The organism is Modestobacter sp. DSM 44400, from assembly GCF_900107175.1.
In the GTDB taxonomy this organism is placed as follows: domain Bacteria; phylum Actinomycetota; class Actinomycetes; order Mycobacteriales; family Geodermatophilaceae; genus Modestobacter.
The window spans coordinates 54,599-109,826 of the sequence record NZ_FNOZ01000006.1 but is presented as its reverse complement, the minus strand read 5'-3'; the positions used below and the strand labels follow the sequence as shown (position 1 = coordinate 109,826).

Sequence of the window (55,228 nt, the reverse complement as noted above, 5' to 3'; positions counted from 1 at the left end):
GGCACCGGGCGATGGCGGTGCGCACCTGGTGCGGGACCTGGGTGGAGACGTGTACGACCAGCTGCTCGTCGCGGGCGTCCCACTCGGCCAGGCAGCCGCGGGGCTCGAGCGGTGTCGCGTTCTGCCGGCCGGTGCGCACGTCCACCTCGGCCACGCACGCGGCGGCGTCGAAGACCGCACCGATGTGGGGGTCACTGAACGGCTCCAGGTCCAGCACGGTGTTCTCGATCAGCTCGGCGTGCACCTGCTGGGCGCCGGCCTCCAGCGCCTGGTCCATTGTCGTGATGGCCGTGCCCGGCCGGTAGTCGACCAGCGCCGCGTCCACGCCGTCCTCGGCGGCGTAAGCGTCCTCGGCGACGACGATCGCCAGTGGCTCCCCGACGTATCGCACCCGGTCCCCGGCGAGGATCGGCATCGAGGTGACGGTGAACTCCGGCCGTTCCAGGATCGCGGTCAGCTCACCGAGGGCCAGATCCGCCGCCGAGTAGGCGGCAACCACCCCGTCGACATTCCGGGTTGCGGCCAGGTCCAGGTGCTCGACGCCGGCGGCGGCCACGGAGCTGCGCACGAAGGCGCAGTGCAGCAAGCCGACCCGGTCGAGGTCGTCGACGAAGCGCCCCCGGCCGGTGAGCAGCCGCGGATCCTCGCGCCGGGGGACACTCGCGCCGATCCACCGACCGGCCCGGGACAGGGTCGCTTCTCCTGGGGCAGGGTCGATGCCGGTGCCGCTCATACGGCGATCGCCTGGGCGCACGCCCGCTCGATCAGGGTGCGGGCGAGGCCGCGCCGGTAATCGGCGTCGCCGTGCGCATCGCTGCCGGGCTCCACTGCTGCGGCAGCCGCGTCCGCCGCAGCCCGGAAGGTCTCGGCGGTGGCCGGGGCACCCTGCAGCAGGGACTCGGCCTCGGGCACTCGGATCGGGACGGCGTCCACGCCACCCAGCGCGATCCGCCCGGCGCTGCACACGCCATCCTCGACGTCGAGGTCGACGGCCGCGGCCACAATCGCGAAGTCGCCCTTGCGCTGGGCGAACTCACTCAGCGCCGCGTGTGGTGCCGGCCGCGGGAAGAGGATCTCGACGATCATCTCCTCGGGTTCCAGGGCGGTGGTCAGGAAGCCGTGGAAGAAGTCCGCTGCGGCGACCGAACGTTCTCCGACCTGACCGCGGACCACGATCTGGGCGTCCAGCAGCACCGCCAACAGGCACCACTCGGCCGTGGAGTCGGCGTGCGCGATGCTCCCGCCGATCGTGCCCCGTGTACGGATGGGGTAGTGGCCGATCCAGCGCGCCGCGTGCGACAGCACGCCGAAGCCCGCCAGCGCGGCGGTGGAACCGCTGGACTCCACCGTGTGATGCGTGGTCAGGGCCCCGATTCGCAGGCCCTCACCGTCGCGACGCAGGTAGCGCAGCGCGTCGATGCGGTTGACATCGATCAGCGCACTGGGTCGGGCCAGCCGGAAGTTCATCATCGCGACCAGGCTCTGCCCGCCGGCGATGAGCTTGGCGTCCTCCCCGAGCTCATGGAGGGACTCGACCGCGCCTCGGACGTCATGGGCGCGGTGGTAGGTGAACGGGGCTGGCTTCACGGCTCTCCTTGACGGTGAGGCGCCTGCGTGGCCGGCGCTCTGAGCTGTTGCAGCTGGTATACCCGTTCCGGGGCCAAGTTGGTACCTTGCTGGCCGGAGAGCTCTGCCGGCGCTGGCCGCGACCTCTCGGCCGGTCGTACCCGTTGACTCAGGCGGGGAGCGACTGATGCGGTTGGGTCAGAACCGGGGCCACGGGAGCCGAGTCGGTCCGCCCGATTCGCCGCCACTGGAACAGGGATCAGGCCGATAACTTCCCGGAGTCGGACGTGATCGAGCACATCGGGCCCTCGCGGTTTCTCCTCGGGCCCCGCGCACGCAGAAGGAATCCTGTCCGGCATCACGAGTGATTGTGTGACGCTAGCCACGTTGGTCCTCGCATGGTATACCAAACGTTGAATCAACCATCGAAGGAGCGAACATGAGCAAACGGCGCGCGACTCGCCCACTGGTGGCCCTCACAGCGGCCACCCTGGCTCTTGCCGGGTGTGGCAGCCAAGCGCCGTCGAGCGGTGGGGTGTCGGCCGACAGCGGGAGCGGCAGCGCTCAGGAGGGCGCGAACGGCTCTCTCACCGTCGGTCTGCTCAATCCCCTGACCGGTCCGTTCGCCGCCCTCGGGGAGGACGTCAACGCTGGATTCGAGCTGTACCTGGACAGCAAGGGTGGGCAGCTCAGCGACTACGGGATCAACGTGGTGAAAGAAGACCCGGCAAACGATCCCGGCGTGGCCACGACGAAGGCGCGCCAGCTCGTCCAGCAGGAGGGCGCGGGCATCGTCATCGGCCTCGTCAACTCAGGGGTCGCTTACGCCGTAGCTCCCTATCTCGAGAGTGCTGGCGTTCCCCTCATGATCACCGTCGCGGGTGCTGACGGGCTCACGCGGACCAAGGGCGGCAACCTCTTCCGCGTGTCCTACACCGGTTCGCAGGACACCATGCCGGCCGGCGACTACGTGTGCAAAGAGCTCGGTCTGAAGACCGCGGCCATCGTGGGGCTCGACTACTCGTTCGGCTGGGAGGCCTCCGGGGGCTTCGCGCGAACGTATGAGGATGCCGGCTGCAAGGTCGTGCAGGAACTGTATGCACCGTTGGCCACGCAGGACTGGGCTCCCTACGTCACCCAGATCAACCGTGACGCCGACGTGGTCTTCGCGGTGACCCCCGGCAGCGACGCCGTCCGCTTCCTCAAGGCCTACCGGGGCTTCGGGCTGGACACGCCCATCTTTGCGCAGGGATCCACCACCGATGAGCAGCTCCTCCCGACGATGGGCGAGACGGCTGACGGTGTGATGAGCAGCCTTCATTATTCCCCGGTCATCGATAACCCCGCCAACAAGACGTTCGTCGACGCGTGGACTGAAAAGTACGACCGATCGACGAACCAGTACGCCGAGGACGGCTGGGCCGCCGCCCAGGCGCTCGAGGCTGCGCTCTCCGATGTCAAGGGGGAGCCGACGGGCGATGGAATCACCAATGCGATGCGCAATGTGTCCATCGACGCTCCGCGCGGCGCCCTGCGGTTCGATGAGTACGGGCAGGCCATCTACGACGTGTACATGCGAAAGGTCACCAAGCAGGACGGCAAGTGGGTCAACAAGGTGGTGGACACTGTGCCGGCCGTGAATCAGTTCTACACCTACGACGTGGACGAGTACCTGCAGTTCCCGCCGTACGACAAGCTCAAGGGTACGTGGGCCAAGTAGTCGGAGAGTCGACATGGTATGGCTGTCCAATGTCCTGAACGGCCTGGCGTTCGGCTCCCTGCTGTTCCTTGTTGCCAGTGGGCTGACGATCACGTTCGGTCTCATGCGCACTATCAACCTCGCGCACGGCGCCTTCTATCTCGTCGGTGGTTACCTGGCCTTCGACCTCTACGTCAGAACGGGCAGCTATTGGTTGTCCCTGGTAGTCGCAGTAGTTGTGACCGCCGTGATCGGCATGCTCGTGGAGCGGTTGCTGCTCCATCGGCTGCTGAACCAGGAGCTGCCCCAGATCATCCTCACCGTCGGCGTCTCGCTGATGATCGGTGATCTGCTCCTGACGCAGTACGGGGGCAGCCCGATCTCCCCCCCGACGCCTGCCGGGTTGGAGGGTTCGATGCAACTCTTCGGATCAGTGATCTTCCCCAAGTTCCGCGCGTTCCTGATTGTCCTGGCGCTCGTCCTTGCTGCCCTCATCATGGCGTTCCTGCGCTTCTCCTCGATCGGGGCGAAGGTTCGGAGCGCCGTCGACGACCAGGAGATTGCCCGCACCATCGGGATCCGGGTGCCCCTGATCTTCCTTCTCGTCTTCGGCGCCGGAACCGCGCTGGCGGCCTTCGCAGGAGTCTGGGGAGGGGCATTGACGAGCTTGTCGCCCGACACCGGCCTCGACGTTCTCCTACTCGCCCTCGTGGTGGTTGTCGTCGGAGGCCTGGGCTCGGTGCCGGGAGCGTTGATCGCCGCGTTCGCCGTGGGGTTGCTCGACCAGTTCGGCAAGGTGCTGTTCCCTGAGTGGTCCCTGTTCACCATCTACGCCCCGGTCGCGCTCTTTCTTGCGTTCCGACCGAACGGACTGCTGGGGAAGGTGGAGTCGCGATGAACCTGCCGTCGCCAGGGGATCACGTGAAGAGCCGACGCCTGCGCTCCGCGGTCGTCCTTGGCGTGCTCCTGCTCGTGCTTCTGGCTCTACCGTTCGTCCTTCCGAGTTTCTACCTGTTCGTGGCGACGCGGATCTTGGCTCTCGGGCTGTTCGCCACAGCGTTCAATATCGTGTTCGGGTTCGGCGGAATGCCGTCGCTCGGACACGCTGCATTCTTCGGCCTGGGTGCGTATGTGGTTGGTATCGCCAGCACGCGGTCGGATCTACCGTTCGTGGTCATCGTGGTCCTGACACTCGTGGCGGGTACGGCGCTCGGCGTCGTTTTCGGCTTGTTCAATCTGAGAGCCAAGGGGATCTATCTCCTTCTGTTGACACTTGCCCTGGCTCAGGCCGCGTACGGGCTCGCGTTCCAGCAGGTCGAGTTGACCGGTGGTGACAACGGAATCTCGGGCATCACACGCGAGGGTGTTCCGATCCCGGGTTCCGCGTCGGCCTTCTACTGGCTTGCGCTGGCAATGGTGGTGGTCTCATTGTCACTGATGTGGGCATTCATGCGTTCCCCTGTCGGCATGGCGATCACGGGATTGCGTGAAAGCGAGTCCCGACTGGCCGCGACCGGTTACCGGGTGGGCAGCTACCGTGTCTATGCCTTCGCGGTATCGGGTGCCTTCTCGGCGGTGGCGGGGCTGCTCGACGCATACCTGCTCGGTAGCGCCTCCCCGTCCAACATGGCGTTCCTGCTCAGTGCGGAAGTCATGGTCTTCGCCATCCTCGGTGGTGCAGCGTTCTTCTTCGGACCGTTCCTCGGAGCCGCTGTCATCCTGTCCCTGGAACTCTATGTCAGCACGCTTACATCACGGTGGACCTTTGTCCTCGGGATCGTCTATGTCCTGACCGCGCTGTTCATGAGCGATGGGATACTCGGTCGCATCGCCTACCTGCGACGGAGGGCGCGACGCAAGACCGCCGAGTCGCCCACGCGCGCCGCTGCCGGAGAGACCGACGTCGCGGTGCCGGCCGATACCGACGATTTGGTGGAGGAGCGGCACACGTGACGGATATGGCGATCGCAGCACGGGGCATAGACACGCGGTTCGGGTCGTTTCTCGCCAATAGTGATGTCACGATCGAGGTTCCGGTCGGGGAGCGCCGAGTGCTCATCGGACCCAACGGTGCGGGAAAGACGACGCTGTTCAACGTGCTCGCAGGACAACTTCGCCCGTCGAAAGGCTCGGTGGAGATGCTCGGACGCGAGGTGACCAGGAAGCCCGCGTACCAACGTGCCCGGATGGGTCTGGCCCGTACCTTCCAGATCAACAACCTGTTCGACGAACTGACCGTGCGGCAGAACATCGAGATCACCCTGGCGTCGGAAGCCAGGTCGCGGCGGGTGTTCTGGCGGGACCTGGGATCGCTACCGGGGATCAGGGCCAGAACGAATGCCCTGCTGACCGAGTGGGAGTTCTCCGACCTCGCCGACTGGCCCGTGCGCGAGCTGGCCTATGGGCAGCAGCGCGTCATGGAGATCGTGCTCGCCATGAGCAAGCAGCCGCGGGTGTTGCTGCTCGACGAGCCCACGGCCGGGCTGGCACCTGCTGACGCCATCCGCCTGACCAATCTGTTGGCTGCACTGCCGAGGGACATCACGATCATCATGATCGAGCATGACATGGAGGTCGCCTTTGCCCTCGCGGACCGCGTCACCGTCCTGCATCAGGGAAGCGTCCTCGCCGAGGACGTCCCGGGACGGGTCGCGGTGAACCAAGAGGTGCTGCAGGTCTATCTAGGAGACATGTCCGATGCTTGAGATCGACAGCGTCGACACCTACTACGGGTCGAGCCAGATCCTCCACGGGACGAGCCTCTCGGTCGGGGAGGGTGAGGTTGTCGGCCTGCTCGGGCGTAATGGGATGGGCAAGTCGACGCTGGTGCACACCGTCGCAGGCCTGCTGAAGCCGCGGCGAGGGCAGGTCACCTTCCGGGGTCGACGGATCTCCTCCCTGGCAGCCGAGCGGATTTCTCGGCTGGGGATGTCGCTGGTTCCCCAGGGTCATCGGATCTTTCCCTCCCTGACCGTGCGGGAAAACTTTCGTATAGCCAGCCGCCGGGTCGGCGACCGGGACTGGACCGCGGACGAAGTGCTGGAGTACTTCCCGGCTCTTCGGGAGCGCTGGAGCGTGCCCGCGGGAAAGCTGAGTGGAGGGCAGCAGCAGATGCTCGCGATGGGCAGGGCGATGGTCTGCAATGGGAAATTGATGTTGCTGGACGAGCCGACGGAAGGCCTGGACCCGCAGACGGTCGGCCGCATGGGAGAGGCTATCGATGAGTTGCGCCGGCGCGGAACATCGGCACTTCTGGTGGAACAGAAGGTTGGCTTCACCCTTGAGCGGGTGGATCGCGCCCTTATCCTGAGCAGGGGCCAGGTCATCTATGAGACCGACCGCCCTCAGCTGCTCAGAGCGGATACTCAGACGCTCCGCCGACTGATCGGTGTGAGCAGCGCCCATGAAGCTGACGGCTCCCGTGCAATAGCCGACGAGAACGAGTCACCGGTTGGGTGACTCCCCGGGCGGCGTAGGCGCGTAGTCGGTTCCCCGCTCCGCCAACTCCTCGCCGGTCCCGCTGTCAAGATGGGCTGACCCGAGGATGTGCCTCCGGGTCACTTCCGCCGCCCGTTCTGCATCGCGATCACGAAGAGCATCGAGGAGCGTGCCGTGCTGGGCGACCGACTCCGCGTGCGACCGCAGCACCTTCGGTCCGCCCGGCATTGACTGCCAGAGCAGCCGCATCAATGAAAGCAGGAGGGGGCTATTGGCGTACTCATACACCGCAAAATGGAACTTGCGATTTAGTTCTGCGTACTGCTCGTGATCGGAGGTCACCTCGGTCAGCCGCCTGTTCATCGCCTCGAGCGATGCCAGCTGTGGCTCCGTGATGACCGCTGCCGCAAGCGAGGAGCCCAATCCTTCCAATGCCGCCCGCAGTTGGTAGTTCTCCTCCGTCGCGCCTAGTCCAGCTTCGGCGACGGTGGACCCACGGTAGGAGTCGGAGACGACGAGCCCCTCCGACTCCAGCCGGCGAAGGGCCTCTCGAACCGGCGTCTGGCTCACGCAGAGGCGTGCCGACAGTTCGCGCTGACGAAGTTGCTCGCCCGGTCTGAGATCGCCCACCAAAATCAACTCGCGCAGCGTGGCCGTCACCATGTCGGTCTTGCTGCTGAAGGTGGACAATGGACTTCCCTCGGATCATTGCGGGCTGTCATGCGGTGTGCGGCGGCGCCCGTATTCAGTCGCAGCCCAGGCATGCCAGTCGCGCTCCCGGCGATGATGGTACCTCGCGTCGCGTCGCGTCGCCCCGCACAGGGGCGGGGATGGTCCCTCCAAGCGAGCGCGGGACGTCGAAGAAGTAGAACGCCGTATGCGGGAAGGCGGGTGGGGATCATGACGAGACAGCTCACCGAGACGACGACGGCGATATCATCACGGTGCGCGGAGCGGCGTCCGGCCGCGCTCGCTGAGTGCGGTCGAAGCGGCGACGCCGTCGTCCGGGCTCTCGTCGGTAGGTGCCCGCTCGCGGACAGGGGAGCTGGCAGCCGATGAGCTGCTGAAGATTCTTCTACCTCGATCGTCAGGCAGCTGCCGAGCGAAGAAACGTCGCCGCAGCGCGACTCCGGTATATCATCCTCCTCTCGCTCGGGAACAAGCTTCGAAGCGCGGTTCCTCCCGCCCTCCCGCGATGTCCAGCCGTCATGAGATCTCCAGAAAGGGGCGTCCCGTGTTCTCGTCGCCACTGGTCTACGAGCCGGCGGCGGACGGCGTCGTCCGGATTCGGCTCAACCGTCCCGAGCGACGTAACGCGGTCGACTCGCAGACGGTGGACGCGTTGATCGATGCGTTGCAGACCGACCCCAGTCACATAGCACTGCTCGGTAGCACGACGCCGGGCATCTTTTGCGCCGGTGCCGACCTGCACATCCCGGACGACGAACGAGCGCGCGTCTCTGATCGCCTCTACGCCTGCTACGAGGTAATGGTTTGTCGGTCGGCCCCCGTGATCGCCGTCCTCGACGGTCCGGCGGTCGGCGGCGGGGCCCAGCTTGCGACCGCGGCGGACCTGCGGATCGCCTCGCCCCGCGCCTGGCTGCGCTGGCTGGGACCCGGACACGGCTTGGCCGTCGGCGCCTGGATCCTGCCCAGCCTGGTCGGACGCGCCAGGACACTGGATCTCACCCTCACCGGACGACGTCTCACGGCCGAGCAGGCCGAGGCCGTCGGCGTCGTCACCGAGGTCGCCGGAGACCCGTGGGCACGGGCTGCGGAGCTGGCATTGCAACTGCGCGACCTCCAACCAGCCGCGGTGACCCGGACCCGGGACATCGTCGCAAGCGGGGACTTGCTCGCTCGCTTGCGCGAGGAACGCACCCGCAACCTGGACGGGTGGTCCGGTGCTGGGCCCACGCGTGGCTGATCCCGTAGCCAGCGCCGTCCGGGCGCTCCGGGAGGCCGCTCGCCACTTGGATGTCGACGGACTGCTGCCAACGGTCGAGGAGACCGGGGTGGACAGGAAGGGGTTGCCGCGGCCGATGCGGCCGGCGGAGTCGCGGCCGCGGGGGGTCGCCGACGCACTGGCGAGGGCGCGGTCGGCCATCGAACTGGGCGCGTTCGTCGCGTTGTACGAGGACGCCGCGGCCAACCTCGCCGCACCGGGGCCGCTGCAGGGGCTGCCCGTCGCGATCAAGGACAACATCGACGTCGCAGGGCAGCGGGTCGGCAACGGGACCACCGGTTCCGCAGCCAGGGTGGCCCCCACCGATGCGGTGGTCTGGCAGCGGCTGACCGAGGCCGGCGGCGTCCTCATCGGTCGTACACGCATGCATGAACTCGCCTGGGGAGTGCTCACCCCGGGCTGCCGCAACCCTCACGACCTGGCGCGAGGCACCGGCGGCTCGAGTGGCGGCTCAGCCGCGGCGGTCGCGGCGGGCATCGTCCGCCTCGCATTGGGCACCGACACCGGCGGCTCGATCCGCATCCCCGCCGCACTATGCGGGGTGGCCGGGCTGCGCCCGACCGCCGGCGCCGTGCCGATGCAGGGCGTGTCCCCGCTCGCGCCGTCCCTCGACACGGTGGGACCGATCGCCCGCACCGCGGCCGACTGTCTGCTTGCCCACCAGGTCCTGAGCGCGTTGCCGCATTCGGCTCCGGCCGGCACCGCCGGTCTACGGGTCGGACGGTTGGCCAGCGAGTGCACGCACCGGGTCGCCCCCGCCGTCCAGCGGGCCCTGCAGGCCACCGCCGCGCGCTTATCCGCGGCCGGGGTGGAGGTCGTTGACGTCGAGCTGACGCGAGCCCGCCTCGCCCGCCCGGCGAGCTATGTGATCATGATGGTCGAGGCGGCGACTCACTGGGCCACGCCGGAGTTGCTCGCCGACGACGCGCTCACACCCGAGACTGCGGCGCTGTTGCGTGCTGGAGCCGGGGTGCTCGGGACCGATTACGTTCTCGCGCTGCGGGTGGCGGCCCAGCTGCGCCGCGACGTCGATGCAATGCTGCGCGCACAGCGGCTCGCCGCGCTCCTGCTGCCGTCCGTGCCGGTGACCGCGGCCCCGCCCAGCGCGGACACCGTCGGCATCGGGGCCAGGGCGGAACCGGTGACAGCGGCGTACTCGCGGCTCACCGCCTTGGCGTCAGTCACGGGACATCCCGCGCTCAGCGTGCCGGTGGGGGCGGACGGCGACGGGTTGCCCGTGGGTGCCCAGCTCATCGGACCGCGCCATAGCGAGGCCGACCTGTGCCAGCTCGGGTCGCTGATCGAGCGCCCCCGTTGGCCACGCCCGGCCCCACCCGCACACTGCGAGCAATGATCGCGCCGGGCCGCCAGACCGCTCCACCGCACGAAAGACGGACATGGGCCGGGTTCAGCTGGTCGGCACCGCCCCGGCGCGCAGCGCGCCGAGCAGGTCGTGGTTGAGCCGGGAGATGGTCTCCATCGAGATGCCCTTCGGGCAGACGGCGGAGCACTCGCCGATGTTGGTGCAGCCACCGAAGTCCTCGGCGTCCTGCTGCGCCACCATCTTCAGCACCCGGGCGTCCCGCTCCGGCTGGCCCTGCGGCATGAGCCCGAGGTGGGACACCTTGGCGGCGGTGAACAGCATCGCCGAGCCGTTCGGGCAGGCGGCGACGCAGGCGCCGCAGCCGATGCAGGTGGCGGCGTCGAACGCGGCGTCGGAGTCCTGCTTCGGCACCGCTACCGCGTGCGCCTCCGGGGCGGTGCCGGTCGGTGCAGTGATGAACCCGCCGACGGCGATGATCCGGTCGAACGCCGACCGGTCGACCACCAGGTCCTTGACCACCGGGAAACCACCCGATCGCCACGGCTCGATGTCGATGACGTCACCGTCGGAGAACGACCGCATGTGCAGCTGGCACGTGGTGGTCTGCTCCGGGCCGTGCGCGATGCCGTTGATCATCAGGCCGCAGGAGCCGCAGATGCCCTCACGGCAGTCGTGGTCGAAGGCGATCGGGTCGTCGTCGTCGAGGATGAGCTGCTCGTTGAGGACGTCGAGCATCTCGAGGAACGACATGTCGGGCGAGACGTCGGTGAGGTGGTAGCTCACCATCTTGCCCTTGACGGCGGGGTTGACCTGCCGCCAGACCTTCAGGGTCAGATTCACTTGTAGCTCCGCTGTGCCAGGTGGATGTATTCGTACTCGAGGACCTCGCGGTGCAGCACCGGCGGAACGCCGTCCGGGGTGTACTCCCACGCGGCCGCGTAGGCGAAGTTGTCGTCGTCGCGCAGCGCCTCGCCCTCCGGAGTCTGGCTCTCGGCCCGGAAGTGCCCGCCGCAGCTCTCGTTGCGGTGCAGCGCGTCGACGCACATCAGCTCGGCAAGCTCGATGAAGTCGGCGACCCGGGCCGCGTGCTCGAGGTTCTGGTTGAAGGTGCCCTGCTCGCCGGAGACCTTGACGTTGGTCCAGAACTCCTGCTTGAGCTCGGGGATCCGGTCCAGCGCCTTGCGAAGGCTCTCCTCCGACCGCTCCATGCCGCACAGGTCCCACATGAGCTTGCCCAGTTCGCGGTGGAACGAGGCGACGGTGCGGGTCCCCTTGATCGACAGCAGCTTCGCCGTCTGCGCCTTGATGGCCTCCACGGCCTCGACCGCCGCCGGGTGGCTGGCCTCGACCTTGGGGAAGGGGCCGTCGGCGAGGTAGTTGGCGATCGTGTTGGGCAGGACGAAGTAGCCGTCGGCCAGCCCCTGCATCAGCGCGCTGGCACCCAGCCGGTTGGCGCCCTGGTCGGAGAAGTTGGCCTCACCGATCACGAACATGCCGGGAATGTTGGACTGCAGGTCGTAGTCGACCCACAGGCCGCCCATCGTGTAATGCACGGCCGGGTAGATCCGCATCCCGGTCTCGTACGGGTCCTCGCCGGTGATCTGGGCGTACATGTCGAAGAGGTTGCCGTACTTGGCTTCGATGGCCGGGCGGCCCAGCCGCTGCATGGCATCGGTGAAGTCGAGGTACACGCCCAGCCCGTTGGGGCCCACGCCGCGGCCTTCGTCGCAGACGTTCTTCGCCTGCCGGGAGGCGATGTCACGGGGCACCAGGTTGCCGAACGCGGGGTACTTGCGCTCGAGGAAGTAGTCGCGCTCGTCCTCGGGGATCTGGCGGGGGTCCCGCGAGTCGCCGCGCTCATTGGGCACCCAGACGCGGCCGTCGTTGCGCAGCGACTCACTCATCAGCGTGAGCTTCGACTGGTACTCGCCGTGCACGGGGATGCAGGTGGGGTGGATCTGGGTGTAGCAGGGGTTGGCGAAGTACGCGCCACGCTTGTGTGCCCGCCAGATCGCCGTGGCGTTGGAGCCCTTGGCGTTGGTCGACAGGTAGAAGACGTTGCCGTACCCACCGCTGGCCAGCACCACGGCGTCGGCGAAGTGGCTGCTGATCTCACCGGTGATCAGGTCCCGGGCGACGATGCCCCGGGCCCGGCCGTCGACGACGATCAGGTCCAGCATCTCGGTGCGCGGGTGCGTCTCGACGTTGCCGAGCCCGATCTGGCGCTCCAGGGCCTGGTAGGCGCCGTAGAGCAGCTGCTGGCCGGTCTGGCCGCGGGCGTAGAAGGTGCGGGACACCTGCGCGCCACCGAAGGACCGGTTGTCCAGCAGGCCGCCGTACTCGCGGGCGAAGGGCACGCCCTGGGCCACCGCCTGGTCGATGATGTTGGCGCTCACCTCGGCCAGCCGGTAGGAGTTGCTCTCCCGGGAGCGGAAGTCACCGCCCTTGACCGTGTCGTAGAACAGCCGGTGCACGCTGTCGCCGTCGTTGCGGTAGTTCTTCGCCGCGTTGATCCCGCCCTGGGCGGCGACGCTGTGCGCCCGGCGGGGGCTGTCCTGGAACCAGAAGCTCTTGACGCGGTAGCCGGCCTCGGCGAGGGTCGCGGCGGCCGAGCCGCCGGCCAGTCCGGTGCCCACGATGATGACCGACAGCTTGCGGCGGTTGGCCGGATTGACCAGCCGGGCGCCGAACTTCCGCTCGTTCCACTGCTCGGGGACCGGAACGTCGGCGGGTGCCTTGGTGTCGGCGATCGGGTCGCCGACGGAGAACAGTTCGAGGGACATCAGGGGCTCCTGTCTCAGTCCACGAGTCCGAATGCGACGGCCGCCGGGACCACGAGGTAGCCGGCGATGAGCAGTGTCGAGAAGACGATGGCGATCGCGTTGACCGACCGCTCCCGGCGCTTGGTGGTCTGCCCCAGGGTCTGCGTGGCGCTCCAGATCCCGTGGCGGAGGTGCAGGCCGAGCAGGATGAGCGCCACCACGTAGAACAGGGTGATCGGGATGTTCTCGAAGCTGGCCACGAGCCGGTCGTAGGGCGAGCTGTCGGTGCCCTCGGGGTTCACCGCCCCGAACGTCATGTCCAGGATGTGCCAGATGATGAACAGCAGGATGATCGTCCCGCCCCATCGCAGGGTGCGGGAGGCGAAGCTCTGCTGCACCCGCTTCTTGCTGACGTAGGCCACCGGGCGGGCGCGGCGCGCCTGGGCCCACAGCGAGTACGCCGCCCACATGTGGGCCAGCACCGAGATGGTCAGCACGACCTCGATGGCCGTCAGCAGCGTGCGCGGCGGGAACGCCGGCTCACCGAAGGACCGGAGCCACTCGGAGTAGTCGTTGAAGCTTTCAGCTCCCTGGAACACGTGCAGGTTGCCGATCATGTGCGCGATCAGGAACAGCACCATGATGATCCCGCTGACCGCCATCACGGCCTTCTTGACCACCGAGCTGCTGAACCGCCCGGTCTTGGGAGCCCTCGGTGGAGCCTGCTGCGTCGTCACTGTCGCCACGCTGAACAAGGTATGCCCACTGCCCAGGTGATACCCAGGTGAACGCGGCGTGACTCGCCTCATGTAAGGCGAGCCTCAGCGCACGCACTGGTCCGGGGGAGAGGAGGCAGCGCCGGAGGACACCGGGCAGGATCGGGTGAGATCAGCCCAGCCCCCAGGAGAGGACGACGACGTGGCAGGACCCACCCGAGGTTTCCTCGGCCGCAGCCGGGCGCCGCGTGACCCGCGGCTGCCTCCCGGTCAGTACGACGCCGGAGCCGACTGGCCGGTGCTCACCGCCGAGCCGACGCCCCGGATCAGCCCCGAGACGTGGAGCATCACCGTCGACGGTCAGGTGGAGAAGCCGACCACCTGGACCTGGGACGAGGCGCACCAGCTGCCGGGGGCCGAGTACCGCGGCGACATCCACTGCGTCACCACCTGGTCGAAGTTCGGCACGCGCTTCGGCGGGATCAGCGTGGACTCGCTGTTGGACATCGCCCGGCCCACCCCCGAGGGCCGGTTCGTGATGGCGACGTCCAAGACCGGCTACAACACCAACCTGCCGCTGGAGGACGTCACCGGCGGCAAGGCGTGGGTGGTCTGGGAGTACGACGGCAAGCCGCTGCCGATCGAGCACGGTGGGCCGGTCCGACTGCTCGTCCCGCACCTGTACTTCTGGAAGAGCGCGAAGTGGATCTCCAAGCTGACCCTGATGGCCCGGGACCAGCCGGGCTTCTGGGAGCAAAACGGCTACCACGACCGCGGCGACCCGTGGCGCCAGCAGCGGTACCAGGGTGACTGACGCCCAGCCGCAACGGCGGCTGCGGGCACCGGCCGGTGGCTGGCGGACCGCGACGGTCGCGGGGGTCAGCCGTCCGGTGGCCCGGTCGGTGGAGCTCCGGCTGGACGTCGCCGACCGGGTCGACCACCTGCCCGGTCAGCACTACGTGGTGCGGCTGACCGCCGAGGACGGGTACACCGCCCAGCGATCCTACTCGGTGGCCTCGGCGCCCGGCGACCCGCTGGTCGAGCTGTTCGTGGAACGGCTGGACGAAGGTGAGGTGTCCGGCTACCTCGTTGACGTCGTCGAGCCCGGGGACGTGCTGGACGTGCGCGGGCCGATCGGCGGCTGGTTCGTCTGGGACGGCGAGGAGCCGGCGTTGCTGGTCGGCGGCGGCAGCGGCGTCGTCCCGCTGGTGGCGATGGTCCGGCACGCCCGGGACATCGGCGGTGAGGACCTGCTGCGGGTGGCGGTGTCGGCCCGCACGCTGGCCGAGCTGCCCTACGCCGACGAGCTCGTCGCGGCCGGCGCCCTGGTGGTGACCACGAGAGAGCCGCACGGCATCCGGCCGGCCGCGCGGCTCACCGCGATGGACCTGTTGCCGCTGTGGGAATCCGGCCAGGTGGCGCTCGTCTGCGGGTCGACGCCGTTCGCGGAGTCGGCCAGCCAGCTGCTGGTCGGGATGGGCGTGGCACCGGCGGCGATCCGGGTGGAGCGCTTCGGCCCCTCCGGCGGCCCGGCGGTCTGAGCGGACGGCACGCCGTCCGCCCGGGCCGCCGGGCCGGCCGGGAGCTCAGCCCAGGACCGCGGGCTTGCCCGGGGTGTAGAGCCAGATCCGGAACAGCTCGTCGAGCTGCTGCCCGGACTCCTCCTCGGACAGAGCGATGAAGTCCTCGGTGGTGGTGGCCTCCCCGGCGTAGAACGACGTCCACTCCCGGACGATGCGCAGCATCGTGTCGTCCCCGACCGCCAGCTGCAGCGCGTGCAGCGTCATCGCGCCCCGGTGTACACCGCGTCACCGAAACAGCTGGTCGGTGCCCGGACCGGGGTCGCCGGGGGCCAGCGTCCACAGCGGGTCGTCGGCGGGGATGGCGGCGAACTGGTCGAACTGCTCCTGGACGGTGGCCACGTCCTCGTGCTCGGCCCACAGCCACTCGGCATAGGTGGCGAAGCCCTCGTTGAGCCAGATGTCCTGCCAGCGGGCCAGCCGGACCAGGTCCCCGGTCCACTGGTTGGCCAGTTCGTGCACCACGACGAGGTCGCCGGACGCGGGGTCGCCGAAGAAGCCGGCTGCGTAGACGACCGGGTCTGGGTCTCCAGGGCGAACCCGGGCTCCGGGGCGTGTCGACGATGCCGCCGGCCGCCCGGAACGGATAGGGATCGAGGTGCTCGGACAGGAAACTTCGGCTGGCGGGCCAGGGACGCGCTCGCCTGCACGCCCAGCGGGGTGCTGCCGTCGGTGGTGGGGTCGGACAGGCCGACGTCCACGGCGTCCCAGTAACGGATCCCGTCGGCCTCGTAGGCGTGCACGTCGTACTCGCCGATCGCCAGGGTCACCAGGTAGGTCGCCATCGGCTCGTGGGCGTGCAGCGCCAGGTAGTCCAGCCGTGCTGGTGGACTGGCCCCGCAGCACCCCGTTGGACAGCGCTTCCAAGCCCTTCAGGACGGTGCCCGTCACGTCGATGGAGACGGGGTCGAGCGGGTGGTCGTTGGACGGGAACCAGGTGTCGGCACCGTCGGGCTCACCGGCCACGATCGCGCCGTCGTCGGTGGGAATGAAGCCGTTGGCCCCGAACTCGTCGTACAACGTCTGCGGGACCCCGCTGTAGGTGACGACGGTGGTGAACTCGCGGCCCTCCCGCAGGGCACGACGCGGGGTGATGGTCAGCTCCCCGGCGTCCCGGGTCCAGGTGGCGACGTGGTCGTCGACGGTCACCGCCTCGACGTCCAGGCCCCGGAGGTCGAGGTTGGAACTGGACAGCGCCTGGGCGGCGATCGCCGTCCCGCCGAGGACGTCGGTCGCCGGGTCGTAGCGCAGGTCGAGGTCGTAGTGCCCGACGTCGTAGCCGCCGTTGCCGTCGAGGAGGACGTACGGGTCGCCGGTGCCCGGGGCGCCGGGGGCGGGCTCGGCGTGAGCGCCGAAACCGGGGCCCGCTGCTGCGGTGCCGGGCACGAGTCCCACGGTCACCGCCCCACGACTGCCAGTCGCCGGTACATGGCCGCCTCCGGGTGGGACGTCGAGCCCGCGGTCCGAGAGGATCACGCTAGGGAGGCCGACGGCATCCGGACCGGCACCGGACGCCGACCGGTCCCACCCGCGGAGAGCGGACGGCGAGGGGTGACTCGTTGTGGACCCGCTCCGGCTGTGTCCGGGTTGAGCAGGACGGGAGAGTGCGTCCCCGTCCTGCTCAACGGCGTGCCGTCGGCTGTCAGGCGGCCGGCGGCACCGCCGAGGCGGTCACCAGGTCCGCCCGCTCCCACACCTTGTGCATCCCCATCGCGGCGATCAGGTCCGCGGCCAGGGCGGCCCCGCTGTCCGCGCCGAGCACGCCGGGCCCCGACGTGTCGATGCCGGCGGCGGTCAGCACGTCGGCGCCGTCGCCCCAGCTGCCGAACGCCTTCAGCTGGCGGAACGCCTCCTGCAGCAGGACGACGGCCTTGAGGTCGTTGTCCTTGGGCGCGCCGTCGGCCACGACCACCGCGTCGAACTCGATCGAGCGGCCGGTGACGAACGTCCGCTCGATGACCTGGGTGTCCGTGCCCGAGCCGAGTTTCCCGCCGACCGGGGCGATCACCTTGACCATGGCCCCCTCGGCCTCCAGCGCCGTCCGCAGCGCGGCGATGCCGGCCAGGTCGGCGTCCGGACCGGCTACGACGCCCACGAGGCGACCGGTGATCGGGAAGGGAACGTCGGTGATCTGGCGGAGCGCCGGCGACGGTGCGAGGTGCTCGGCCGGCGTGCCGGACGGCGCAGGCAGGCCGAGCCCGGCGGCGACCTGGGCGCACAGGCCGGTGTCGATCTTCGCGAGCACGGTGAGCGCGCGCTCCTTGATCGCCTGCTCGTAGACCTTGCCGAGCTCGAAGGTGTAGGCCTCGGCGGTGTGCCGCTTCTCGAGGTCGGACAGGCTGGCGTAGAACAGCGCCGCGTGTGAGAAGTGGTCGTCGAAAGACGCGGCGGCGCCGCGCACCACCTCGCCCTCGACCTTCCGCGGCACGTTGACGTATCCGCCGTGCGCGGCGTCGGCGACGGCGGGGGAGTCGCCGTCCACGCTGTTGGGCTTGTACGGCGCCAGCCCCTCGTGCACGGCCGCCTGGTGGAAGCCGTCGCGCGAGTTGTCGTTCACCGGCGCGTGCGGCCGGTTGATCGGGATCTGGGCGAAGTTCGGGCCGCCGAGCCGGGTGAGTTGGGTGTCCAGGTAGGAGAAGTTGCGCCCCTGCAGCAGGGGGTCGTTGGTGAACTCGATGCCCGGGACGACGTGCCCGGTGTGGAACGCGACCTGCTCGGTCTCGGCGAAGAAGTTGGTCGGGTTGCCGTTGAGCACCAGCTTCCCGATCGGCTGCACCGGGCAGAGCTCCTCCGGGACGAGCTTCGTCGGGTCGAGCAGGTCGATGCCCTCGAAGGTCTCCTCGTCGGTGTCGGGCATGACCTGGATGCCGAGCTCCCACTCCGGGAAGGCGCCGGCCTCGATGGCGTCGTAGAGGTCCCGCCGGTGGAAGTCGGGGTCGACGCCGGCGGCGATCTGCGCCTCCTCCCAGATCAGGGAGTGCACGCCGAGCTTCGGCTTCCAGTGGAACTTGACCAGCGAGGTGTTCCCGTCGGCGTCCACGAGCCGGAAGGTGTGGACGCCGAACCCCTCCATCATCCGGAAGGAGCGCGGGATGCCCCGGTCGCTCATGTTCCAGATCGTGTGGTGGGTGGCCTCGGTGTGCAGGGTGACGAAGTCCCAGAACGTGTCGTGCGCGGACTGCGCCTGGGGGATCTCGCGGTCCGGGTGCGGTTTGCCGGCGTGGATGATGTCGGGGAACTTGATCGCGTCCTGGATGAAGAAGACCGGCATGTTGTTGCCGACCAGGTCCCAGGTCCCCTCCTTCGTGTAGAACTTCGTCGCGAACCCGCGGGTGTCCCGCGCCGTGTCGGCCGACCCCCGCGAGCCCAGCACGGTGGAGAACCGGACGAAGACCGGCGTCTCCAGGCCCTCCTCGGCGAGCACGGCGGCCCTGGTGACCGAGGCGGCGGCGCCGTAGGCGGTGAAGACGCCGTGCGCCCCGGCGCCGCGGGCGTGCACCACGCGCTCCGGGATCCGCTCGTGGTCGAAGTGCATGATCTTCTCGCGGAGGTGGAAGTCCTCCAGCAGCACGGGGCCCCGGCGACCGGCCTTGAGCGAGTGGTCGGTGTCAGGGATGCGCACGCCCTGGGCCGACGTCAGGAACTCCCCGGCCTGGGCGCGCGGGTCACGTCCCTCTTTCGGGCCGTCGTACGCCACGCCCGTGGGGCTGACGGTCTTCGGTGCGGACTGGTCGGGCTGGCGCTGCGGGGACATGGGGTTCTCCGGGTGCTGGGGGGCGCGCGATCGGTTGGGCGCTACCCGACGCGCGGCCATCGACACGCTGCCGGTCGCACCGCGCAGGCGCCGTCGGGTGTCGGTCGGCGGCCGACCCCGGCGTCGTGCCGCCGCCGCGCCGGGACGGTTGGGTGCCGGGGTGGTCGGGCCGTGTGGACTCCCGGTGTCCGGGTAGATCGCCCCCGGACCGCGGCCTGCCGGAAAGCCGGGCCGTCGTGGCAGGAGGGGTCGTGGACAGCGCACGGAATGAGCTGGGGGACTCCGAGGGGCCGACCGAGGACGAGCTGCAGGAGGCCTTCGACACCATCGTGAGTGAAGGGGCGCAGCGGCTGCACCGGACCTGGCGGGAGGTGCTGACCACCGGATTCGCCGGTGGCCTCGAGGTGGGTATCGGCGTCCTCCTGCTCTTCGCCGTCTACGCCGAGACCGGCAGCCACCTGCTCGCCGGCCTCGCGTTCGGGGTCGGCTTCCTGGCACTGCTGCTGGCGCGCAGCGAGCTGTTCACCGAGGGCTTTCTGGTCCCGGTCACCGCGGTCGTCGCCGGCCGGGCCAGCGTGGCCCAGCTGGGCAAGCTGTGGAGCGGCACGCTGCTGGCGAACCTGCTCGGCGGTTGGCTGATGATGTGGCTGGTCGTGCGCGCCTTCCCGGACCTACGGGTCACCGCGATCGAGAGTGCCACGCACTACGTGGACGCCCCGCTGGACCTGCAGTCAGCGTCGCTGGCATTCCTCGCCGGCATCGCGATCACGCTCATGACCCGGATGCAGCACGGAACGGAGTCCGACCCGGCGAAGGCCATCGCCGCGGTCGCCGGTGCCCTGGTGCTGGCCGGGCTGCAGCTGTTCCACTCGATCCTGGACTCGCTGATCATCTTCGCGGCGCTGCACGCCGGCGCGCCGTTCGGCTACGGCGACTGGGTCGCCTGGTTCTGGTACACGGCGCTGCTGAACATGGCGGGTGGCCTGCTGGTGGTCACCCTGCTGCGGCTGGTGCGCAGCAAAGAGCTGATCAAGGAGGAACGGGCCGAGGCCGGCGCCGACACCTGACCCGCGGCGGGTCAGCCCGAGGCCGCCCGGCGGATCGCGGCGACGTACCGGTCCAGCGCGGCGGACTGCACCCGGCGGCTGACCGGCGCACCCAGCCTGGACAGCGGCGTGGCCAGCCGGGAGAAGGCCCGCAGCTCGTAGACGACGTCGCCGTTGGGCTGCACCGAGACCACGAAGGACTCCTCGCCGCTCTCCGGGTGGCCAGGCAGGGTGCCGTAGCCGAACCCCCGCCGGTCGGACTCGTCGACCACCCAGACCACCCGGCAGGGGATGTCCAGGCCCAGCCGGCGCAGTCCTGCCGTCATCAGGACGACGGTGCCCGGCGTGCCGGCCGGGCCGCTGGCCTGCACGCGCAGCCCGGCGCCACGCTGGGCGCACCAGCCGAACACCGCGGTGGCCGCGCGGTCGAAGGCCGCCCGGCCGGTGCCCACCACTGCCGCCCGGTCGACGTGGTCGTAGCCGGTCGGCAGGTCGCCGTCCCGGGTCCGGCCGACCTCCGGATAGGTGAACGGCGCGTCGGCGAGCTGGGCCAGGGTGGTCCGGCGGAGGAGTCCCACACGCACAGTCTCTCCGGTGTCGGCGTCGTGCGCCGGTAGGGTCACCGCACTGTGCTGCCCGCTGTTACCGCAACCCGCTACGTCACGCCGCTGCGTGAGGGCGGCTCGCTGCCCGGGCTCATGGAGGCCGACGACCTGGGCACGTACGTGGTCAAGTGGCGTGCGGCCGGCCAGGGAGTGAAGGTGCTCGCCGCCGAGGTCGTCTGTGGTGAGCTGGCCCGCCGGCTGGACCTACCGGTCCCGGCGCTGGTCACCGTGGACGTCGCCCCGGAGCTCGCGGTGGGGGAGCCGGACCAGGAGGTCCAGGAGCTGCTGCGGAACTCCGCCGGCGTCAACCTGGGGATGGACTATCTGCCCGGCGCGCTGGACTTCGAGGCCGGCGTTGCCGAGGTGACCGGTGAGCTGGCCGGCCGGGTGCTGTGGTTCGACGCGCTGGTCGGCAACGTCGACCGCTCGTGGCGGAACCCCAACATGCTGTTCTGGCACGGCTGGCTTCAGCTGATCGACCACGGCGCGACGCTGACCTTCCACCACAACTGGCCCGGCGCCCCGGCCGCGGTGGCCCGGCCCTACGACGCCTCGCAGCACGCGTTGATCGAGTGCGACCCCGACGTCCCCGCCGCCGACGCGGCGCTTGCCGGCCGGGTCACCCGCCCGCTGCTCACCGAGGTGCTGGCACTGGTGCCCGACGCCTGGCTCGAGGGCCCCACGCCCGACGAGCCGGCCGACGACGTCCGGGCGCGGTACGCAGAGCAGCTGCTGGCCCGGCTCGCCGCCCGCGACTCCTGGTTCCCCGGGCTGGTCGCCGCGGTCGCCACCGGCGCCGCCGGACGGCGCACCGCGCCGCGCGGGCAGAACCGGCCCGCCTGGCTGGGGCCGCCGCCGCCGGAGGGGATCAGCCAGCGGTGAGGGCTATGACATCGAGGGACACCTTCGAGTACGCCGTGCTGCGGGTCGTCCCGCGGGTGGAGCGCGGGGAGATCCTCAACGCCGGCGTGCTGGTGTACTGCCGGCAGCGCGACTACCTGGGCTCGCGGGTGCACCTGGACGCCGACCGGCTGCGCGCCCTGGACCCCACCGCCGATCCGGCCGCCATCACCGCGGCGCTGCAGGCCGCCGCCGACGTGTGCGCCGCCGCGGTGGCCGCCGGTGCTGCGGGCCGGGAGGCGCTGGGATCCCGGTTCCGCTGGCTCACCGCCCCGCGCAGCACCGTGGTCCAGCCCGGCCCGGTGCACACCGGGCTGACTCTCGACCCGGACGCGGAGGCCGACCGGCTGCTCCGGCTGCTGGTGCTGCCGGTCGGGGGCTGAGGTCAGGCGCAGAACTCGTTGCCCTCGGGGTCCAACAGCACCGCCCAGTGCACGCCCAGCTCCGTCTTCTCCTCGACGAGGGTGGCGCCCAGCGCGGTGAGCCGCTCGACCGCCGCGGCCACCAGGGTGCGCTGCTCTTCCAGCGGCACCCGGGAGCCGCCGCCGGCCAGCAGGTCCAGGTGCACGCGGTTCTTCGCCGACTTCACCTCCGGGACCCGCTGGAAGTAGATCCGCGGCTGCGTGCCGGTGTGCTCCTCCAGCGCGAAGCCGGCGGCCCAGTCCTCCTCCGGCACGCCTTGGGAGCGCAGCCACGTCGGCCAGTCGGGGGCGCCGTCGGGCGGGTCGGGCACGCGGTAGCCGCGGTCGGCCAGCGCCGCGGCCCAGAACCGGGCCAGCCCCTCGGTGTCGGTGGCGTCGAAGACGATCTGCACAGGAGGCATGCGCCCCATCCTGGCCGGGCCCGCGCCGCGCGGCCAGATGTCGGTGGCCGCTGGTAGACCGCGCGCGTGGAGATCACCGCGGTGGGCGTGAGCGCCACCGACCTGCCCCGCGCCATGGCGTTCTACGAGCTGCTCGGATTTGCCCATCCGCCGCTCGGTCCGGAGGAGGACCACGTCCAGACCGACTCGTCGTCCGGGTCGACCTCTACGCGCCCCTGCCGGGCTGATCGAACTTCCGCTGGCGGCCCCTCGCGCACGCCTGGTCGATCTGGTCGAGGGCTTTGCGCTCCGCCGGGCTGGGGTTCTCCAGGTTGCCCTCGGAGAGCAGTTCGTCGACCCGGCGGGCGAACTCGAGGTCGAGCTCGGTGACGCCGTCCGCGGAGTGCGTGACCAGGAAGACGGTCAGCGTGCGGTGGCGGATGTCGAGGTCCGGGTGGTGGTCCATCTCCGCCGCGATGGTCGCGAGCTCCACCGCGCGTTCGGCCGCGGCGAGGAGGCTGGCCTCCCGGATCCGGCGGTGGATCCCGGTGACGTCCCCGGACCACTCGGGCAGCCCGGTGAGGGCAGCAGCGACCCGCTCGGCGGACAACGCGTGCGGACGGACCATGCCGGAGTCTCCCAGCTCAGACGTTGACCCCGCACTCGACCTTGTTCTTGCCCGCCCAGCGGCCGGCGCGCGGGTCCTCGCCCGGCGCGACGGGGCGGGTGCAGGGAGCGCAGCCGATGGAGGCGTAGCCCAGGTCGATCAGCGGGTTCACCGGAACCTGGTGTTCGGCGACGTAGGCGTCGACGTCGTCCTGCGTCCAGGCGGCCAGCGGGTTGACCTTGACCATGCCGCGCTTGGCGTCCCAGTCGACCAGCTTGGTGTCCCGCCGGGTCGACGACTCGTCGCGGCGCACGCCCGACCCCCACGCGGTGTACCCCTGGAGTTGCTTGGCCAGCGGCACCACCTTGCGCATCGAGCAGCACAGGTCGGGGTCACTGTCGTGCAACTGCGGGCCGTACCGGGCGTCCTGCTCGGCCACGGTCAGCTCGGCCTGGACGCTGTGCACGGTGATCGGCAGGACGCCGGCGATCCAGTCGCGGGTGCCCAGGGTCTCGGCGAAGTGGTAGCCGGTGTCCAGGAAGACCACGTTGACGCCGGGCAGGGCGCGGGACGCGAGGTGGGCGAGCAGCCCGTCGGCCATGCTCGAGGTGATCGCGAAGCCGTTCCCGAAGGTCTCCCCGGCCCACCACAGCACCGACAGCGCCTGCCACTCCGGGTCGGAGATCGACTCGAAGCGGAGGTTGGCCCACTCGGCCAGCTCCTCGTTCCTCTGGACGACAGCGCTGGTCATGCGCGTGTCTCCCCCGTTCCCGTCAGTCGGATCGTGAAGGTCCGCAGGCAGGCACCGCAGTGCCACGACCCGTCGTCCCCGTGCGGGGTGAGGTCCTCGTCCCCGCAGTACGGGCAGTGGAACGGGGGCAACTGGCGGGTTCTTCCTGACGTGGGCTGGGTCATGGGTCAGATCAGCCAGGTCTCGTCGGCCCGGGCGACGTAGGCGGCGAAGCGCTCGCCGGGATCGCGACGCTCGAGGTAGGTGCGCAGCACCCGCTCGCAGTAGTCCGCAGTCTCGTCCTGGGTCACCTTGTGGCCGCGGAACTTGCGGCCGAAGGCAGCCTCGGTGCCGAGGTGGCCGCCCAGGTGCACCTGGAAGCCGCCCACCATCTCGCCGACCGCGTTGCGGACCATCGAGCCCTTGAAGCCGATGTCAGCGGTCTGGAACCGGGCACAGCTGTTCGGGCAGCCGTTGACGTTGATCGAGATCGGCTCGTCGAAGTCGGGGAGCCGCTTCTCCAGCTCGTTGTAGAGGTCCTGGGCGTGGTTCTTGGTCTCCACGATGGCGAGCTTGCAGAACTCCAGGCCGGTGCAGGCCATCGTGCCGCGACGGAAGGCGCTGGGCCGCACCTGGAGGTCCCGCTCGGCCAGCCAGTCGACGAGCTCTTCGACCCGCTCGTCGGGGATGTCGAGGATGAGCATCTTCTGCTGCGTCGTCGTCCGGATCCGGCCGCCCCGGGTGCCGAGCTCCTCGGCCTTGTCGGCCAGCTGCCCCAGCAGGCTGCCGCTGATCCGACCGGTCCGCAGGGCGAAACCGAGCGCGTTGGTGCCGTCCTTCTGCTTGGTGACCCCCACGTGGTCCCGCTCGTCGTGCCTGGCCGGGGGCGCCGCCGGGCCGTCGGGGAGCGGCGCGTGCAGATACTCGTCCTGCAGCACCTGGCGGAACTTCTCCGGGCCCCAGTCAGCCATCAGGAACTTCATCCGGGCGTGGTTGCGCGAGCGGCGGTAGCCGTAGTCGCGGAAGATCGAGGTCACCCCGGCCCAGACTTCGGAGACCTGCTCGGGGCGGACGAAGACGCCGATCCGCTGGGCCAGCATGGGGTTGGTGGACAGCCCGCCACCGACCCACAGGTCGTAGCCCTCCTCGCCGTCCCCGTTGCGGACGCCGACGAAGGACACGTCGTCCAGCTCCGGCTCGGTGCAGTGGTCGATGCAGCCGGACATCGATGTCTTCCACTTGCGGGGCAGGTTGCTGAACTCCGGGCTGCCGACGTACTTCTCGACCACCTCGGCGAGCACTCCGCTCGCGTCGAGGACCTCGTCCCGGGCGACTCCGGCCAGCGGGCAGTTCAGCATGCCGCGGGGGACGTCACCGCAGGCCTCGGTGGTCTGCAGGCCCACGGACTCCAGCCGTTGCCAGATCTCCGGCACGTCCTCGATCCGGATCCAGTGCAGCTGCACGTTCTGCCGGTCGGTGATGTCGGCGATGTCGCGGCCGAAGTCGGCGCTGATGCCCGCGATCGTCCGTAGCTGGGCGCCCGACAGCTGACCGCCGTCGGTGCGCACCCGCATCATGAAGTAGGAGTCCTCGAGCTCCTCGGGCTCCAGCACGGCGGTCTTGCCGCCGGGGATGCCCTGGGCCCGCTGGGTGTAGAGCCCCATCCAGCGCATCCGGCCCCGCAGATCACTGGGGTCGATGCTGTCGAAGCCGGCCTTCGAGTAGATGTCGATGATCCGCTGGCGGACAGCCAGCCCGTCGGAGTCCTTCTTGAACCTCTCGGTCGGGTTCAGCGGTTCCCGGTAGCCGAGCGCCCACTGACCTTGGCCACGGACCGGACGGTTGCTGGTGCGGGTGGGGGAGGACACGTCAGTACTTCTCCTCTGCGCCGGCACGCGCCTGCTCCAGGGGCGTGACACGGTGCTGGCCGGGGGTGTGCAGCGGGGGCTGCGGGGGATGCCGGGTCAGCGCGCGGCGCGACACGCGGCGCTGGAGACCCGCGCCAGATCGACGTGCAGCCGCTCTACAAGGAGCGCGCCGCAGTCCGTCACGCCTCTATGGTGCCACACCGGGCGGCCGATGACCCGGAGGTCAGCTGTGGACGTCGTCGGCGACCGTGCCGAAGGAACGCCAGGCGCTCTCGAGTTCCACCAGCTCGGCGACGTGCGGCGGCAGGGTGCCGGCGACCACGTCGGCCAGGGTGACCCGCTCCAGGACCTGCCGATAGCTCTCCCGCGCGGCCACCCAGACACACGCCAGCTCGGCGGCAGGACCGGGGTACTCGACGTCCTCCGGGCGCTGGCCGTGCACCTCGGCGAGGAACCCCTGCTCGACCCGCATGACCCGGGCGATCGACACCTGCTCCGGCGGGAGGGCCAGCCGGTAGCCGCCCTCCCGGCCGCGTTGACTGGTCACCAGCCGGGCGTGCTGCAGGTCGGCGAGGATGGCCTGCAGGAACCGGGAGGGGATGCCCTGCGACTGGGCGATGCGGTCACAGGTGAGGGCGCCGGGGGCGGCGGCAGCCAGTTCGATCGCCGCCCGCACCGCGTAGTCGACCCGGGCGGAAATGCGCACGGGCCCATCCTGCCGTGTCTGGGACGCTGAGGTGGTGCCCCAACTCCGGTTCACCACCCTGGTGGAGGCTCCGCTGACCGTTGCCTTCGACGTCGCCCGGCGGCTGGGTCGGCCGTGGCCGTACCCGCTGGCGGAGGTCGAGTCGGTCCGGCCGTACTCCGACGTGTACGTAGCGACGCGCGGACCGGGACGCCGGCTGACGCACACCCGGCGTTTCTCCGCGACCGGCACCGGCACCCTGGTCGAGGAGCAGGTCGACTGGTCGGCGGGTCCGCTCGGCGGGTCGCTCGATGGGATGCTGCTGGGCCGCCGGGTGCTTCGGAGCATGCAGTCGCACCTGGACGCCTATGCGGCCGCCGCCGCCGAGGCCGCCCGCGGGGTGACCCAGGTGGTCGGCGCGGCACTGGTCGACGACCGCCGCCGCGTGCTGGTGGCCCAGCGCAGGTCGGGCTCGCTGGCCGGGCTGTGGGAGTTCCCCGGCGGCAAGGTCGAGTCCGGGGAGGACGACCTGGCGGCGGTGGTCCGGGAGTGCCGCGAGGAGCTGGGGGTCGACGTCGTCCCGGAGGCGTTCCTCGGCGAGGTGCCCCTGGACGGCGTCGTGGCCGGCGGCGCCCCCGGCGCGTCGACACTGCGGGTGTGGTGGGGCCGGGTCGTCGGCGGGAAGCCCGTGGCCCACGAGCACAGCGAGGTGCGCTGGCTGCCCGCCGAGGCGCTCGAGGAGCTGGACTGGATCCCGGCGGACCGGCCCCTGCTCCCCGCCGTCCGCACCCTCCTCGCCCGCCTCTGACCCACCCCCACTCCGCTTTCGGCGCCGAAAGCGGGGGCTGTGGACAACCTCCGCGCCGGACGCTCGCATCCGTCAGGCTCGCGGAGTGCCCGCCCGCCATCCGCTCCCGCACGGTGTCTTCCTCGGCTCCCACGCTGTGGCCGAGGGCTTGCTCACCCGCGACCAACTGCAGCGCGGGCTCTATCGCCGAGTGCTGCGCAACGTGTACGCCGATCCTGCTCCGCCGCACGACCACGCGCTCCTGACACGGGCTGCGGCCCTGCTCATGCCTCCGGGGCGGTCCTCGGCGGGCGCTCGGCCGCGGTCTGGTGGGGCACCCCCACCGCCTGGGTCACCGATCCGGTCCTGGTGGTGGTCCCGCCAGTCGCTGGGCAATGGGGGTCTCGTCGGATTCACAAGGTGCTGCCTCTGGTCGACGGCAGGGCTCAGAGTCCACCCGAGTCGTGGGTGCGGGTCGCCTGTCACCTGGCCGGCCCCCCACGCCCCGTGCGCAGCGCCCGGTGGTGCAGGACGGCGTCCTCATCGCCGTCGGCGATCTCGGTTGGCCGGAGGCAAAGCTCATGGTCGAGTACGAGGGTGCCTACCACTTCGACGGTGTGCAGATCGTCAAGGACGACGCCCGGTACGCGCGGCTGGTGGCGGCCGGCTGGCGCGTCCTCCGGCTGAGCTCCGCTGACCTGCGCGACCTGGACGCGGTCGTGGCACCGATCAAGGACGCGTTGGCGACCTCCGTCGTCCGCTGACCTCCCCCCTTTCGACGCCGAAAGCGGTGCCGCTCTCGGCGCCGGAAGGGGATGCGAGGGGGCCCGAGGGGGCAGGGGTCAGCCGGTGGCGTTGCCGGTGATGTTCCAGGCGGCCAGCCGCAGGGCGGGGACGGCGACCCGGTTGTAGCCCATCGAGCCACCCAGCCGGGTCGGCTGCGGGTCGACGTCCGCGCCCACCGTGACCGCGCCGGGGGCCAGCGCCTCCAGGTAGGACTGGGTGAACCGCAGCGTGCTGACCGGGGCGACCACCCGGCCGTCCTCGACCAGCCAGACGCCGTTGCGGGTCAGCCCCGTCCACACCGACCGCTTGGGGTCGACGACGCGGGTGTACCAGAAGTCGCTCACCAGCAGCCCGCGGTCCAGGCCGGCCACCAGGTCGTCGATGCTGCCGCCCGACCCGGGGGAGAGAGCCGGGTCGACCGCGACCGGCCCCCAGGTCGCGCTGCCCTCGCCGGCGTTGCCGGTCGAGGTCCGGCCCAGCGCGGCGGCGGTACGGCGGTCGGTGGTCAGCCCGACGGGGACGCCGTCGCGCACCAGTTCGGTCCGCTGGGCGGGGGTGCCCTCGACGTCGAAGGGCAGCCCGATCGCGCCGGGGGCCAGGGAGTCCTCGACGAGGGTGACCGCCGGGTCGAACTGCTGCTCGCCCAGCCGGAGCCCCGACGTCCCGTCCACGACCGCCTTGCCGTTGAACTGCCCGGTGACCAGCCCGGCGACGACGTCGGTGACCGCCGCGGATTCGAGCACGACCGGGTAGCGCCCCGGGTCGACCGGGGCGGCATCGACCCCGGCGCGGGCCTTGGCCGCGGCCCGGGCACCGAGGGCGGCGCAGTCGAGATCGGCCAGCCGGACCGACATCGAACGGGCGACACCGTCCGCGCCGGACAGCCGGGCGATGCCGTCACAGGCCGCCGAGGTCGTCGCGCCGGTGACGTGCTGCCCGGCAGTGTCCAGCAGGACGGCGGTCAGCGACGCCGTCTGCAGGAAGCCGGCGGTCGACAGCCCGCCCGCGGCCTCGATGAACGCCGCCACTCCGGCGGCCCGGTCGGCGGGGGAGGCCTCCGCCGTGGCCCGGTCGGGGGTGCCGGAGGACGCCAGCGGCGCGGGCCCGCCCAGTCCGGGCCAGTCCGGGTCGCGGGGCACCAGCCGGGCCGCTGCCAGCGTGGCGGTGACCAGTCCGGGGACGTCGCGCACCCGGGTCGTGGAGGAGCCGGCGGTGCGGCCGCCGCCGACGGTCAGTTCCAGGTGCACGGTGGTGCGCTCGTCGACGACGTTCTGGTGGATCGCCGACCCGGCGAAGCGGGTCAGTGCCAGCGCGGCGGTCTCGGCCCGCACCGTGGCGACGGCGTCCGGGCCGCCCTGGCGGGCGACCTCGGCCAGGACGGCGGCGGCCAGGTCGTCCAGGGCGGCGGTCATCCGCGCACCCCCACCCGGACGCCGGAGAAGCGGGCCGGCGCGGCGCCATGCCCGGTGTGCCCGACCTGGCCGGGCTGTCCCTTGCCGCAGTTGGGGGTGCCCCAGGCCCGCCACTCGCCGGGTGCCCGGCCGCCGAGCATGTCCAGGGAGGACCAGAAGCGTGGCCCGATGCCGGTGTAGGAGGGGTTCTTGAGCATCCGCCCGCGGACGCCGTCCTTGACCTCCCAGCCGATCTCGCAGCCGAACTGAAAGTTCAGCCGCCGATCGTCGATGGACCAGGAGCGGTTGTGCTCCATGAGCACGCCGTCGTCGGTCGCGGCGAGCATCTCCTCCAGCGTGTGCGGGCCGGGCTCGAGTCCGACGTTGGTCATCCGCACCATCGGCAGCCGGGCGTAGCCGTCGGCCCGGACGGAGCCGGCGTAGTCCAGCCCCGCGACGGCCGCGGAGTCCCGGCCGGCGAGCACGCCGACCCAGATGCCGTTCCGGACGGCGTCCCGGGCGGTGGCCGGGGTGCCCTCGTCGTCGTAGCCGAAGCTGCCCAGGGCGCCGGGGATGGTCGGGTCGATCGTGATGTTCATCAGCTCCGAGCCGAACCGCAGCGACCCGAGCTGGTCCAGGTCCAGCCAGGACGTCCCCGCGAAGGCGGCCTCCCAGCCGAGGATGCGGTCCAGCTCGATGGCATGCCCCACGGACTCGTGGATCTGCAGCGACATCTGCTCCCCGCCCAGCAACAGCGTCGTCTCCTCCGACGGGCAGACCGGTGCGGTGAGCAGGGCGTGCGCCTCGCCGGCGATCCGCTCGGCGTGCGCGGGCAGGTCGAGCTCGCGGACGAGCTCCCATCCGCGGGTGCCGTACTGGCCGCGGAAGGCCGGGTAGGAGCGCCGCTGGGTCTCACCGTCCCCGACGGTCAGGCAGTGCATGCCGGCTCCGGTCTCGCGCACGTGCTGGCCGATCCGGGCGCCCTCGCTGGACACGAACGCCGTCCGGGTGTCCCACGCCTGAAACAGCGCCTCGGCGACGGCGACACCGGCGGCCCGCATGGTGGCGGTGACCCCGGTGAGCAGGTCGCCCTTCTCCGCCAGCGGAACGGCGAAGGGGTCCTCCATGCACTCGCTGGCCCAGCTGCCCTGCACCGCGGGGACGGCGACCAGCTCCATCGGTGGGCCGGGCACGGCGGCCGAGGCCGACGCGATGGCGGCAGCCCGCTCCCCGGTGCGCCGGGCGTCCAGGTCCCCGGCCGGGTCGCCGAGGGCGGCGAAGCCCCAGGAGGAGCCGACCAGCGCGCGGACGCCGAGCCCGGCGGAGGTGGTCTGGGTCAGCGAGCGGACGTCGCCGTCCCGGGCGGTCATCGACTCGTGCCGGCGGTCGACGAGGCGGGCGTCGGCGTACCGGGCGCCGGCGGCGAGTGCAGCCTCCACCGCGGCGGACGCGGCATCGAAGGAAGCCGAGCCGATGTCGACCATCTCGTTAGCGGGACTCATCATCAACGGCCATCCTGCGCCTCGGTGGCGCGCCGGACAACACGGCCCGGACATGGGAGAGCGCCGTCCCCGGCGTGCCCGGGACGGCGCTCTCAGGAACGGCGGCGTACCGCCGCCGCGGCTCTGGCGAGCCGGGCCCCACCGAGGCGGGGCCCGGGGATCACTTGAAGATGTCCTTGACCTTCTCGCCGGCCTGCTTCGCGTTGCCGCTGGCCTGGTCCTTGTGGCCCTCGGCCTCCAGGTCCGGGTTGTCCGTCGCCTTGCCGGTGGCTTCCTTGCCCTGACCGGACAGCTCCTGGGCCTTGTTCTTCATCCTGTCCATGGCGCTCATGGGTGCTCCTCAGTCTCGGATCGGGTCAAGTCGCCGGTACCCGGCGTGACGGCGTTCACACACCGAACCGCTCCGGGGCTGGCTCGACGGCCGTCGTGAAGGGACCCGGCGGCCCTCGGGGCGGTGGTCAACTCCTCCGCGGCCGACGACCCTGAACAGGAAGACCTGCGGCCGGGTGAGGCGTGTCCCGCAGAGCTTCCGGCCGACGCGCGCCGGTCGTGAGCACAGGTCACAAAATGGTGACGGTCGTGGACTGCCTTCTCACCCTCTGCCTAGGGTCCACCCGTCACCGTACTGACAGACAGGCTCGTGTTCAGCTGTCCGCCAGGTGGCGCCCCGCAGGTCCCCAGTCCCGTCCGGTGATCCCGGGCTCCCGCGCAGGCGGGTCGAGGAGGCAATCGAACGTGAAGTTGAGCAAGCGCAGCTCCCTGCTCGTCGCCACCGGCATCGCCGGCGCGATGGCGCTGACGGCGTGCGGAGGCGGCAGTGACAGCGGAGGCAGCAGCAGCAGCGACAAGTCCTCCAGTGCCGGCACCGGTCGAGTCGTCTTCGGCGAGTCGACCGACTTCCCGGAGAACCTCTACCCGAACATCGCCGCCGGCAATGCGACCTCGGTGGCCAACATCCTGATCCGGGTCCTGCCCTCGGCCTTCAACGTCAAGCCCGACTTCAGCGTCGAGTGGGACAAGAACCTGCTGGCCGAGGAGCCCACGCTCGACGACAGCGGCGGCACCCAGGTCAACACCTACACGCTCAACCCCGACGCGGTCTGGAGCGACGGCACCCCCATCACCGCCGCCGACTTCGAGTTCACCTGGCGGGCCAACCGCAGCGGTGACCCGGCCGACGGCGGCTGCGCCTCGAACCTGTCCACGACCGGGTACGAGAACATCGCCTCCGTCGAGGCCGGCGCCGACGACAAGACCGTCACCGTCACCTACGAGACCCCCTACGCGGACTGGAAGGCCCTCTTCGGGAACCTGCTGCCCGCGCACCTGATGGACAAGGACGACCCGGTCGCGGTCTGCGACGAGCTCACCGCGGGCTGGGCCATCGGTGACGGCATCGTCGGCGACATCTCCGGTGGCCCCTGGCAGGTCACGAAGGAGAACATCGACGCCGGCAGCCAGATCGTCGTCCTGACCCCCAACCCGAAGTGGTGGGGCGACAAGCCGAAGCTCGCCCAGCTGGTGATCCAGAACATCGGCAACGACCCGACGACGGCCGTGCAGGGCATCCAGTCCGGCGAGCTCGGCGTCATCTACCCGCAGCCGCAGCTGGACCTGGTCGACCAGATCAAGAACCTCGAGCCCAACGTCAACAACGACGTCAACTTCGGGCTCTCGTTCGAGCACCTGGACTTCAACACCACCGACCCGTTCCTCAGTGACCCGAAGGTGCGCCAGGCGTTCGGCATGGCCCTGGACCGGCAGAAGATCGTCGACCAGACCGTCGGGCAGTTCTCCTCCGACGCCTCGGTGCTGAACAACCGCATCTTCCTGAGCAACCAGCCGCAGTACCAGGACACCGCACCGGACAAGTACAAGAAGCGGGACGTCGCGGGGGCCAAGGCCCTGCTCGAGTCCGACGGCTTCACCCTCGGGCCGGACGGGATCTACACCAAGGGCGGCAAGCCGCTCACGTTCCAGATCAACACGACGGCCAACAACCCGCTGCGTCAGACCACGATCGAGGTCATGATCCCGCAGCTGAAGGAGGCCGGCATCGGCGCCACCTTCAACGCCAACCCGGACATCTTCGCCGGCGCGGACAAGCCAACCTCCCTCGAGGCCGGCGGCTTCCAGATCGCGCTGTTCGCCTGGGTCGGTTCGCCGTTCGTCTCCTCGTCGGCGTCGATCTACGCCCAGCCGACGGGTGACAGCATCCAGCAGAACTACTCCCGCGTCGGGACTCCGGAGATCGACCAGCTGTTCACGGAGCTGTCGGCCGAGCCGGACTCCGACAAGCAGGCCACCCTGGGCAACAAGATCGACGCCCTGCTCTGGGAGCAGCTGGCCACCATCCCGCTTTACCAGAAGCCGGACTTCCTGGCGTGGCAGGCAACCATCAACGGTGTCGAGGACAACGCCTCGAGTGCCGGTCCGCTCTGGAACTCGGAGGAGTGGTCGGTCAAGCAGTGACCTGCGAATCCCTCGCGGAAACCAGCACCACCGAGCACCGCTGAACTGGGCACCACCGAACTGAGCACCACCGCACCACCGCACCACCCCGGCCCGGCGCCGCCATTGCGGCGGCGCCGGCCACCGGGTGCGCCGCAGCCCCTGGGACGTCCTCCCGGGGGCCGCGGTGTGTCCGGACTCCTTGTGACGCTGCTGTGTCGGCCCGGTGACCTCGCCGTGACCTTCCGCTGCGACGATGCGCGGGATCCCCAGCAGCTCCGGGCAGGACCTGGCCGGCGCTCGCGAAGAGCCCGCTGAACTGGTCGTTCCGACCGGACGACTTCCGCTCTCGGCGTAAGGTCACGGCATGTTCTTCTTCACGATCCGGCGGATCCTGGCGTCCGTCCTCGTGCTACTGGTGAGCTCGTTCCTGGTCTTCGCGCTCGCCGCGGCCAGCTTCGACCCGCTGTCGAAGTACTACACGAGAAACCCCCGGCCGCCGCAGTCGTTCTTCGACAACCTGCGCGAGCAGCTGGGGCTCAACGACAACTTCTTCGTCCGGTACTGGCACTGGCTCTCCGGCGCCCTGACCGGCGACTTCGGCAAGACCATCAACGGCAGCTCGGTCTCCCAGCAGCTGGGCACCCGGATCATGGTGACCGGGCGCATGATCATCGCCGCGGTCATTCTCGCCGTACTGCTGGCGATCGTGGTCGGCGTCATCGGCGCGGTCCGGCAGTACCGGCCCTCGGACTACGCGTTCACCTTCCTCGTCTACCTCCTCATCGCGCTGCCCACCTTCTGGTTCGCCGCGCTGTTGAAGGAGTTCGTGGCCGGCGGGATCAACGACCTTCTGGGGTCCCAGGTCCTTTACACGATCGGGGAAGAGACCCCCGGCCTCTCGCTGTACGCCAGCGGATGGGAGCTGTGGTCGGACCGGCTGGGGCACCTGATCCTGCCCACCGTCAGCCTGGCGATGCTGTCCTTCGCCGCCTGGAGCCGCTTCCAGCGCGCCGCGATGCTCGACGTGCTCGGCTCGGACTACATGCGCCTGGCCCGCGCGAAGGGCCTCACCTACCGGCGCACGGTCGTGAAGCACGGCCTGCGCAACGCCCTGATCCCGCTCACCACCGTCGTCGCGCTGGGCATCGGCACCCTCTTCGGCGGTGCGGTCATCACCGAAACGGTCTTCGTCTGGCACGGGATGGGCGAGTATCTGCTCAAGAGCGGCATCGGCCAGAACGACATCAACGTGGTGCTCGGCTGGTTGCTGGTCAGTGCAGTCTTCGTCGTCGTGTTCAACCTGATCGCCGACATCCTCTACGCGGTGCTCGACCCGCGGATCCGGCTGGCCTGAGCACCCGAAGCGAGAAGGAGGCACTCCATGGCCACCACCGAGGCCACCACTGAGACCGTCGGCGGCCTCCTGCCCGCCGTCCCGGGCACCCCGCAGAACGGCGGCGGGGTCGAGCGCGAGTTCACCGTCAAGGCGCGCAGCCAGCGACAGCAGATCGTCCGTCGCTTCTTCCACGACAAGGTCGGGATGACCGGCCTGGTCATCTTCGTGCTGCTGCTGGCCTTCGGCTTCCTCGGCCCACTCGTCCAGGGGGTGGACTACGCCACTCAGAACTCGAACGCGCAGTCGGTTCCACCGGGGACGGCGGGCTACCTGCTGGGCAGTGACGCCATCGGGCGGGACGTAATGGCCGGGATCATGACCGGCGTGCAGCGTTCGCTGTTCATCGTGCTGCTCTTCGTCGCCATCGCCTTCCCGCTGGGCCTGCTGGTCGGCGCGCTGGCCGGTTACTTCGGGAGGTGGGTCGACAGCCTGCTGATGCGCTTCGTCGACCTGATCCTCACCGTCCCGCTGCTTGTCGTGCTGATCGTCGTGGCCAGCAACTTCCCCGGCTCGCGCACCCCGCTGGGCGTCGGCGTCATCCTCGGCCTGTTCGGCTGGTTGGATCTGGCCCGCATCGTGCGCAGCCAGTTCCTCTCGCTGCGGGAGAAGGAGTACGTCGAGGCTGCGCACGCGATGGGCGCCTCCAACAGCCGGATCATCTTCAAGCACCTGATCCCCAACACGTTGGGCTCGCTGATCGTCTGGACGACGCTCGCTGCAGCCACCGCCATCACCCTCGAGGCGGCGCTGACCTACCTGGGCTTCGGGGTCAACGGCGCCAACCAGACGTCGCTGGGCCGCCTGGTCTCCGACGGGGTGCAGGCAGCGAGCACCCGGCCCTGGCTCTTCTACTTCCCGGGCCTCGCCCTCATCATCATCGTGCTGGCGATCAACCTCATCGGCGACGGCATCCGCGACGCCTTCGACCCGAGCAACCGCCGCGTGCGGGCCTGACAGACCCCTGAACAGGAGTTCCATGTCCACCCTCGGGACCACGGGCCCCGGCACGTCCGGCGCCACGGCCGTCGGCGCCTCGTCCACCGGTACGTCCACCGGCACCCTCAGCCAGGCCGGCTCGCGGATGACCAGCCTCGGCGGTTTCGACCCCGCGGCGCCGCTGCTGCAGGTCAGCGACCTCAACGTCCGGTTCCCGACCGAGGACGGCTCGGTGCACGCCGTCCGCGGTGTCGACTACGCGCTGCGCTCCGGTGAGGTGCTCGGCATCGTTGGGGAGTCGGGTTCGGGCAAGTCGGTGACCTCGCTGGCGGTGATGGGTCTGCTGCCCCAGTCCGCGCGCGTCACCGGCTCGGTGAAGTACCGCGGCCAGGAGCTGCTGGGACAGAGCGACCGCAGCATGTCGCGGGTCCGCGGCAAGGGCGTGTCGATGATCTTCCAGGACCCGATGACCTCGCTGGACCCGGTCTACAAGATCGGCTACCAGATCGAGGAGACGCTGCGCTCCCACGACAAGTCGCTGTCGTCCAAGGCCGCCGAGGCGCGCGCGGTGGACCTGCTGGAGCTGGTCGGCATCCCCAGCGCCAAGGACCGGGTGCGCTCGTACCCGCACGAGTTCTCCGGCGGCATGCGGCAGCGCGTGGTCATTGCGATCGCGATGGCCAACCAGCCCGAGGTGATCATCGCCGACGAGCCGACGACCGCCCTGGACGTCACCGTGCAGGCTCAGATCATGGAGGTGCTGCAGACCGCGCTGCAGGAGACCGGCGCGGCGATGGTGCTGATCACCCACGACCTGGGCGTCGTGGCCGGCATCGCCGACCGGGTGCTGGTCATGTATGCCGGCCGGCCGGTCGAGCTCGGCAGCGTCGAGGACATCTACTACGAGCCGCGGATGCCGTACACGCTCGGGCTCCTGGGCTCCCTGCCGCGCGTGGACTCCACCAACCGCGAACGGCTCACCCCGATCCAGGGGTCGCCGCCATCCATGGTGAACATGCCACCCGGCTGCCCGTTCGCGCCGCGCTGCCCGCTGCACATCGCCGAGTGCGACGCCGACGAGCCGCCGCTGGTCCAGGTCGGTCCGGCACACAACGCTGCCTGCATCCGCACCGACGAGGTCGCCCGTGCCCACGGCCGCGCCGCCGAGATCTTCAACGAGACCGCGGACGACGCGGTGCTGAGCGCCTCGGCTCTGCCGGCCGACCTGGCCACCGGGGACGGCGCCCGCGAGGCGACCGCTCCGGGTACGCCCCCGCCCAGCCAGACCGAGGCCGGCGCGGGCCGCTCGGACACCGGCAGCGTGGTCAGCACCGCGAACACCGCCCCCACGACGGGCACCACGAACGGAGACCGGGCATGAGCGCCCCCACCACCGAGCGCACCGGCGGCGGAGCCGTCCAGCGGGGCGAGCCGATCCTCACCGTCCGCGGGCTGGAGAAGCACTTCCCGATCAAGGGCGGCGGTCTGATCAAGCGAACCGTCGGCGCCGTCCGGGCGGTCGACGGCGTGGACCTCGACCTCTACCCGGGCGAGGTGCTGGGCCTGGTCGGTGAGTCCGGTTGCGGGAAGTCGACGACCGGCCGGGCCATCCTGAACCTGCAGCCGGCCACCGCTGGGTCGGTGGTCTTCCAGGGTCGCGAGGTCGTCGGCCTGTCCCGCAAGCAGATGCGCCCCCTGCGCCGGGACATCCAGCTCGTCTTCCAGGACCCCTACGCCTCGCTCAACCCGCGGCTGCCGGTGTTCGACATCGTGGCCGAGCCGATGATCATCCACGGCCTGGCCAAGGACGACACCCAGCTGCGGGCCAAGGTCCGGCAGCTGGTGGAGACCGTCGGGCTGAACCCCGAGCACACCAACCGCTACCCGGCCGAGTTCTCCGGCGGCCAGCGGCAGCGCATCGGCATCGCCCGGGCGCTGGCGCTGCAGCCGAAGGTCCTGGTCCTCGACGAGCCGGTCTCGGCTCTCGACGTCTCGATCCAGGCCGGTGTCATCAACCTGCTCGAGGACCTGAAGAACGAGCTCGGGCTGTCCTACCTGTTCATCGCCCATGACCTGTCGGTGGTCCGGCACATCTCCGACCGGATCGCGGTCATGTACCTCGGCCGGATCATCGAGATCGCCGAGCGCGACGAGCTGTTCAGCCGCCCGGCGCACCCGTACACCCAGGCGCTGCTGTCAGCGATCCCGCTGCCCGACCCGCGGCGTGAGCGGGCCCGCCAGCGGATCATCATCACCGGCGACGTCCCGAGCCCGGCCAACCCGCCCTCGGGCTGCCGGTTCCGCACCCGGTGCCAGAAGTTCGCCAACGTGCTCACCGAGGGCGAGCGCGAGGTCTGCATGACCGTCGACCCCAAGCTGGAGGAGCGCGGCACCGGGCACCTCAACGCCTGCCACTACGCGGAGACCACGTCGGTCCTCTGACCCGGTATTGGAAGCTTCACCGGTAAGCAGCAGCCCTCTACCTACCGGTAAAGCTTCCAATGCCCAGGCCGAGCCGCTCGAGCCGCTGCGGGAGACTGTCCGGGTGACACCCTCCCGCCGACTGTTGTTGGTGCACGCCCACCCGGACGACGAGACGATCAACAACGGGGCCACCATGGCCCGCTACGTCGCCGAGGGCGCGCACGTCACCCTGCTCACCTGCACCCTGGGTGAGGAGGGCGAGGTGCTGGTCCCCGACCTCGCGCAGCTGGCTCCCGACCATGCCGACCAGCTCGGCGGGTACCGGATCAGCGAGCTGGCGGGGGCCATGGCCGCCCTCGGGGTCGCCGACTGGCGGTTCCTCGGAGGTGCCGGTCGGTACCGGGACTCCGGGATGATGGGCACTGCGGCCAACGGGCACCCCCGGGCCTTCTGGAACGCCGAGGTCGACGACGCGGCGGCGCACGCGGTCGCCGTCGTCCGGGAGGTCCGCCCGCAGGTCGTCGTCACCTACGACGACAACGGCGGGTACGGCCACCCCGACCACATCCAGGCCCACCGGGTGGCGATGCGTGCCGTCGAGCTGGCCGCCGACCCCGGCTTCGGTCCCGACTTCGGCGCTCCCTGGGACGTCGCGAAGGTCTACTGGTGCTGCATGCCCCGTTCGGTGATGCGCCAGGGCATCGAGGCGATGGCCGCGCTGGGGGAGGCCTCGCCCTTCGCCGGGCTGGGGGACATCGACGAGGTGCCGTTCGCGGTCTCCGACGACCTGGTGACCGCCGCGGTCGACAGCCCCGGACAGGCCGGCGCTAAGGAGGCAGCCATGCGGGCGCACCGGACGCAGATGACCGTCGACGGACCGTTCTTTGCGCTATCGAACAACCTGGGCCAACAGGTCCTCGCCACCGAGTACTACCGGCTGGTCCGCGGGCAGCGGGGCCCGGCCGGCCCGGGCCCGGCCGACTGGGAGGACGACCTCTTCGCCGGGTTGACCGGATGAGGGTGCTGGGACTGCTGGGGTGGTCGCTGGTCGTCGTCCTGGTGTCGGCCTGGCTGGCCGTGGTCGAGGTGATGTGGCTGCCGCTGCGGGTCGGCGGGGTGGCCGTACCGCTCTCGGTGGTCGGCGCCATCGCGGGCAATCTGCTGCTGGTGGCTGCGGCCCGGTGGCTGTCCGGCTCCCGCGCGGTCGCCGTCCTGCCGGCGGTGGTGTGGCTGGTCGTGGCCGTGGCGGGAGCGATGCGCCGTCCCGAGGGCGACCTGCTGATCACCGGCGGCGACGGGGCCACCCAGGCGGTGAACCTGGCGTTCCTGCTGCTCGGGGTCGTCGCCGCAGCGTTCGCGGTCGGCCGGGTGCTGGGCGAGCCCGGACGCCGGACGGTCAGCCGGGCCGGCGCCGGTAGTGGTAACGGTGGTGCTCGATGAAGCCGGCCCGGCGGTAGAGCGCCAGCGCGGGGGCGTTGTCCGACACGACCTGCAGGTAGACCGAGGTGGCGCCGCGCCCGGCGCCCCAGGCCAGCAGCGCCGCCATCAGCGCCGTACCCAGCCCGCGGCGGCGGTGCTGCTCGTGAACGGTCACCGCGGTGACCCCCAGCCAGCCACCGGCGACCGCGCCGCGGGCGACCGCTGCCAGCGGTGCCGGAGCGGGGTCGAGCCGGACCGCGGCGAAGGTGACGTCCTCGCCCCGGGTCAGCACCTCGCGGGCCATCGCCGGCAGCTCGGCGCCCCGATAGCGGTAGCCGGCCAGCCAGGCGTCGTCCGGAGTGGGGGAGAGGTCGACCGGCACCTCCGGCGCCGGCGGGACCGACAGCGGTGCGCTGAGCACCAGGGTGTCGATGTCCCGCTCCCAGCCGGCGGCGGCGAACGCCTCGTCGGCTCCCCGCGACTGCCGGCCGGGCAGCTGCGCGCACGGCCGCAGGCCACGGTCGTCGTACCAGCGGGCGACGGCGTCCACGGCCGCCGGCAGCGCCGTCCTCGGGTCGCCGACGACCAGCGCGGAGTTGGCCCGGCCGGTGAAGCCCCCACCGGCGCGCAGCAGCCAGTCACCGAGGGAACCGGACTCCAGGCCCGGCCACCCGCGGGCCGCGACCCGTTCGAGGTCGACAACGCCCAGCGGTGACCGCCTCTGTCCCATGCGGAATTCTTACCCGAGGCATGGCCCCGGCTACGCCGAGCGTCTGTCGGGTTCCGCCGAACGGAGCGCGGGATGCTTCGCTGGCAGTACCGCTCGGGCGGTCAGCCGGGGAGCCGGTCGACCGGGATCAGGGCCGAGCGGGCGGCGAGCCAGTCGAGGAACTCCCCGGCCGGCAGCGGCCGGGCGATGTGGTAGCCCTGCGCGACGTCGCAGCCCCACTGGCGGAGGGTGGCGAGCGTCCCGGCGTCCTCGATGCCCTCGGCCACGATCGTCGTTCCCAGTTCTTGTCCCAGCCGGACCGTGCTTCGCACGATCGCCGCCGCCCGGGGGTCGGTGGTGAGGTGGGTGACGAAGCTCCGGTCGAGCTTCAGCTCGTGCACCGGCAGCGCCCGGAGGTAGGCCAGGGAGGAGTACCCGGTGCCGTAATCGTCGATCGAGAGCCGGACGCCCAGCGCCCGCAGCCCGGAGAGCACCTGGTGGCTGCGCGCTGTGTCGGCCATCAGCACGTCCTCGGTGATCTCCAGCGTGAGGGCGCCGGCCGGCACGCCGGTCACCTCCAGCAGCATCGCCACCTGGTCGGGGAGGGCGACGTCCTGCAGGTTGGACATGGACAGGTTGACCGCCGTCGACAGGTCGTGGCCGGCCGCCCGCCAGCACCGCAGGTCGCGCAGCGACCGCTCCAGCACGCACAGCGCCAGCCGGCGCATGAGCCCCGCCTGCTCGGCCAAGCCGAGGAACACGTCCGGGCCGAGCATCCCGCGGTCGGGGTGGTCCCACCGGACGAGCGCCTCGACCCCGGTGACCCGGCCGCTGCGCAGGTCCAGTTTCGGCTGGTAGTGCAGGAGCAGCTGGTCGGTGTCCAGCGCGTTCCGCAGCTCCTCCAGGATCTGCAACCGGTCGCGCGAGTCGGACGTGCCGTCGGGGGTCCACACCTGGTGGCCGTCCCGGCTCCGCTTGGCCACGTACATGGCCGCGTCGGCGCGGGCGAGGAGCACCGAGCGGTCTCGGCCGTGCTCGGGGCACAACGCGATGCCGACGCTCGCATCGACGTGCAGCGGCATGCCGTCGAGCACGAAGGGGTCCCGCAGGGCGGTGTTGATCGCCTGGGCGACCTCGCGCGCCCGGCAAGCGTCGGCGTCGGGCAGCAGGACGGCGAACTCGTCGCCTCCCATCCGGGCGAGCAGCTCCCCGGGCGCCGTCGTCGCGCCGAGCCGCGGTCCGACCAGGCGCAGCAGGTCGTCCCCGACGCTGTGGCCGAAGCTGTCGTTGATCTCCTTGAACCGGTCCAGGTCGATCATGAGCACCGCGCAGGCCCGGTCCGGCTGGTCGCGCACGGCCGTCTCCAGCGCCTCGAGAAACCGGCGCCGGTTGGCCAGGCCGGTGAGTGGGTCGACGTGCGCCTCGATGGCCAGCTGCTGCAGCCGGAGCTGCTCGACCGCACGCAGTTCGGCGTTCTGCACGACGAGCGCTCCCTCGAGCACCACCTGGTGCACCGCCTGCCGCAGGGCGGGGGACCACTCGCGGGGCCGCCCGCCGGAGCCGGTGACCACCAGGCCGAGCAACCGCTCCCCGGACAGCAGCGGGATGCTTACGTAGGAGGCCAGCGCGGTCTCCTCGGCCAGCCGCGGTGGCAGCAGGTCGCTGGTGGCGGTGTCCGCGATGAACAGCGGTTGCCGCTCCTCGGCGGTGCGCCGCCACAGCGGGACGTCGCTGACGTCCTGGCCGAGCAGGCGTGCCCGTACGACGTCCTCGTGGGCGCGCGGCCAGTCGATGAAGCGGACGTCGGCCAGCCGGCCGCCGTTGTCGAGCAGGTAGACGGCGCTGCGCTCGGTGCCGGCCAGCCCCTGGACCACGCGCGCCACCACCTCCGCGGCCTCGCCGATGCCGGTGGCGCGGGCCCCGTCGACGAGCAGCTGGCGGACGGCGTGGGCGGTGCTCAGCGACGCGGCCCGCGCCTCGCTCGTGCGGGCCTGCTCGATCACCCCGCCCAGGTGTGCGCCGGCCGCTGAGGCGAGCCGCCGGACGTCCTCGGAGAACGGCCGGAGCCGGGTGCTGTCCAACGTCAGCACCCCGGCGAGGTGCGGGCTGCGGCCCAGCGGGACGGCCAACGCCGAGGCGATCTGGAAGCACTCCGCCCACCAGCCGGCCAGCAGGCTCGAGTCCTGGTCGGCGGCCATGGGCTCACCGGAGCGGAGGACGCTCTCGGCGAGCCGCAGGGGCACCGGGGCGGACCGGAACTGGTCCCAGCTGGCCTTGTCCCGCCGGCCGTCGGCGTAGCAGGCCATCCGCGGGAAGCAGGAAGACGCAGGCGCGGTCGACCTCGCCCAGCTCGGCCAGCTGCTCGCACGCGGCGGCGAGCAGGTGCTCCAGCGACGTGGCCGTGGCCGCGGTCTCGATGAGGCCGAGCAGGACGCCGGCCTGCGCCACCCGGCGCTGCTCGGACCGTCGCGTCCAGGCCTCCGCGGTGGCGAGCGCCAGCCCAGGCGCCGCCGCGCGGAGCAGCTCGGGGGTCGCGGCGGTGGCCGGCTCGACCGTCAGCACTCCGACGACCTCGTCGCCGACCAGCAGGGGCTCGCCGTGCGCCGAGCGGATCCCGTAAGAGGCCAGCTCGGTGGCCGCGGGCCCGCTGTCACCGGTGTAGACGGCCATCGGACGGCGTTTTCGGATGACCGTGGCCAGGAAGGGCGAACGCGCCAGCGCCACCGGCGTCTTGAACCGCTGCTCCCGCACCGCGGAGGGCGCGGAGACGGTGACGGCCCGCCGGAACGGAACGGCCATCTCCGTGGTGGCCTCGTGCACCCACACGGACACCCGGGTGGCGTCGGCGGCGGCGCGCAGCGCGTCCAGCTGGGCGGCGAGGGCCACTTCGGCGTCGTACGGCGACGTCGAGCGGACGACGACCGCGTCGTTCGTCACCATCTCGGACATGCCGGTGTGATCGGCATGACCGTGCGGTGCTTGAGCTGCCCGGCGCGCTTCGCCTCCATCGGGGGAGTCGCCGCCCAGGCGGCGCGCGGCGTCACCGCCGACCCGTTTCGCCACGCCCCGAGCGGCAAGGGATACTGGAGAAGATCGAACCCGGCCCTGGACGTGTCCAGGAGTCGCCGCCCGTGCGTCCTCGGAGGAACCCGTGACCTACGTCATCACCCAGGCCTGTGTCGACGTCCTCGACAAGGCGTGCATCGACGAGTGTCCGGTGGACTGCATCTACGAGGGCGAGCGGATGCTCTACATCCACCCCGACGAGTGCGTCGACTGCGGTGCCTGCGAGCCCGTGTGCCCGGTGGAGGCCATCTACTACGAGGACGACGTCCCGGACAAGTGGAAGGACTTCTACAACGCCAACGTGGAGTTCTTCTCCGACCTGGGCAGCCCTGGCGGCGCCGCCAAGACCGGCAAGATCCCCAAGGACCACCCGCTGGTCGCCGCCCTCCCGCCGCAGGGCGAGTGACTCCGGCGGCGTCCCCCCGCCGGCTGCCGGACTTCCCGTGGGACTCCCTGGCCCCGGCGCGGGCCCGCGCCGCTGAGCACCCCGGCGGGGTCGTCGACCTGTCCATCGGCACCCCGGTCGACGACACCCCGCCGGTGCTGCGCGAGGCGCTGGCCGCGGCCGGCAACGCCCCCGGCTACCCGACCGCCCTGGGCACTACCGACCTGCGCCGCGCCGCCGCCGGCTGGCTGTCCCGCCGGCTGGGCGTGCAGCTGGCCGATCCGCTGGGCACGGACCCCTCGGTCCTCCCGACGGTGGGCTCCAAGGAACTCGTCGCGCTGCTGCCCACGCTGCTGGGGCTGGGTGGGAAAGGCACGGTCGTCGTCCCCGAGGTCGCCTACCCGACCTACGAGGTGGGCGCGATCGTCGCCGGGCTGGGCGTCCTCCGGTCGGACGTCCCCCCGGAGGACGCGGACGGAATCGTGCTCGTCTGGCTGAACTCCCCGGGCAATCCGGACGGCCGGGTGCTCACCGACGCCCAACTGTCCGCCTGGGTGGCCTGGGGGCGCGAGCACGGCGTTCCGGTGGCCGCCGACGAGTGCTACATCGAGCTGGGCTGGGACGTCGTTCCCCGCTCGCTCCTGCACCCGGCCGTGGCCGGTCCGCACCACACCGGGCTGCTCGCCGTGCACTCGCTGTCCAAGCAGTCGACGGCGGCCGGCTACCGCGGCGGCCTGCTGTCCGGCGACCCGGCGCTGGTGCGCCGCGTCTGGGAGGTCCGCCGCCACCTCGGGCTGCTGGTGCCCACGCCGGTGCAGGCGGCGATGGTCGCGGCGCTGTCCGACGACGAGCACGTCGCTGTGCAGCGCGAGCGCTACCGGCGCCGCCGTGCGCAGCTCGCGGCCGCCGTCCGCGCGGCCGGTGTGCGGATCGACCACTCCAAGGCCGGCCTTTACCTGTGGGTCACCCGGGACGAGGACTGCTGGACGACGATCGACTGGCTCGCCGGGCTGGGCATCGTGGCCGCTCCCGGCTCCTTCTACGGGCCCGCCGGCGCGCGGCACGTGCGGATGGCGCTGACCGCCACCGACGAGCGCATCGAGGCGGCGGTCCAGCGCCTGGCGGGATGAGACCCGTGGTCGTCCCGGCAGCGTTGCGGTCGGCGATGACGGCGGCGCACGGCCCGGCCGGCGCGGCCTGGTGCGACCGGCTGCCCGGGCTGGTCGCCGGCTACGCCGACCGGTGGGGCGTCCCGGTGGGGGAGCCGTTCCCGGTCGCCCACCACTGGGTCGCGCCGGCGGGCGCCGGAGCCGTGCTCAAGATCGGCTATCCGGCGTCCGAGCGGGACGTCGCCCGGGAAGCAGCCATGCTGGCGACCTGGGCCGGGCACGGGGCCGTGCGCCTGCTGGCGGCCGACGTCGGTGGGGACGACGCCGAGGCGGTGCTGCTCGAGCGCGTGCACCCCGGGACCGACCTGACTGCCGCGCCCGACGAGGAGGCGTTGCCGCTGCTGGGCAGGGTGGCCCGGGCCCTGCACACCGCCGGGCGCGCGCGCCCGGCGCTCGCCCTCGACGCGGCCGCGCTCGCCGACCTGCATGCCGGCCACCCCGCCCTGCCTCGCGCGCTGTCCACCATCGCAGCCGACCTGCTCGATGACCTGCAGGCCACCTGCGGTGCGCCCGTCCTGTGCCACGGCGATCTGCACCACGGCAACGTGCTGCGCTCCGGGACCGCGACCGTCGTGATCGACCCGCGCGGCGTGTGGGGCGACCCGGCGCTGGACGTGGGTGTGGCCCTGCTCAACCCGCTGGGCTCATTGCCCGCCGAGCGGACCGACCTGCGCGCTCTGCTGGAGCGCCGGCTCGCGCTGATCTGCCCGGCGATGGGTGTGGACATCGACCGCGGCCGGGGCTGGACGGTGGTCAGCGCGGTCGTCTCCGCGCTCTGGACGGCGCAGGACGGCGGGGGAGTGGACGACACCGCGCTCGCCGTTGCCGACGTGCTGCGCTGATGGGCATCGCGCCGGTCCATGAACTTCTGACGCGGCAGCCCCACCCTCCGTTTCGCTGAGGGTGGGGCTGCGCGGTCAAGGGGCTGCGATCAGCAGGCGTTGGCGCGCTCCTGAGCGGTGCTCGGGTTCTTGACGCACTTCTCGCCGGTCGTCCGGGTCGTGCTGGTCACGATCGGCGCGCCCGGCGCGGAGGTGCGGGTGACGACGGGCGTGGTCGCCGAGGTGCTCGTGTTCACCTCGGGCGTCGCCGGGGCGGTGGTGGACGTGATCATCGGGGGAGCCTCCGCGCGGGTCACGGTGACTGTCGGGTCGGCGGGGACCCGGACGACGGTCACCTCGCTCTCGGCATCCGCCCAGGTGACGGTCACGTCGGGGTCCGCGGGCGTGACGACGTCGGTCGACTCCGTCGTCGTCTCCCCGCGGGTGACGGTCACGGCCGGCTCGGCCGGGATGCGCGTCTCCGTCACCACGGGTGCGCCGGCCGAGCTGCTGGTCGTCACGATCTCGGCACCCGACAGGGTCGAACGGGTGATGATCGGTTCGCCGGGGGCGCTGGTGACCTGCACGGTCGGCGTGCCGTCGACGACGAGGGCGTTGCCGGGCGAGGTGAAGGCGAACCTCGTCGTCGTGGTGGTCGTGGTGACGGTCGTCGGCTGGGTGACGGTCCGCTCGAACGTGGTGGGCTGGGTCGTCGTGGTGAGGACCGTCGTGCGCTGAGTCGTCGTGGTGAGGATCTCCCGCTGCTGCGTCGTGGTGGTGATCGAGGTGACGTCGGTGCTCGTCGTGGTCACCGTCTCCCGCGGCTGGGTCGTCGTGGTCACCGTCTGGCGCGGCTGCGTCGTGGTGACGACCGTCTCGCGGGGCTGCGTGGCCGTGGTGACGCTCTCGCGGGGCTGGGTGACGGTGGTCGTCGTCTCACGCTGTTGCGTGGTCGTGGTGACGGTCTCGCGGGGCTGGGTGACGGTGGTCACGACCGTGGTGGGGGTCGTCGTCGTCGTGGTTTCCGTGCGGTCACACTTCTCGACCTTGCTGCTCTTGCCGGCCGGCGTGCAGTTGGCCGGCGGACCGGCGGTCTTCGTCGTGGTGGGGGTGCCGCGTTGGATCGATGTCTCCGTGGTGGGCGGGCCGCTGTTCACCGTCTCGGACGTGCTGGTGGCGTCACCGACGTCGCGCGTCTCGGACGCGGAGGTGGGGATGCCGCTGTTGACCGTCTCCGAGGTGGAGGTGGCCTCGCCGCTGTCCACGGTTTCCCGGTCCACGCTCGGCTCTCCCACGGCGAGCGTCTCGGAGGTGGAGGTGGCCTCGCCGCTGTCACGCTCGACCGAGGTGACCCGCGGCGTGCCGCGCTCCTGGGTGACGATGCTGACCGGCTGGCCGCTGTCGGCCTCCTCGGAGGAGCTCGTGGGCGCTCCGTCGGGAACTGGCGGGGAGACGACGCTGGTCGCTGGGCCAGACGGGGCGGTGGCGCCGTCGCTGATCTGCGGAGAGCCGGTCGGCACCTGGGCGCCGACGACGGTCGTCACGACGGTGCAGCGCTGGTTGGCCAACTGGGCCTGAGTGACCTTGCTCCCGCTGGGGCCGGAGAAGGTCCCACCTGCGGCTGCGCACGTCGCCTGTCGGGCCATGGTGTCGGAGGCCGGGTCGGCGAATGCGGGGACGGAGAGCGCCAGCAGCATAGCGGCCGAGGCCGCGGACAGCAGGAGGGGGCGCCGGAGTGTGGCGCGGGGGCGAGTGGGCGTGCGCATGCGAAGTCTCCCGAGTGGATGGCTCGTCGTCGAGTCAGGTCACCGAGTCGGTTTCGCTACTCGCTCCCCGGGGCCCAAGCGACCACATGCAGATCCCCGGATCGGTGCGTCACGGTCTAGCAGGCGAAACATAGGTGACCGGAATCCGCCGAACAATGCATGGTCGGGTCATCGTGCGTTGAGATCGCTCAACGCGGATTCAGGCCGGCTGCGTCTCGCCACGGGACAGGCGGACGGCCGACTGACGGTCAGCGACCTGCAGCTTTCGGAGGATGGCGCGGACGTGAGTCCTGATGGTGACCTGTGCCACGAAGAGCCGCGACGCGATCCGCTCGGTGGACAGCCCGTCCCCCAGGAGCTCGAGCACCTCCGCCTCCCGATTGGTCAGCCGGGCGAGGGCCGAGCAGGACCGCACGCTGAGCCGGCTCTGCGGCGCAGCGCCGGCCTCCGCCATCACGTCGATGACCAGCCGCCGGGGCAGCACGATCTCACCGGCCCGAACCCCGCGCAGGGCAGGTACGAGCCGATCCGGGTCCATGTCCTTGAACAGATATCCCCAGGCGCTCGCGCGCAGAGCATTCAGAAGATCATGTGCGTCGTGTGACGACGTCATCAGAACGGCGGCCGTGCGGGGGGCCGCCCGGGCGGCCCGTGCGGCGGCCGCGATCCCCGTTCCGGGCAGGTGAACGTCGAGGAGGCATACGTCCGGCCGGTGCTCGATGACTGCAGCGACCGCGCTTGCGGCGTCGCCGGCTTCAGCCACGACCTGGCACGAGCTGGCTTCCAAGGTGGCGCGCAGCGCCGCGCGCGTGGGCGGGTGGCCGTCCGCGATCACCACGGTGAGGACGTCGTCCACGGTCAGCTCGCCGGACGCCGTCGGGAGGGCGGCTGCGCGGCGGGGACTCCGACCTCCGTTGGCCACCACGAGGAGAGGGTATGCCGGATGGCGGTTTCCGGCAGTGGCTAATGGTGGCCGACGGTTTCTGGTCGCACACGGTCGGGGCCCGGTCAGGTGGCGAGCTGGAGCTGCAGGCCCCTGGCGTCCGCGCCAGTCTGGGTCCAGCCGCCGTCCGGGCTCCACGACCAGTCGGCGAACCGCACCCCGGTCAGCTGCAGTCGTTCGGCGTGCGCGACGGCCCAGCTGGCCTCCGGCCATCCGGCGTCGGCGACCGAGACGACGCCGCCGGGCCGGACCGTCGGGCGGCCGGCCTCCCGGCGGACGACGTCGGCGACGGCGGCCGCGCGCTCGTCGACCGGGCCGGTCGCGTCAGCCGGGGTGTAGCTGCACGACAGCTGGGCGGGAACGTCCGACAGCAGCGCGGCGGCCAGCTGGGTGGCCATCATCTCCCACTGCTGGTAGGCCTCCGGGAAGCCGCTGCGCTGCACGCGCTGGCTCACCTCGGTGAGCCGGCCGGTCTCCCAACCCGGCACCTCCACCAGCCCGTCGAGGAACTTCCCGGCTGCGTACACCGGGTCCTGCACCTGCGCCTCGGTGCCCCAACCCTGCGACGGTCGCTGCTGGAACAGCCCGAGGGAGTCGCGGTCGCCGTAGTCGAGGTTCCGCAGCCGCGACTCCTGCTGCGCGGTCGCCAGGGCGATGACCGTCGCCCGCGGCGGGAGCCCGCGGCTGCGCGCCACCGCGGCGATGGTGGCGGCGTTGGCCGCCTGGGCAGTGGTCAGCGTCAGGTCGGAGCCGGGCAGGGTGCAACGGCCGGCTACCGGCTCCGGGGACGCCTTCTCGGTCTCCCAGGCCAGCGCGACCAGCGCGACCAGGCCGACGAGCACGGCCAGCAGCCAGCGCGGGCGCCGGTCGCGGCGCCGGCGCCGGCGGGCGGGTCGGACGGGGGGCCGAGAGGACCGCGCCGGGGGACGGGACGAGCGAGCGGCGGGCCGCTCCGACCGGGCCGGTGGCCGTCGTCCCACGACCGGGGTGCTCGCCATCGGAGCCGATGGTAGGTCGGGAAGCCGTCCGCTCGCGGTTCCCTGTCCCCGCGCGCCGGGTGTGGTTAGCCTCTCGCCCGATGCCGGGGCGTGCCCGGTGCTGTCCGGCAAGGAGCCTGCCGATGTCCCGCGATCTGCTGTTGCCCGGCGTGGCCGCTACCGCAGTGCCGACCGCGCGGCTGACCCAGCGGGTGCTTCACGCCGAGCTCGTGGACCCGCACGGCGCGGGGGACGCCGTCCTGTTCGTGCACGGCAACGTCAGCTCCGCGGCGCTCTGGCAGCCCCAACTGCTCGCCCTCCCGGCGCCCTGGCGGCCCTTGGCCGTCGACCTGCGCGGCTTCGGTGGCACCGACCCGCTGCCGGTCGACGCCCGCCGCGGGGTGCGGGACTGGTCCGACGACCTGGCCGCCCTCGTCGACGCCCTCGGTCTGGAGCGGGTGCACCTGGTGGGCTGGAGCATGGGGGGCGGCATCGTCCTCCAGCACCTGCTGGACCACCCCGACCGGGTCGCCTCCGTGGTCCTCGTCGCGCCGGTCTCGCCGTACGGGTTCGGCGGGACGACGGGCAGCGACGGCACCCGGGTGCACCCCGACGGCACCGGCTCAGGCGGCGGCGCGGCCAACCCGGACTTCGTCACCGCCATCGCTGCCGGGGACACCACCGCCGACAGCCCGACCAGTCCGCGGGCGATCCTGCGCGCGTTCTACGTGGGCCAGGACGCGCTGCCGCTGGACCCGGCGCTGGAGGACGTCTTCGTCGCCTCGATGCTGACCACCCGCACCGGTGTGGACCACTACCCGGGCGACTCGGTGACCGTCGACGCCTGGCCGGGGGTCGCGCCCGGCGAGCACGGCGTGCTCAACACGATGGCGCCCACGGTCCTGGACGTCTCCACGATCACCGAGCTGGCCGTCAAGCCGCCGGTGCTGTGGGTGCGTGGCGACCGGGACCAGATCGTCTCCGACACCTCGGCGTTCGACCTGGCGTTCCTCGGCTCGATCGGCGCCGTCCCGGGCTGGCCGGGAGAGGCGGCGTTCGCGCCGCAGCCGATGGTCCGCCAGACCCGCGCCGTGCTGGACCGCTACGCCGCCAGCGGCGGCTCCTACCGCGAGGTGGTCGTGACCGACGTCGGCCACTCACCGCACGTGGAGCGGCCGGAGGAGTTCGCCGCCGCACTGCTGGAGCACCTCACGCACCCGGCCACCGAGCCCGCCGGCCTGACCTAGCACCTCCGGTGTGAAGGGGCGCGGCCTCGGCTACGCCGAGCGCTCTCCTGGTTCCGCCCGAGCAAGGCGCGGGATGCTCCGCATGCCGCGCCGCTCGGTCGGTCAGTTGGCGTGCAGGGCGGCGTTGAGGCTGCCCCAGTCGCCGTCGCGGGGGAGGGCCTCCAGCGCGCCGGACACCGAGTTGCGGCGGAACAGCAGTCCGTCGCGGCCGGACAGCTCCGCGGCCTTGACCACCGAACCGTCGGGCAGGGTCACCCGGGAGCCGGCGGTCACGTAGCAGCCGGCCTCCACCACGCAGCGGTCGCCGAGAGAGATCCCGATGCCGGCATTGGCGCCCAGCAGGCAGCCGGCGCCGACCGAGATGACCTGCTTCCCGCCGCCGGACAGCGTGCCCATGATCGAGGCGCCGCCGCCGATGTCGGAGTCCGCGCCCACGACGACGCCGCCGCTGATCCGGCCCTCCACCATCGAGGGGCCGAGCGTGCCGGCGTTGAAGTTGACGAAGCCCTCGTGCATGACGGTCGTGCCCTCGGCCAGGTGCGCGCCCAGCCGCACCCGGTCGGCGTCGGCGATCCGGACGCCGGTCGGCACCACGTAATCGACCATCCGGGGGAACTTGTCGACCGAGAAGACGGTGAGGTTGCCCAGCTGGGCCCGCATCCGGACGGCGGAGAACCCAGCCGCCTCCACCGGGCCGGCGCTGGTCCAGGCCACGTTGGCGAGCAGCCCGAAGATGCCGTCCATGTTGAGCGCGCGGGGGCGTACCAGGCGGTGCGACAGCAGGTGCAGGCGCAGGTAGACGTCGTGCGCGTCGACCGGCGGGGCGGCCAGGTCGGCGATGACGGTGCGGACGGCGATCACCTGCACGCCGCGGGTGTCGTCGATGCGCACCAGCCCGCCGTAGTCCGGGCCGAGCTCGCCCTCCAGCTCGAGCGTCCCGACCTGCAGCGTGCCGGCGGTCGCGCCGTCCGGGGTGCCCAGCCGCGGGGCGGGGTACCAGGTGTCGAGCACGGTGCCGGCCATGGTGACCGTGGCAATTCCGACGGCGACTGCGGAGATGGGGGCTTCGCTCACGCCGGTCACGGTACCGATGCGCCGGTTTCAGGCGGAGCGGCGTTCAGGCGATCAGCAGGGCCGGCACCCGCGCGCCCGACCGCAGCTCGGCCAACACCTGTGCCTCCTGCGGTTGGACCGGCTGCGGCAAGTCGGTCAACGGGAACCACGCCAGGCCGGCGTTCTTGGCCGGCTCGGCCACCCGCGGTTCACCCCGCCACCGCCGCGCGGTGAAGAAGAAGTCCACGCGCTGGTCCCGCTGCCCGCCGCCCGGGGTGGTGCGGTGCACGGTGGTGAGCGGGACCAGGTCCGCCGGGTCGACGTCCACGCCGGCCTCCTCGCGCACCTCCCGGACGGCGGCGGCGACCGCGGTCTCGCCGTCCTCCACGTGCCCGGCCAGGCTCGCCCAGTGCCCGTCCAGGTAGCCGGTGGCCCGCCGCAGGTGCAGCAGCACCTCGGGGCCGGCCGCGCCGTCGCGCAGCAGGAAGACGTAGGAGGCGGGGACCAGGAGGCTGCGAGCCATCCGGCGACCGTAGGCCCGGACCCGGTCGGCTTACCCTGCGGCATGGCCGCTCCCGGGGTTCCCGTCGACTTCACCAGCCGCGCACCGGTCGCCGTCACCCTGCCGGTCAGCTGGGTGTCGCCTTCCGCCACCCCGGAGCCGCCCATCCGGGTGCAGTGGTCCGACCCGCACACGGTGGTGCTCCGGCAAGCCTTCGCCCTGAACTACGAGGCGCCGTTCCTGTACCTGCTCTTCGGCAACGACCGCGCGCTGCTGCTGGACACCGGCGCGACCGCCGACCCGGTCGGCTGTCCCTTGCGTGCCACGGTCGACGGGCTCGTCGAGGAGTGGCTGGCGCGGCACCCGCGCGAGCGCTACCCCCTCGTGGTCGCCCACTCGCACGGTCATGGCGACCACGTCGCCGGTGACGCGCAGTTCGCCGACCGGCCGGACACGGTCGTCGTGGGCGCCGACCTCGCCACGGTGACCAGCTTCTTCGGCACGGCGGGCGCCCCGGACGACGGCGATGGCCTGCGCGCCTCCATCCCCTTCGATCTCGGCGGCCGGACGCTCGAGATCCTCGCCACCCCGGGACACCACCGCGCGGCGATCACCGTGTTCGACCCGTGGACCGGCTGGCTGCTGACCGGTGACACGGTGTACCCGGGCCGGCTCTACGTCGACGACATGCCCGCCTTCCGGGCGAGCCTGGACACTCTCGTCGCCTTCGCCGCCCACCGGGAGGTGACGCAGGTGATGGGCTGCCACATCGAGATGTCCCGGACACCCGGCCGGGACCACCCGCTCGGCTCCACCCGGCACGCCGAGGAGCCGCCGCTGCAGCTCCCGGTCAGCGTGCTGACCGCCGTCCGGAACGCGGCGCAGGAGGTGGCCGACGCGCCGGGCCTCCACCGGTTCGACCGGTTCGTGATCGTCCACGGCAGCGGCCGTTCGGTCCGGGCCCGGCTGAAGGCCCGCGCGTGGCTGGCCCGGGCCCGGTTGGCGCGCTGAGCGAAGCGCCAGGCCTGGCTGCAGGGGCCCGGTCCGAGCGTCAGCGAGGATTGGGGGGCAGTAAGGTCCTTTCACTAGTCTCGGCACCGTGAGCGCTCCCACCGTTCGGTCCCCCGTGCTCGACCTGTCCGCCGACGTGCTGGCCCTGACCCGAGCGCTGGTCGACGTCCCGTCGGTCTCGGGCACCGAGCAGGCGCTCGCCAACGCCGTCGAGGCGGCGCTGCGCGGCCTCGGCGGCCTGGAGGTCACCCGGGTCGGCAACAACGTGCTGGCCCGCACCAACCTGGACCGGCCTACTCGCGTCGTGCTCGCCGGGCACCTGGACACCGTTCCCATCGCCGACAACGTGCCCAGCCGGATCGAGACCGTGGACGGCGAGGAGCGGCTCTACGGCTGTGGCACCAGCGACATGAAGGCCGGCGACGCGGTCATGCTGCGGCTGGCCGGGCGCTTCGGCGTCCCCGGCGCACAGCCCGCGCATGACCTCACCTTCGTCTTCTACGACAACGAGGAGATCGAGGCTTCCGCCAACGGCCTCGGCGCGGTCGCCCGGCAGCTGCGCGGCTGGCTCTACGGCGATCTTGCCATCCTGCTCGAGCCCACCGATGGCGTCGTCGAGGGCGGCTGCCAGGGCACCTTGCGCGTGGTCCTGGACGTTCCCGGCCGGCGGGCGCACAGCGCCCGGTCCTGGCTCGGGGTCAACGCCGTCCACGGGGCGGCCGGGGTGCTGGCCACGCTCGCCGGGTATCCCGCCCGGGAGGTCGAGATCGACGGGCTCCGGTACCGCGAGGGGCTCAACGCCGTCCGGATCGAGGGCGGGGTTGCCGGAAACGTCGTTCCGGACTCCTGCCGGGTGACCGTCAACTTCCGCTACGCCCCCGACCGCGACGAGGACGAGGCGCTCGCGCACGTCCGCGAAGTCTTCGCCGACGCGCTCGCCGGCGGGGTGACCCTCGAGGTCACCGACTCCTCCGGAGGCGCGCTGCCGGGGTTGTCCGAGCCCGCGGCCGCCGCGTTCGTCGCCGCCACCGGGCAGCCGGCCCGCGCCAAGCTGGGCTGGACCGACGTCGCCCGGTTCGCCGCCTTCGGCATCCCGGCGCTGAACTACGGGCCCGGCGACCCGAACCTGGCCCACAAGGTCGACGAGCACGTCCGGATCGACCGGCTGCAGCCGGCCGAGGACGCCCTGGTCGCCTATCTCGTCGACCGCACCGGCACCCCTGGGGACAACGCATGAACGAGACGGACGACGACGGCCGGCGGCGGCGCCCGACCCGGCACCGCGGCCCGATCACCCTGCGCGGCGGCGAGCCCGACCCCAAGCGCGCGGGGACGACGACCGACCAGCGGCTGCTGGACCGGCGCGGCGGGGGCGACTTCGTGCACACCGACACGTGGCGTGTGCTGCGGATCCAGGCGGAGTTCGTCGAGGGCTTCGGGCTGCTCGCGGACCTGCCGCGTGCGGTGAGCGTCTTCGGCAGCGCCCGCACCCCGCGCGACAGCGCCTACTACGAGGTGGGCGTCCAGATCGGCGCCGCGCTCGCCGACGCCGGGTACGCGGTGATCACCGGCGGCGGACCCGGGGCGATGGAGGCGGCCAACAAGGGCGCCTGCGACGCCGGCGGCATCTCGGTCGGTCTGGGCATCGAGCTGCCGTTCGAGCAGGAGCTCAACGAGTGGGTCGACATCGGCGTGCTGTTCCGCTACTTCTTCGTGCGCAAGACGATGTTCGTGAAGTACGCGCAGGCCTTCGTCATCCTGCCCGGCGGCTTCGGCACCCTCGACGAGCTCTTCGAGGCGCTGACCCTGCTGCAGACCCGCAAGGTCACCCGCTTCCCGGTGATCCTGTTCGGCAGTTCCTACTGGTCGGGCCTGGTCGACTGGATCCGCGCGACCATGGTCGAGAACGGCACCGTCTCCCCGGCCGACCTGGACCTGCTGCACGTCACCGACGACGTCGCCGAGGTGGTTGCGGTCATCCGGGCCGCCGACGCCGCCCGGGCGCGCAACTCCGACGAGCCGCCGCCGGGTGAGGCCGTGCCGCCGCCGGCCCCGGTCGACGACTGAGCCGCCGTGTCCGTCCTGGTCTTCCTCATCGGCCTGCTGCTCGTCGGCGGGTTGCTCTTCCTCGGCGCCTCGCTGCTGGGCCGGGGCGAGACGCAACCACCGGCCGAGCTGGACCGCTCACCGGTCGAGCTGCCCGACGACCGGCCGGTGACCGGCGAGGACGTTCGCGGGCTACGCATCTCGGTGGCGTTCCGCGGCTACCGGATGACCGAGGTCGACTGGCTCCTCGACCAACTGGCCTCGGCGCTGGACGAGCGGGACGCCGCCGTTGCGGCCCAGCTGGGCTCCACCGTCGCGGTGCACCCGGGCGTCGACGACGACACCGACCCGGACGGCACCGCCGTCCCCGCCGTCCCCGCTGAGCAGGAG

The 55,228-nt window shown here is 71.5% G+C and carries 56 protein-coding genes and 1 riboswitch (2 of these 57 cut by a window edge); of the genes, 29 read left to right on the top strand and 27 right to left on the bottom strand.

The genetic code is table 11. The features are described from left to right. On the bottom strand, nt 1-733 hold the 5' portion of the coding sequence (locus tag BLW04_RS06345; RefSeq protein WP_175483921.1) for a xanthine dehydrogenase family protein molybdopterin-binding subunit. It extends 1,655 nt beyond the left edge of the window; 733 of the gene's 2,388 nt are visible here — the first part of the coding sequence; the start codon lies at nt 731-733; its stop codon lies off the left edge, out of view. Further along, complete coding sequence (locus BLW04_RS06340) at nt 730-1,587, bottom strand: FAD binding domain-containing protein (protein ID WP_091537929.1); 858 nt, start codon at nt 1,585-1,587, stop codon at nt 730-732. Before BLW04_RS06340 ends, BLW04_RS06345 begins: the two co-directional genes overlap by 4 nt. Nucleotides 1,588-2,005: 418 nt before the next feature. Here BLW04_RS06340 and BLW04_RS06335 point away from each other — a divergent pair, with 418 nt between their 5' ends. Genes BLW04_RS06335 through BLW04_RS06315 form a run of 5 tightly spaced genes read left to right on the top strand, consistent with a single transcriptional unit; the run spans nt 2,006 to nt 6,724 of the window. Then, nucleotides 2,006-3,286 carry an ABC transporter substrate-binding protein gene (locus BLW04_RS06335; RefSeq protein WP_091537928.1) on the top strand — a complete coding sequence of 427 codons (1,281 nt, stop codon included), beginning with the start codon at nt 2,006-2,008 and terminating at the stop codon, nt 3,284-3,286. Between the two features lie 13 nt (nt 3,287-3,299). Further along, nucleotides 3,300-4,163 (top strand): branched-chain amino acid ABC transporter permease, encoded by an 864-nt coding sequence (locus tag BLW04_RS06330; RefSeq protein ID WP_091537927.1) that lies wholly within the window; start codon nt 3,300-3,302, stop codon nt 4,161-4,163. Further along, nucleotides 4,160-5,218, top strand: coding sequence for a branched-chain amino acid ABC transporter permease (locus BLW04_RS06325; protein ID WP_091537926.1), 1,059 nt, complete (start codon nt 4,160-4,162; stop codon nt 5,216-5,218). Before BLW04_RS06330 ends, BLW04_RS06325 begins: the two co-directional genes overlap by 4 nt. Nucleotides 5,219-5,223: 5 nt before the next feature. Next, nucleotides 5,224-5,970 carry an ABC transporter ATP-binding protein gene (locus BLW04_RS06320; protein WP_254781125.1) on the top strand — a complete coding sequence of 249 codons (747 nt, stop codon included), beginning with the start codon at nt 5,224-5,226 and terminating at the stop codon, nt 5,968-5,970. Then, nucleotides 5,963-6,724, top strand: coding sequence for an ABC transporter ATP-binding protein (locus tag BLW04_RS06315; RefSeq protein WP_091537924.1), 762 nt, complete (start codon nt 5,963-5,965; stop codon nt 6,722-6,724). The genes BLW04_RS06320 and BLW04_RS06315 overlap by 8 nt, the downstream gene beginning before the upstream one ends. On the opposite strand, the gene BLW04_RS06310 is transcribed toward BLW04_RS06315, so the two are convergent. Further along, entirely contained in the window at nt 6,710-7,393 is a 684-nt protein-coding gene (locus BLW04_RS06310) for a GntR family transcriptional regulator (protein ID WP_217630873.1), read from the bottom strand. The genes BLW04_RS06315 and BLW04_RS06310 overlap by 15 nt on opposite strands. A 544-nt stretch (nt 7,394-7,937) precedes the next feature. Here BLW04_RS06310 and BLW04_RS06305 point away from each other — a divergent pair. Continuing rightward, entirely contained in the window at nt 7,938-8,630 is a 693-nt protein-coding gene (locus BLW04_RS06305) for an enoyl-CoA hydratase/isomerase family protein (RefSeq protein WP_175483920.1), read from the top strand. Continuing rightward, the gene (locus BLW04_RS06300; protein ID WP_139306751.1) at nt 8,623-10,023 is read left to right on the top strand and encodes an amidase; all 1,401 of its coding nucleotides are present in this window, start codon (nt 8,623-8,625) and stop codon (nt 10,021-10,023) included. Before BLW04_RS06305 ends, BLW04_RS06300 begins: the two co-directional genes overlap by 8 nt. 54 nt (nt 10,024-10,077) lie before the next feature. Here BLW04_RS06300 and BLW04_RS06295 read toward each other — a convergent pair whose 3' ends face one another. The 3 genes from BLW04_RS06295 to BLW04_RS06285 are packed head-to-tail and all read right to left on the bottom strand — an operon-like array spanning nt 10,078 to nt 13,501. Further along, a complete protein-coding gene (locus tag BLW04_RS06295; protein ID WP_091537921.1) occupies nt 10,078-10,833 on the bottom strand; it encodes a succinate dehydrogenase/fumarate reductase iron-sulfur subunit in 756 nt (251 codons plus the stop codon). Further along, nucleotides 10,830-12,776: a fumarate reductase/succinate dehydrogenase flavoprotein subunit gene (locus BLW04_RS06290; RefSeq protein ID WP_091537920.1), complete on the bottom strand. Its 1,947-nt coding sequence runs from the start codon at nt 12,774-12,776 to the stop codon at nt 10,830-10,832. Before BLW04_RS06290 ends, BLW04_RS06295 begins: the two co-directional genes overlap by 4 nt. 14 nt (nt 12,777-12,790) lie before the next feature. After that, on the bottom strand, nt 12,791-13,501 hold the full coding sequence (locus BLW04_RS06285; protein ID WP_254781120.1) for a succinate dehydrogenase cytochrome b subunit: 711 nt from the start codon (nt 13,499-13,501) through the stop codon (nt 12,791-12,793). Nucleotides 13,502-13,673: 172 nt separating this feature from the next. Between BLW04_RS06285 and BLW04_RS06280 the strand changes: the two genes are divergently transcribed. Next, nucleotides 13,674-14,285, top strand: coding sequence for a sulfite oxidase-like oxidoreductase (locus tag BLW04_RS06280; protein WP_091537918.1), 612 nt, complete (start codon nt 13,674-13,676; stop codon nt 14,283-14,285). Then, nucleotides 14,278-15,012 (top strand): FAD-binding oxidoreductase, encoded by a 735-nt coding sequence (locus BLW04_RS29305; RefSeq protein WP_305777652.1) that lies wholly within the window; start codon nt 14,278-14,280, stop codon nt 15,010-15,012. The genes BLW04_RS06280 and BLW04_RS29305 overlap by 8 nt, the downstream gene beginning before the upstream one ends. Before the next feature lie 45 nt (nt 15,013-15,057). Here the strand turns inward: BLW04_RS29305 and BLW04_RS27365 are convergent, their stop codons facing one another. The 3 genes from BLW04_RS27365 to BLW04_RS06265 form a co-directional block, all read right to left on the bottom strand. Next, nucleotides 15,058-15,258, bottom strand: coding sequence for a hypothetical protein (locus BLW04_RS27365; protein ID WP_217630872.1), 201 nt, complete (start codon nt 15,256-15,258; stop codon nt 15,058-15,060). Nucleotides 15,259-15,279: 21 nt separating this feature from the next. Continuing rightward, nucleotides 15,280-16,437: a M1 family aminopeptidase gene (locus BLW04_RS06270; RefSeq protein ID WP_217630871.1), complete on the bottom strand. Its 1,158-nt coding sequence runs from the start codon at nt 16,435-16,437 to the stop codon at nt 15,280-15,282. 256 nt (nt 16,438-16,693) lie between these two features. Next, nucleotides 16,694-18,805 carry a catalase gene (locus tag BLW04_RS06265; RefSeq protein WP_091537917.1) on the bottom strand — a complete coding sequence of 704 codons (2,112 nt, stop codon included), beginning with the start codon at nt 18,803-18,805 and terminating at the stop codon, nt 16,694-16,696. A gap of 251 nt (nt 18,806-19,056) precedes the next feature. Between BLW04_RS06265 and BLW04_RS06260 the strand changes: the two genes are divergently transcribed. Beyond that, nucleotides 19,057-19,872: a formate/nitrite transporter family protein gene (locus tag BLW04_RS06260; protein ID WP_254781119.1), complete on the top strand. Its 816-nt coding sequence runs from the start codon at nt 19,057-19,059 to the stop codon at nt 19,870-19,872. Nucleotides 19,873-19,883: 11 nt separating this feature from the next. On the opposite strand, the gene BLW04_RS06255 is transcribed toward BLW04_RS06260, so the two are convergent. After that, nucleotides 19,884-20,429, bottom strand: a complete 546-nt coding sequence (locus BLW04_RS06255) for a DUF1990 family protein (protein ID WP_091537915.1) — start codon at nt 20,427-20,429, stop codon at nt 19,884-19,886. A gap of 51 nt (nt 20,430-20,480) precedes the next feature. Here BLW04_RS06255 and BLW04_RS06250 point away from each other — a divergent pair, with 51 nt between their 5' ends. Beyond that, the gene (locus BLW04_RS06250) at nt 20,481-21,338 is read left to right on the top strand and encodes a HipA family kinase (RefSeq protein WP_091537914.1); all 858 of its coding nucleotides are present in this window, start codon (nt 20,481-20,483) and stop codon (nt 21,336-21,338) included. A 5-nt stretch (nt 21,339-21,343) separates the two neighbouring features. Continuing rightward, on the top strand, nt 21,344-21,739 hold the full coding sequence (locus BLW04_RS06245; RefSeq protein ID WP_091537913.1) for a DUF3037 domain-containing protein: 396 nt from the start codon (nt 21,344-21,346) through the stop codon (nt 21,737-21,739). Between the two features lie 2 nt (nt 21,740-21,741). Here the strand turns inward: BLW04_RS06245 and BLW04_RS06240 are convergent, their stop codons facing one another. The 6 genes from BLW04_RS06240 to BLW04_RS06220 form a co-directional block, all read right to left on the bottom strand. After that, complete coding sequence (locus BLW04_RS06240; RefSeq protein WP_091537912.1) at nt 21,742-22,179, bottom strand: VOC family protein; 438 nt, start codon at nt 22,177-22,179, stop codon at nt 21,742-21,744. 205 nt (nt 22,180-22,384) lie between these two features. Then, nucleotides 22,385-22,786 (bottom strand): 4a-hydroxytetrahydrobiopterin dehydratase, encoded by a 402-nt coding sequence (locus tag BLW04_RS06235; protein ID WP_091537911.1) that lies wholly within the window; start codon nt 22,784-22,786, stop codon nt 22,385-22,387. A 16-nt stretch (nt 22,787-22,802) separates the two neighbouring features. Then, entirely contained in the window at nt 22,803-23,516 is a 714-nt protein-coding gene (locus BLW04_RS06230) for a phosphoadenylyl-sulfate reductase (protein ID WP_091537910.1), read from the bottom strand. A gap of 167 nt (nt 23,517-23,683) precedes the next feature. Next, on the bottom strand, nt 23,684-25,363 hold the full coding sequence (locus BLW04_RS06225; protein WP_091537909.1) for a nitrite/sulfite reductase: 1,680 nt from the start codon (nt 25,361-25,363) through the stop codon (nt 23,684-23,686). Between the two features lie 96 nt (nt 25,364-25,459). Then, a complete protein-coding gene (locus tag BLW04_RS29495) occupies nt 25,460-25,546 on the bottom strand; it encodes a putative leader peptide (protein ID WP_371327776.1) in 87 nt (28 codons plus the stop codon). Nucleotides 25,547-25,586: 40 nt separating this feature from the next. Further along, nucleotides 25,587-26,069: an RrF2 family transcriptional regulator gene (locus BLW04_RS06220; RefSeq protein WP_091537908.1), complete on the bottom strand. Its 483-nt coding sequence runs from the start codon at nt 26,067-26,069 to the stop codon at nt 25,587-25,589. A 34-nt stretch (nt 26,070-26,103) separates the two neighbouring features. Between BLW04_RS06220 and BLW04_RS06215 the strand changes: the two genes are divergently transcribed. Together BLW04_RS06215 and BLW04_RS06210 are read left to right on the top strand one after the other, a co-directional pair. After that, on the top strand, nt 26,104-26,856 hold the full coding sequence (locus BLW04_RS06215; protein ID WP_091537907.1) for an NUDIX domain-containing protein: 753 nt from the start codon (nt 26,104-26,106) through the stop codon (nt 26,854-26,856). A gap of 500 nt (nt 26,857-27,356) precedes the next feature. Beyond that, on the top strand, nt 27,357-27,599 hold the full coding sequence (locus BLW04_RS06210; RefSeq protein ID WP_175483919.1) for an endonuclease domain-containing protein: 243 nt from the start codon (nt 27,357-27,359) through the stop codon (nt 27,597-27,599). 78 nt (nt 27,600-27,677) lie between these two features. Here the strand turns inward: BLW04_RS06210 and BLW04_RS06205 are convergent, their stop codons facing one another. The 3 genes from BLW04_RS06205 to BLW04_RS06195 form a co-directional block, all read right to left on the bottom strand. Then, on the bottom strand, nt 27,678-29,033 hold the full coding sequence (locus BLW04_RS06205; RefSeq protein ID WP_091537905.1) for a TldD/PmbA family protein: 1,356 nt from the start codon (nt 29,031-29,033) through the stop codon (nt 27,678-27,680). Next, nucleotides 29,030-30,517 carry a TldD/PmbA family protein gene (locus tag BLW04_RS06200; protein WP_254781118.1) on the bottom strand — a complete coding sequence of 496 codons (1,488 nt, stop codon included), beginning with the start codon at nt 30,515-30,517 and terminating at the stop codon, nt 29,030-29,032. Before BLW04_RS06200 ends, BLW04_RS06205 begins: the two co-directional genes overlap by 4 nt. 157 nt (nt 30,518-30,674) lie before the next feature. Beyond that, nucleotides 30,675-30,845 carry a CsbD family protein gene (locus tag BLW04_RS06195; RefSeq protein WP_091537903.1) on the bottom strand — a complete coding sequence of 57 codons (171 nt, stop codon included), beginning with the start codon at nt 30,843-30,845 and terminating at the stop codon, nt 30,675-30,677. A 404-nt stretch (nt 30,846-31,249) separates the two neighbouring features. Between BLW04_RS06195 and BLW04_RS06190 the strand changes: the two genes are divergently transcribed. From BLW04_RS06190 to BLW04_RS06160, 7 genes are all read left to right on the top strand, one after another. After that, a complete protein-coding gene (locus BLW04_RS06190) occupies nt 31,250-32,986 on the top strand; it encodes an ABC transporter family substrate-binding protein (protein WP_175483918.1) in 1,737 nt (578 codons plus the stop codon). A gap of 346 nt (nt 32,987-33,332) precedes the next feature. Further along, on the top strand, nt 33,333-34,322 hold the full coding sequence (locus BLW04_RS06185) for an ABC transporter permease (RefSeq protein ID WP_091537901.1): 990 nt from the start codon (nt 33,333-33,335) through the stop codon (nt 34,320-34,322). 27 nt (nt 34,323-34,349) lie between these two features. Continuing rightward, the gene (locus BLW04_RS06180) at nt 34,350-35,318 is read left to right on the top strand and encodes an ABC transporter permease (protein ID WP_091537900.1); all 969 of its coding nucleotides are present in this window, start codon (nt 34,350-34,352) and stop codon (nt 35,316-35,318) included. Nucleotides 35,319-35,340: 22 nt separating this feature from the next. Continuing rightward, nucleotides 35,341-36,681 carry an ABC transporter ATP-binding protein gene (locus tag BLW04_RS06175; protein WP_091537899.1) on the top strand — a complete coding sequence of 447 codons (1,341 nt, stop codon included), beginning with the start codon at nt 35,341-35,343 and terminating at the stop codon, nt 36,679-36,681. Next, a complete protein-coding gene (locus tag BLW04_RS06170) occupies nt 36,678-37,742 on the top strand; it encodes an ABC transporter ATP-binding protein (RefSeq protein ID WP_091537898.1) in 1,065 nt (354 codons plus the stop codon). The genes BLW04_RS06175 and BLW04_RS06170 overlap by 4 nt, the downstream gene beginning before the upstream one ends. 103 nt (nt 37,743-37,845) lie before the next feature. After that, nucleotides 37,846-38,742: an N-acetyl-1-D-myo-inositol-2-amino-2-deoxy-alpha-D-glucopyranoside deacetylase gene (gene mshB / locus BLW04_RS06165; RefSeq protein WP_091537897.1), complete on the top strand. Its 897-nt coding sequence runs from the start codon at nt 37,846-37,848 to the stop codon at nt 38,740-38,742. After that, nucleotides 38,739-39,164 (top strand): hypothetical protein, encoded by a 426-nt coding sequence (locus BLW04_RS06160; RefSeq protein ID WP_091537896.1) that lies wholly within the window; start codon nt 38,739-38,741, stop codon nt 39,162-39,164. Before mshB ends, BLW04_RS06160 begins: the two co-directional genes overlap by 4 nt. On the opposite strand, the gene BLW04_RS06155 is transcribed toward BLW04_RS06160, so the two are convergent. The 3 genes from BLW04_RS06155 to BLW04_RS06145 all read right to left on the bottom strand — a co-directional run bounded on the left by BLW04_RS06155 (nt 39,121) and on the right by BLW04_RS06145 (nt 42,801). Beyond that, nucleotides 39,121-39,873: a GNAT family N-acetyltransferase gene (locus BLW04_RS06155; protein ID WP_091537895.1), complete on the bottom strand. Its 753-nt coding sequence runs from the start codon at nt 39,871-39,873 to the stop codon at nt 39,121-39,123. The two genes, BLW04_RS06160 and BLW04_RS06155, sit on opposite strands and share 44 nt — an antisense overlap. 101 nt (nt 39,874-39,974) lie before the next feature. Next, the gene (locus BLW04_RS06150) at nt 39,975-42,158 is read right to left on the bottom strand and encodes a putative bifunctional diguanylate cyclase/phosphodiesterase (protein ID WP_091537894.1); all 2,184 of its coding nucleotides are present in this window, start codon (nt 42,156-42,158) and stop codon (nt 39,975-39,977) included. Further along, nucleotides 42,055-42,801 (bottom strand): GAF domain-containing protein, encoded by a 747-nt coding sequence (locus tag BLW04_RS06145; RefSeq protein ID WP_091537893.1) that lies wholly within the window; start codon nt 42,799-42,801, stop codon nt 42,055-42,057. The genes BLW04_RS06150 and BLW04_RS06145 overlap by 104 nt, the downstream gene beginning before the upstream one ends. A 202-nt stretch (nt 42,802-43,003) precedes the next feature. Here BLW04_RS06145 and fdxA point away from each other — a divergent pair, with 202 nt between their 5' ends. Genes fdxA through BLW04_RS06130 form a run of 3 tightly spaced genes read left to right on the top strand, consistent with a single transcriptional unit; the run spans nt 43,004 to nt 45,314 of the window. Further along, nucleotides 43,004-43,324, top strand: coding sequence for a ferredoxin (gene fdxA, locus BLW04_RS27360; protein ID WP_091537892.1), 321 nt, complete (start codon nt 43,004-43,006; stop codon nt 43,322-43,324). Beyond that, nucleotides 43,321-44,433, top strand: a complete 1,113-nt coding sequence (dapC, locus tag BLW04_RS06135) for a succinyldiaminopimelate transaminase (protein ID WP_217630869.1) — start codon at nt 43,321-43,323, stop codon at nt 44,431-44,433. The genes fdxA and dapC overlap by 4 nt, the downstream gene beginning before the upstream one ends. 5 nt (nt 44,434-44,438) lie before the next feature. Next, nucleotides 44,439-45,314 (top strand): aminoglycoside phosphotransferase family protein, encoded by an 876-nt coding sequence (locus BLW04_RS06130; RefSeq protein ID WP_175483917.1) that lies wholly within the window; start codon nt 44,439-44,441, stop codon nt 45,312-45,314. Between the two features lie 89 nt (nt 45,315-45,403). Here the strand turns inward: BLW04_RS06130 and BLW04_RS26520 are convergent, their stop codons facing one another. The 3 genes from BLW04_RS26520 to BLW04_RS06115 form a co-directional block, all read right to left on the bottom strand. After that, a complete protein-coding gene (locus tag BLW04_RS26520; RefSeq protein WP_175483916.1) occupies nt 45,404-47,059 on the bottom strand; it encodes a hypothetical protein in 1,656 nt (551 codons plus the stop codon). Between the two features lie 36 nt (nt 47,060-47,095). Continuing rightward, a riboswitch (cyclic di-GMP riboswitch) is annotated at nt 47,096-47,180 on the bottom strand. A gap of 78 nt (nt 47,181-47,258) precedes the next feature. After that, on the bottom strand, nt 47,259-47,984 hold the full coding sequence (locus BLW04_RS06120; RefSeq protein WP_254781117.1) for a response regulator: 726 nt from the start codon (nt 47,982-47,984) through the stop codon (nt 47,259-47,261). Between the two features lie 83 nt (nt 47,985-48,067). Continuing rightward, nucleotides 48,068-49,000, bottom strand: coding sequence for a hypothetical protein (locus BLW04_RS06115; protein ID WP_139306748.1), 933 nt, complete (start codon nt 48,998-49,000; stop codon nt 48,068-48,070). 122 nt (nt 49,001-49,122) lie between these two features. Between BLW04_RS06115 and BLW04_RS06110 the strand changes: the two genes are divergently transcribed. Then, on the top strand, nt 49,123-50,226 hold the full coding sequence (locus BLW04_RS06110; protein WP_091537887.1) for an alpha/beta hydrolase: 1,104 nt from the start codon (nt 49,123-49,125) through the stop codon (nt 50,224-50,226). Nucleotides 50,227-50,328: 102 nt separating this feature from the next. Here the strand turns inward: BLW04_RS06110 and dapD are convergent, their stop codons facing one another. After that, on the bottom strand, nt 50,329-51,300 hold the full coding sequence (gene dapD / locus BLW04_RS06105) for a 2,3,4,5-tetrahydropyridine-2,6-dicarboxylate N-succinyltransferase (protein WP_254781116.1): 972 nt from the start codon (nt 51,298-51,300) through the stop codon (nt 50,329-50,331). A 43-nt stretch (nt 51,301-51,343) separates the two neighbouring features. Continuing rightward, nucleotides 51,344-51,802 carry an NUDIX hydrolase gene (locus BLW04_RS06100; protein WP_091537885.1) on the bottom strand — a complete coding sequence of 153 codons (459 nt, stop codon included), beginning with the start codon at nt 51,800-51,802 and terminating at the stop codon, nt 51,344-51,346. 42 nt (nt 51,803-51,844) lie between these two features. On the opposite strand from BLW04_RS06100, the gene BLW04_RS06095 reads away from it, so the two are divergent. The 4 genes from BLW04_RS06095 to BLW04_RS06080 all read left to right on the top strand — a co-directional run. After that, nucleotides 51,845-52,792 (top strand): MBL fold metallo-hydrolase, encoded by a 948-nt coding sequence (locus BLW04_RS06095; RefSeq protein ID WP_091537884.1) that lies wholly within the window; start codon nt 51,845-51,847, stop codon nt 52,790-52,792. 88 nt (nt 52,793-52,880) lie between these two features. Continuing rightward, nucleotides 52,881-54,029, top strand: coding sequence for a succinyl-diaminopimelate desuccinylase (gene dapE / locus BLW04_RS06090; RefSeq protein ID WP_254781115.1), 1,149 nt, complete (start codon nt 52,881-52,883; stop codon nt 54,027-54,029). Continuing rightward, complete coding sequence (locus BLW04_RS06085; protein ID WP_091537882.1) at nt 54,026-54,859, top strand: LOG family protein; 834 nt, start codon at nt 54,026-54,028, stop codon at nt 54,857-54,859. The genes dapE and BLW04_RS06085 overlap by 4 nt, the downstream gene beginning before the upstream one ends. A gap of 6 nt (nt 54,860-54,865) precedes the next feature. Continuing rightward, nucleotides 54,866-55,228, top strand: the 5' portion of a protein-coding gene (locus BLW04_RS06080; protein ID WP_091537881.1) for a DivIVA domain-containing protein. Its footprint extends 15 nt past the window's final position; 363 of the gene's 378 nt are visible here — the first part of the coding sequence; its start codon is at nt 54,866-54,868; its stop codon lies off the right edge, out of view.

Excerpts from the sequence above, each read along its gene's own strand:
- BLW04_RS06170 (WP_091537898.1), top strand. The coding sequence starts at position 36,678 with ATGAGCGCCCCCACCACCGAGCGCACCGGCGGCGGAGCCGTCCAGCGG.
- BLW04_RS06235 (WP_091537911.1), bottom strand. The coding sequence starts at position 22,786 with ATGGTCCGTCCGCACGCGTTGTCCGCCGAGCGGGTCGCTGCTGCCCTC.
- BLW04_RS06110 (WP_091537887.1), top strand. The coding sequence starts at position 49,123 with ATGTCCCGCGATCTGCTGTTGCCCGGCGTGGCCGCTACCGCAGTGCCG.
- BLW04_RS27365 (WP_217630872.1), bottom strand. The coding sequence starts at position 15,258 with ATGACGCTGCACGCGCTGCAGCTGGCGGTCGGGGACGACACGATGCTG.
- BLW04_RS06150 (WP_091537894.1), bottom strand. The coding sequence starts at position 42,158 with ATGGCCTGCTACGCCGACGGCCGGCGGGACAAGGCCAGCTGGGACCAG.
- BLW04_RS06100 (WP_091537885.1), bottom strand. The coding sequence starts at position 51,802 with ATGGCTCGCAGCCTCCTGGTCCCCGCCTCCTACGTCTTCCTGCTGCGC.
- BLW04_RS06195 (WP_091537903.1), bottom strand. The coding sequence starts at position 30,845 with ATGAGCGCCATGGACAGGATGAAGAACAAGGCCCAGGAGCTGTCCGGT.
- BLW04_RS06205 (WP_091537905.1), bottom strand. The coding sequence starts at position 29,033 with ATGACCGCCGCCCTGGACGACCTGGCCGCCGCCGTCCTGGCCGAGGTC.
- BLW04_RS06290 (WP_091537920.1), bottom strand. The coding sequence starts at position 12,776 with ATGTCCCTCGAACTGTTCTCCGTCGGCGACCCGATCGCCGACACCAAG.
- BLW04_RS06330 (WP_091537927.1), top strand. The coding sequence starts at position 3,300 with ATGGTATGGCTGTCCAATGTCCTGAACGGCCTGGCGTTCGGCTCCCTG.
- BLW04_RS26520 (WP_175483916.1), bottom strand. The coding sequence starts at position 47,059 with ATGCGCACGCCCACTCGCCCCCGCGCCACACTCCGGCGCCCCCTCCTG.
- BLW04_RS06095 (WP_091537884.1), top strand. The coding sequence starts at position 51,845 with ATGGCCGCTCCCGGGGTTCCCGTCGACTTCACCAGCCGCGCACCGGTC.
- BLW04_RS06115 (WP_139306748.1), bottom strand. The coding sequence starts at position 49,000 with ATGGCGAGCACCCCGGTCGTGGGACGACGGCCACCGGCCCGGTCGGAG.
- BLW04_RS06185 (WP_091537901.1), top strand. The coding sequence starts at position 33,333 with ATGTTCTTCTTCACGATCCGGCGGATCCTGGCGTCCGTCCTCGTGCTA.
- BLW04_RS06160 (WP_091537896.1), top strand. The coding sequence starts at position 38,739 with ATGAGGGTGCTGGGACTGCTGGGGTGGTCGCTGGTCGTCGTCCTGGTG.
- BLW04_RS06145 (WP_091537893.1), bottom strand. The coding sequence starts at position 42,801 with ATGTCCGAGATGGTGACGAACGACGCGGTCGTCGTCCGCTCGACGTCG.
- BLW04_RS06180 (WP_091537900.1), top strand. The coding sequence starts at position 34,350 with ATGGCCACCACCGAGGCCACCACTGAGACCGTCGGCGGCCTCCTGCCC.
- BLW04_RS06325 (WP_091537926.1), top strand. The coding sequence starts at position 4,160 with ATGAACCTGCCGTCGCCAGGGGATCACGTGAAGAGCCGACGCCTGCGC.
- BLW04_RS06320 (WP_254781125.1), top strand. The coding sequence starts at position 5,224 with ATGGCGATCGCAGCACGGGGCATAGACACGCGGTTCGGGTCGTTTCTC.
- BLW04_RS06265 (WP_091537917.1), bottom strand. The coding sequence starts at position 18,805 with ATGTCCCCGCAGCGCCAGCCCGACCAGTCCGCACCGAAGACCGTCAGC.
- BLW04_RS06240 (WP_091537912.1), bottom strand. The coding sequence starts at position 22,179 with ATGCCTCCTGTGCAGATCGTCTTCGACGCCACCGACACCGAGGGGCTG.
- BLW04_RS06155 (WP_091537895.1), bottom strand. The coding sequence starts at position 39,873 with ATGGGACAGAGGCGGTCACCGCTGGGCGTTGTCGACCTCGAACGGGTC.
- BLW04_RS06230 (WP_091537910.1), bottom strand. The coding sequence starts at position 23,516 with ATGACCAGCGCTGTCGTCCAGAGGAACGAGGAGCTGGCCGAGTGGGCC.
- BLW04_RS06175 (WP_091537899.1), top strand. The coding sequence starts at position 35,341 with ATGTCCACCCTCGGGACCACGGGCCCCGGCACGTCCGGCGCCACGGCC.
- BLW04_RS06200 (WP_254781118.1), bottom strand. The coding sequence starts at position 30,517 with ATGATGAGTCCCGCTAACGAGATGGTCGACATCGGCTCGGCTTCCTTC.
- BLW04_RS06335 (WP_091537928.1), top strand. The coding sequence starts at position 2,006 with ATGAGCAAACGGCGCGCGACTCGCCCACTGGTGGCCCTCACAGCGGCC.
- BLW04_RS06085 (WP_091537882.1), top strand. The coding sequence starts at position 54,026 with ATGAACGAGACGGACGACGACGGCCGGCGGCGGCGCCCGACCCGGCAC.
- BLW04_RS06315 (WP_091537924.1), top strand. The coding sequence starts at position 5,963 with ATGCTTGAGATCGACAGCGTCGACACCTACTACGGGTCGAGCCAGATC.
- BLW04_RS06245 (WP_091537913.1), top strand. The coding sequence starts at position 21,344 with ATGACATCGAGGGACACCTTCGAGTACGCCGTGCTGCGGGTCGTCCCG.